This is a genomic window from Nostoc sp. (assembly GCF_036917555.1).
Lineage (GTDB): Bacteria > Cyanobacteriota > Cyanobacteriia > Cyanobacteriales > Nostocaceae > Nostoc.
Genome location: NZ_JBALDD010000073.1, coordinates 1 through 57,671, shown reverse-complemented (window position 1 = coordinate 57,671; position 57,671 = coordinate 1). Strand labels below are relative to the sequence as shown.

At 41.3% G+C, this 57,671-nt stretch carries 43 protein-coding genes and 3 tRNA genes (1 of these 46 running past the window's edge); 18 read left to right on the top strand and 28 right to left on the bottom strand.

Annotated features, from left to right (window positions below; genetic code table 11):
• The 6 genes from V7K60_RS28360 to V7K60_RS28335 form a co-directional block, all read right to left on the bottom strand.
• Positions 1–182, bottom strand: partial view of a helix-turn-helix domain-containing protein gene (locus tag V7K60_RS28360; RefSeq protein WP_334930554.1) — the beginning only. It extends 319 nt beyond the left edge of the window; the window shows 182 of its 501 coding nt (coding positions 1–182); the start codon lies at positions 180–182; the stop codon falls past the left edge of the window.
• A gap of 130 nt (positions 183–312) precedes the next feature.
• A complete protein-coding gene (locus tag V7K60_RS28355; protein ID WP_334930552.1) occupies positions 313–771 on the bottom strand; it encodes an aspartyl protease family protein in 459 nt (152 codons plus the stop codon).
• A gap of 91 nt (positions 772–862) precedes the next feature.
• A complete protein-coding gene (locus tag V7K60_RS28350) occupies positions 863–1,282 on the bottom strand; it encodes a DUF3368 domain-containing protein (protein ID WP_334930550.1) in 420 nt (139 codons plus the stop codon).
• A 75-nt stretch (positions 1,283–1,357) separates the two neighbouring features.
• Positions 1,358–1,612, bottom strand: a complete 255-nt coding sequence (locus V7K60_RS28345) for a UPF0175 family protein (protein ID WP_334930548.1) — start codon at positions 1,610–1,612, stop codon at positions 1,358–1,360.
• An 87-nt stretch (positions 1,613–1,699) separates the two neighbouring features.
• A complete protein-coding gene (gene secA, locus V7K60_RS28340; protein ID WP_334930546.1) occupies positions 1,700–4,492 on the bottom strand; it encodes a preprotein translocase subunit SecA in 2,793 nt (930 codons plus the stop codon).
• A gap of 292 nt (positions 4,493–4,784) precedes the next feature.
• Positions 4,785–5,372: a cytochrome C gene (locus V7K60_RS28335; protein WP_334930544.1), complete on the bottom strand. Its 588-nt coding sequence runs from the start codon at positions 5,370–5,372 to the stop codon at positions 4,785–4,787.
• A 311-nt stretch (positions 5,373–5,683) separates the two neighbouring features.
• Here V7K60_RS28335 and V7K60_RS28330 point away from each other — a divergent pair, with 311 nt between their 5' ends.
• Complete coding sequence (locus V7K60_RS28330) at positions 5,684–5,998, top strand: hypothetical protein (RefSeq protein WP_334930542.1); 315 nt, start codon at positions 5,684–5,686, stop codon at positions 5,996–5,998.
• Positions 5,999–6,170: 172 nt separating this feature from the next.
• Here the strand turns inward: V7K60_RS28330 and V7K60_RS28325 are convergent, their stop codons facing one another.
• The 4 genes from V7K60_RS28325 to surE form a co-directional block, all read right to left on the bottom strand.
• Positions 6,171–7,079: an AAA family ATPase gene (locus V7K60_RS28325; protein WP_334930560.1), complete on the bottom strand. Its 909-nt coding sequence runs from the start codon at positions 7,077–7,079 to the stop codon at positions 6,171–6,173.
• Positions 7,080–7,213: 134 nt separating this feature from the next.
• Entirely contained in the window at positions 7,214–8,278 is a 1,065-nt protein-coding gene (locus V7K60_RS28320) for a bifunctional riboflavin kinase/FAD synthetase (protein WP_334930540.1), read from the bottom strand.
• Between the two features lie 504 nt (positions 8,279–8,782).
• Positions 8,783–9,679: an MBL fold metallo-hydrolase gene (locus V7K60_RS28315; RefSeq protein WP_334930538.1), complete on the bottom strand. Its 897-nt coding sequence runs from the start codon at positions 9,677–9,679 to the stop codon at positions 8,783–8,785.
• Between the two features lie 277 nt (positions 9,680–9,956).
• Positions 9,957–10,763, bottom strand: a complete 807-nt coding sequence (gene surE / locus V7K60_RS28310; protein ID WP_334930558.1) for a 5'/3'-nucleotidase SurE — start codon at positions 10,761–10,763, stop codon at positions 9,957–9,959.
• Positions 10,764–11,106: 343 nt separating this feature from the next.
• Here surE and pheS point away from each other — a divergent pair, with 343 nt between their 5' ends.
• From pheS to yidD, 5 genes are all read left to right on the top strand, one after another.
• Positions 11,107–12,099, top strand: coding sequence for a phenylalanine--tRNA ligase subunit alpha (gene pheS / locus V7K60_RS28305; RefSeq protein WP_334930536.1), 993 nt, complete (start codon positions 11,107–11,109; stop codon positions 12,097–12,099).
• A 168-nt stretch (positions 12,100–12,267) separates the two neighbouring features.
• Entirely contained in the window at positions 12,268–12,612 is a 345-nt protein-coding gene (locus V7K60_RS28300; RefSeq protein WP_334930534.1) for a hypothetical protein, read from the top strand.
• Between the two features lie 122 nt (positions 12,613–12,734).
• Positions 12,735–13,067 (top strand): DUF6883 domain-containing protein, encoded by a 333-nt coding sequence (locus tag V7K60_RS28295; protein ID WP_334930532.1) that lies wholly within the window; start codon positions 12,735–12,737, stop codon positions 13,065–13,067.
• Positions 13,064–13,405 (top strand): DUF4926 domain-containing protein, encoded by a 342-nt coding sequence (locus V7K60_RS28290; RefSeq protein WP_334930530.1) that lies wholly within the window; start codon positions 13,064–13,066, stop codon positions 13,403–13,405. Before V7K60_RS28295 ends, V7K60_RS28290 begins: the two co-directional genes overlap by 4 nt.
• Positions 13,406–13,571: 166 nt before the next feature.
• Positions 13,572–13,751: a membrane protein insertion efficiency factor YidD gene (gene yidD, locus V7K60_RS28285; protein WP_334930528.1), complete on the top strand. Its 180-nt coding sequence runs from the start codon at positions 13,572–13,574 to the stop codon at positions 13,749–13,751.
• A 740-nt stretch (positions 13,752–14,491) separates the two neighbouring features.
• Here yidD and V7K60_RS28280 read toward each other — a convergent pair.
• Complete coding sequence (locus V7K60_RS28280; protein ID WP_334930526.1) at positions 14,492–16,378, bottom strand: S9 family peptidase; 1,887 nt, start codon at positions 16,376–16,378, stop codon at positions 14,492–14,494.
• Positions 16,379–16,737: 359 nt separating this feature from the next.
• Here V7K60_RS28280 and V7K60_RS28275 point away from each other — a divergent pair, with 359 nt between their 5' ends.
• Complete coding sequence (locus tag V7K60_RS28275; RefSeq protein ID WP_334930524.1) at positions 16,738–17,037, top strand: hypothetical protein; 300 nt, start codon at positions 16,738–16,740, stop codon at positions 17,035–17,037.
• Here the strand turns inward: V7K60_RS28275 and V7K60_RS28270 are convergent.
• Positions 16,997–18,442 (bottom strand): RecQ family ATP-dependent DNA helicase, encoded by a 1,446-nt coding sequence (locus tag V7K60_RS28270; RefSeq protein ID WP_334930522.1) that lies wholly within the window; start codon positions 18,440–18,442, stop codon positions 16,997–16,999. The two genes, V7K60_RS28275 and V7K60_RS28270, sit on opposite strands and share 41 nt — an antisense overlap.
• 154 nt (positions 18,443–18,596) lie before the next feature.
• Between V7K60_RS28270 and V7K60_RS28265 the strand changes: the two genes are divergently transcribed.
• Together V7K60_RS28265 and V7K60_RS28260 are read left to right on the top strand one after the other, a co-directional pair.
• Positions 18,597–19,034, top strand: a complete 438-nt coding sequence (locus V7K60_RS28265; protein ID WP_334930520.1) for a GNAT family N-acetyltransferase — start codon at positions 18,597–18,599, stop codon at positions 19,032–19,034.
• A 132-nt stretch (positions 19,035–19,166) separates the two neighbouring features.
• Positions 19,167–21,623, top strand: a complete 2,457-nt coding sequence (locus V7K60_RS28260; RefSeq protein WP_334930518.1) for a HEAT repeat domain-containing protein — start codon at positions 19,167–19,169, stop codon at positions 21,621–21,623.
• 168 nt (positions 21,624–21,791) lie between these two features.
• Here the strand turns inward: V7K60_RS28260 and V7K60_RS28255 are convergent, their stop codons facing one another.
• The 4 genes from V7K60_RS28255 to V7K60_RS28240 form a co-directional block, all read right to left on the bottom strand.
• Entirely contained in the window at positions 21,792–22,472 is a 681-nt protein-coding gene (locus V7K60_RS28255) for a SnoaL-like polyketide cyclase (RefSeq protein ID WP_334930516.1), read from the bottom strand.
• A gap of 154 nt (positions 22,473–22,626) precedes the next feature.
• Positions 22,627–22,869, bottom strand: a complete 243-nt coding sequence (locus V7K60_RS28250) for a hypothetical protein (protein ID WP_334930514.1) — start codon at positions 22,867–22,869, stop codon at positions 22,627–22,629.
• Between the two features lie 74 nt (positions 22,870–22,943).
• Complete coding sequence (locus V7K60_RS28245; RefSeq protein WP_334930512.1) at positions 22,944–24,548, bottom strand: 2-isopropylmalate synthase; 1,605 nt, start codon at positions 24,546–24,548, stop codon at positions 22,944–22,946.
• 102 nt (positions 24,549–24,650) lie between these two features.
• Entirely contained in the window at positions 24,651–25,172 is a 522-nt protein-coding gene (locus V7K60_RS28240) for a LabA-like NYN domain-containing protein (protein ID WP_196517317.1), read from the bottom strand.
• Positions 25,173–25,910: 738 nt separating this feature from the next.
• On the opposite strand from V7K60_RS28240, the gene V7K60_RS28235 reads away from it, so the two are divergent.
• Positions 25,911–28,283 (top strand): CHASE2 domain-containing serine/threonine-protein kinase, encoded by a 2,373-nt coding sequence (locus tag V7K60_RS28235; RefSeq protein ID WP_334930510.1) that lies wholly within the window; start codon positions 25,911–25,913, stop codon positions 28,281–28,283.
• A 316-nt stretch (positions 28,284–28,599) separates the two neighbouring features.
• Here the strand turns inward: V7K60_RS28235 and gorA are convergent, their stop codons facing one another.
• Together gorA and V7K60_RS28225 are read right to left on the bottom strand one after the other, a co-directional pair.
• Positions 28,600–29,943, bottom strand: a complete 1,344-nt coding sequence (gorA, locus tag V7K60_RS28230; protein ID WP_334930508.1) for a glutathione-disulfide reductase — start codon at positions 29,941–29,943, stop codon at positions 28,600–28,602.
• Between the two features lie 330 nt (positions 29,944–30,273).
• Complete coding sequence (locus V7K60_RS28225) at positions 30,274–32,595, bottom strand: NB-ARC domain-containing protein (protein ID WP_334930506.1); 2,322 nt, start codon at positions 32,593–32,595, stop codon at positions 30,274–30,276.
• 265 nt (positions 32,596–32,860) lie between these two features.
• Here V7K60_RS28225 and V7K60_RS28220 point away from each other — a divergent pair, with 265 nt between their 5' ends.
• Entirely contained in the window at positions 32,861–33,706 is an 846-nt protein-coding gene (locus tag V7K60_RS28220; RefSeq protein ID WP_334930504.1) for a peptidoglycan-binding domain-containing protein, read from the top strand.
• 97 nt (positions 33,707–33,803) lie between these two features.
• Here the strand turns inward: V7K60_RS28220 and V7K60_RS28215 are convergent, their stop codons facing one another.
• Entirely contained in the window at positions 33,804–34,463 is a 660-nt protein-coding gene (locus V7K60_RS28215; RefSeq protein WP_334930501.1) for an exonuclease, read from the bottom strand.
• A 130-nt stretch (positions 34,464–34,593) separates the two neighbouring features.
• Between V7K60_RS28215 and V7K60_RS28210 the strand changes: the two genes are divergently transcribed.
• The gene (locus tag V7K60_RS28210) at positions 34,594–37,338 is read left to right on the top strand and encodes a tetratricopeptide repeat protein (RefSeq protein ID WP_334930499.1); all 2,745 of its coding nucleotides are present in this window, start codon (positions 34,594–34,596) and stop codon (positions 37,336–37,338) included.
• Between the two features lie 240 nt (positions 37,339–37,578).
• On the opposite strand, the gene V7K60_RS28205 is transcribed toward V7K60_RS28210, so the two are convergent.
• From V7K60_RS28205 to V7K60_RS28190, 4 genes are all read right to left on the bottom strand, one after another.
• Complete coding sequence (locus V7K60_RS28205; protein WP_334930497.1) at positions 37,579–39,180, bottom strand: TROVE domain-containing protein; 1,602 nt, start codon at positions 39,178–39,180, stop codon at positions 37,579–37,581.
• Positions 39,181–39,217: 37 nt separating this feature from the next.
• Positions 39,218–39,343, bottom strand: a tRNA-OTHER gene (locus tag V7K60_RS28200).
• Positions 39,344–39,389: 46 nt separating this feature from the next.
• A tRNA-OTHER gene (locus V7K60_RS28195) sits at positions 39,390–39,516 on the bottom strand.
• A 64-nt stretch (positions 39,517–39,580) separates the two neighbouring features.
• Positions 39,581–39,710 (bottom strand) — tRNA-OTHER (locus V7K60_RS28190).
• Positions 39,711–40,271: 561 nt separating this feature from the next.
• Here V7K60_RS28190 and V7K60_RS28185 point away from each other — a divergent pair.
• Positions 40,272–40,994, top strand: coding sequence for a hypothetical protein (locus V7K60_RS28185; protein WP_334930495.1), 723 nt, complete (start codon positions 40,272–40,274; stop codon positions 40,992–40,994).
• A gap of 17 nt (positions 40,995–41,011) precedes the next feature.
• Here V7K60_RS28185 and V7K60_RS28180 read toward each other — a convergent pair whose 3' ends face one another.
• Genes V7K60_RS28180 through V7K60_RS35435 form a run of 3 tightly spaced genes read right to left on the bottom strand, consistent with a single transcriptional unit; the run spans position 41,012 to position 42,553 of the window.
• Positions 41,012–42,151 carry a quinone-dependent dihydroorotate dehydrogenase gene (locus V7K60_RS28180; RefSeq protein WP_334930493.1) on the bottom strand — a complete coding sequence of 380 codons (1,140 nt, stop codon included), beginning with the start codon at positions 42,149–42,151 and terminating at the stop codon, positions 41,012–41,014.
• Positions 42,152–42,179: 28 nt separating this feature from the next.
• Positions 42,180–42,371, bottom strand: coding sequence for a DUF6887 family protein (locus V7K60_RS28175; RefSeq protein ID WP_334930491.1), 192 nt, complete (start codon positions 42,369–42,371; stop codon positions 42,180–42,182).
• On the bottom strand, positions 42,368–42,553 hold the full coding sequence (locus tag V7K60_RS35435; protein ID WP_442944479.1) for a DUF6888 family protein: 186 nt from the start codon (positions 42,551–42,553) through the stop codon (positions 42,368–42,370). The genes V7K60_RS28175 and V7K60_RS35435 overlap by 4 nt, the downstream gene beginning before the upstream one ends.
• Before the next feature lie 110 nt (positions 42,554–42,663).
• On the opposite strand from V7K60_RS35435, the gene V7K60_RS28170 reads away from it, so the two are divergent.
• The 5 genes from V7K60_RS28170 (at position 42,664) to V7K60_RS28150 (ending at position 55,914) form a co-directional block, all read left to right on the top strand.
• Positions 42,664–45,585, top strand: coding sequence for a GAF domain-containing protein (locus V7K60_RS28170; protein ID WP_334930489.1), 2,922 nt, complete (start codon positions 42,664–42,666; stop codon positions 45,583–45,585).
• Positions 45,586–46,508: 923 nt separating this feature from the next.
• The gene (locus tag V7K60_RS28165; protein WP_334930487.1) at positions 46,509–48,251 is read left to right on the top strand and encodes a vWA domain-containing protein; all 1,743 of its coding nucleotides are present in this window, start codon (positions 46,509–46,511) and stop codon (positions 48,249–48,251) included.
• A gap of 20 nt (positions 48,252–48,271) precedes the next feature.
• Complete coding sequence (locus tag V7K60_RS28160) at positions 48,272–51,019, top strand: tubulin-like doman-containing protein (RefSeq protein WP_334930485.1); 2,748 nt, start codon at positions 48,272–48,274, stop codon at positions 51,017–51,019.
• 30 nt (positions 51,020–51,049) lie between these two features.
• On the top strand, positions 51,050–54,106 hold the full coding sequence (locus tag V7K60_RS28155; protein ID WP_334930484.1) for a hypothetical protein: 3,057 nt from the start codon (positions 51,050–51,052) through the stop codon (positions 54,104–54,106).
• A 947-nt stretch (positions 54,107–55,053) separates the two neighbouring features.
• Complete coding sequence (locus V7K60_RS28150) at positions 55,054–55,914, top strand: PEP-CTERM sorting domain-containing protein (protein ID WP_334930482.1); 861 nt, start codon at positions 55,054–55,056, stop codon at positions 55,912–55,914.
• A 984-nt stretch (positions 55,915–56,898) separates the two neighbouring features.
• Here the strand turns inward: V7K60_RS28150 and V7K60_RS28145 are convergent.
• Positions 56,899–57,147: a hypothetical protein gene (locus V7K60_RS28145; protein WP_334930480.1), complete on the bottom strand. Its 249-nt coding sequence runs from the start codon at positions 57,145–57,147 to the stop codon at positions 56,899–56,901.
• Positions 57,148–57,254: 107 nt separating this feature from the next.
• Positions 57,255–57,461 (bottom strand): hypothetical protein, encoded by a 207-nt coding sequence (locus V7K60_RS28140; protein WP_334930479.1) that lies wholly within the window; start codon positions 57,459–57,461, stop codon positions 57,255–57,257.
• Positions 57,462–57,671 lie beyond the last annotated feature (210 nt).

The following is a 57,671-nucleotide window of genomic DNA, read 5'->3' as shown; positions in this document are numbered from 1 at the left end:
TGTAGGGTGACTCGATTTCGACCGATTATTTCTGCGGTTTGAGAAATTGTTTGACCATGCCCTGTTTTGAGTAAATACAGTAGCTGCACTCTTTCTTTAGCCGCCGCAGTTTTTTGTCTTGCCAGTAAATCTTTGAGTTCTGCGACAGTCTCTTTAATTTCTAGCTGATATACCCCTGACATTGTTCATCTTTCATCTGGTTTAATCTTATTATCTCATCTGTAGCCTGATTTTAGAGAATTGGTATAACTACTAATCAGATGCAAAATCCCTAATATTCTCTGCAATTAATATTGAATGTAGAGCGATCGCTTACAATACACTCAGATAAGTTTGCTCAGAATTCATCGGCAAAACCCGCAACTTCCGATTTTTAAGGTCTGGTTCTAACCCTAAAACTTCCATTGGTGTTACACCCAAAAGGGCATAAAATACTTCTGTGAGTTCCAGACAATCAAAGGTTCCTTGACGCTCTGCAATACTAAGTTCAACATCTCGGAAAATTCGCCCCTGCTTAACTCCAGCAGCAGTTTCTACCTGGGCTTCTCCACCTTGGACTAAACCTAATTGACTAATAATGCTATTAGGTAAACACAGCAAAGTTGCGCCCGTATCAACTAAAACATCATCCAGAGTATAAGAGCGAACTTCCCCCGAAGAAATGAAGCCTCGCTGTGTCAAAACTCGATCAATTCGATTCGTGACAGTGAGGGTAACTATTACTTGCCCCATTTGCTTACCCTGAAGACTTGGTAGTATCAGCTTACCCATTTCAGCAAAATCCTGAAAACAAAATATTTTTGAGCAATGCATAAATATGCAAAAACGCTAAGAAAATTTTCGCCCCGCTCTCTCAAATAAACTACTCAACTAATTCTCTTGTCTGCTGTAAGACTTGTTTATAGAGTGTGGCATTGACCCAATATTGGGCAATATCAATCATGGCATCAAGTAATGGTTGTACTTGAGAAATAATTTTTCTATTTTTTGCTAACAAGAGAATGCCGAGAGTACCAATTACCTGTAATCCCAAATTTTTAGCTACTTGGCGAGCCTCCCGTTCATCTAACAAAATGTTTAGCTCACCAGTTTCGAGAGCTAAGGCAATGGCTTCTCGCTCCCCATGATCTAGCTCTGGGGGGATGCTGAGTGCTATGTTTGAGACAGGATGGACTTGTAGCCATCCAGAAGCAATTGCTTGCAATATAAATTGTGAACTTAGGAAGTTTGAACCTGTAGTTTCATTATAGACAGCTTGGGGTATAACAATTGTGCCAAACACTGCCTGTAAGATATCAAGACGATTGATAGCAGCAAAGTTAATTCAAAGGCATAGCGTTGCAAATAACTGTCACAACTACCAAAAACCTGTTTTAATTGACTCAATATCATCTGCTAAATCTATTTCAGTATAATGACGTGGAATTTTTTGTTGCGCTAAAAGTTGCTGAAATTCCCATACAGATAGATTAGCCAAGCGGCGTGCTTGACCAAAAGTAAAAATATTTTGGTCGTATAACTGCAAGGCAATTTCCTGACGAATAGCCTGCTCACCTTGATTTATGGAATCTGGAGATAATTGCAGGTTAATTGAACTCACAAATTGACTCATACCAAAAACAACGTTTTACTTTCAGCATAAAACAAAGACGCTAAGATTTCTTAGCGTCTTTGTGTCTCTGCGTGAAATATTCTCTACTTACACCATCTCCGACGAAGCCTGCATCATCTGCTGCGGCTGCGGCTGGAACATAAACAACGAATACACCACATCTCGGCGGATGTTAACCATCATATCCAAGAACAATTCATACCCCTCGCTCTTATACTCAATTAGCGGGTCTTTTTGCCCATAACCGCGTAATCCCACCGATTCGCGCAAGGCATCCATTTGTTGCAGGTGTTCCCGCCACAGGGTATCAATGCGTTGCAAAATGAAGAAACGTTCGGCTTGGCGCATCAGTCCGGGTTGAACTTGGTCAATCTGCGCTTCTTTGAGGTCGTAAGCAATTCGTACCTGTTCGTGGAGAAAGGCTTTAATCTCAGTAACAGAGATATCCTCTAATTGACTAGCTTGCAAATCTGCCAGCAGATAGACGAATTCTTTGACTTTCTCAACCAACTTTTCTAACTCCCACTCTTCTGAGGGCAAGTCTATGTTGATGTAGAAGTCAACGATGTCATCCATCGTTTTTTCAGCATATTTAATCACCTGTTCTTTCAAATCTTGACCTTCTAGGACTCGGCGGCGTTCAGCATAAATAGCACGACGTTGATTATTCATCACCTCGTCATACTCAAACACCTGCTTCCGAATGTCGTAGTAGTAAGTTTCAACTTTTTTCTGTGCGCCTTCTAAACTGCGGGTAAGCATCCCAGATTCGATAGGCATATCTTCTTCCACTTGGAAGGCATTCATTAACCCAGCAACGCGATCGCCACCAAAAATCCGCAGTAGGTTATCCTCTAAACTAAGGAAGAATCTCGTGGTTCCGGGGTCGCCTTGTCTTCCTGCACGTCCGCGCAACTGGTTGTCAATCCGCCGTGATTCGTGGCGTTCTGTACCAATTACGTGCAAACCACCAATTCCCACTACCTCATCATGTTCGCGGGTAGTAAATTGTTCATATTCCTGCTTAACACGGTTGTAAGCTGACCGTAATTTCTGAATCACAGGGTCATCGATCGGAGCTTTTTCTGCAGCTATAGCTACCTTGTCTTCAGCTTCCAATTCCGATAAACTGCGATCACCATACTCACGCACTGCAATTTCTACTGCATCTTTGAGTAGTTTCTCTGTTTCTTTCGTCAACTGAGTCGGGAAAATTTCTGGCGAAGCCCGCCAAGTTTTGACTTTTTTACCAGGGACAAAGCCTTGACCACCACCGTGTCCTGTAGGTAATCCGGCTGGTCTTTGCACGCCAAATGCATCTTCATCTTCTGGCATGACAATCCGGGGCATAAAGTATTCCCGCAGCTTTAGACGTGCCATGTATTCAGAGTTACCACCCAGGATGATGTCTGTACCTCTACCAGCCATGTTAGTAGCAATAGTAACAGCACCTTTGCGTCCGGCTTGGGCGACAATTTCCGCCTCACGCTCGACGTTTTCCGGTCGGGCGTTGAGTAATTCGTGGGGAATTTCCAGTTGCTTCAGCAGCCGACTGAGAAGTTCGGATTTTTCTACACTAGTGGTTCCCACTAATACAGGTCTGCCGAGTTCGTGCATTTCGGCACATTCTCTAGCGATCGCCCCCCATTTACCTGATTCTGTCTTAAAGACCATATCAGACAAATCTTCGCGTCTGCGATCGCGGTTGGTGGGAATTACCGCAACTTCCAATTTGTAAATTTTTTCAAATTCTGGTTCTTCTGTTTTTGCTGTTCCTGTCATTCCGCCCAGTTTGGGATACAGCAAAAACAGATTTTGATAAGTAATTGTCGCTAGAGTTTGAGTTTCTGGCTGAATTTCTACGTGTTCTTTGGCTTCAATTGCCTGGTGAAGTCCATCGCTCCAACGCCGTCCAGGTAGTACTCGACCGGTAAATTCATCTACAATTACCACTTCCCCATTGCGGACGATGTAATTTACATCCTTGAGGAAAAGTTCTTTGGCTTTAATTGCATTGAAAATGAAGTGGGCCCAAGGATCTTCTGGGTCAAATAAATCTGTGACTCCCAAAAGATTTTCTGATTCCGCAAACCCTTCATCTGTCAATAGCACGTTACGAGCTTTTTCATCCACATCATAATGCTCGTCTTTTTTGAGTGTGAATGCTATTTCAGCGGCTTGCAGATATTTTTCTGTCGGTCTTTCCACCTGCCCGGAAATAATTAGCGGTGTCCGTGCCTCATCAATTAAAATCGAGTCTACTTCGTCAATCACGCAATAATTGAACGGGCGTTGCACCACATCTACCATTGATGTCGCCATGTTATCCCGCAGGTAGTCAAATCCTACTTCGCTGTTAGTGACATAAGTAATATCGCACTCGTAATTTTTCTGACGTTCGCTAGGAGTCATGCTTGACTGAATTAGCCCCACACTCAACCCTAAGAACCGATGCACCTGTCCCATCCATTCTGCGTCCCGACGAGCCAGGTAATCGTTGACGGTAACGACGTGTACACCTTTACCAGTAAGGGCATTTAAGTAACTCGGCAAGGTAGCGACTAGTGTTTTACCCTCGCCGGTTTTCATTTCAGCAATTTGCCCCACGTGCAAAATGATACCGCCAAGGAGTTGGACATCAAAGTGCCGTAAGCCTAAGACTCGCCGTCCTGCTTCCCGAACAACGGCGTAAGCTTCTGGCAATATGTCATTTAGGGTTTCGCCTTTAGCGAGCCGTTGTTTAAATTCGACGGTTTTACCTTTTAACTGATCATCGGAAAGAACCTTAATTTCTTCTTCTAAAAGGTTAATTTCAGTAACAGAAGGTTGGTATTTTTTAAGCTTACGAGCGTTGGGGTCGCCCAACAAAAGTTTTAGCATGGCAGGTTATAGAACTGAATCAAGGGGAATGGGAATTAAAGGGTCGGCATTGATTATAAACATTTAACCCAGCCCAAACGTCTTGGTTGTGGATGGGTGTGAAATGAGAATTTACCTCAAAAGCAGGATAAAAACTAGCCAATCATTTAATAAACTAATTGGTTTTAACCTTATCTTATATTTATTCTTTCTTCATAGTATCATTTTGCCCCCAGATGAGAGAGCAGGGGGGCAGAGGAGCAGAGTTAGGAGTTATCAGTTATGAATTTTTCAACTCCTCACTCCTTACTCCTCACTTCCACTCTGCTGTCAGGCGGCGGAAATTGTAATCATTAGCACTGGGATGACAGCTGACACAACTGCCAACCTGGACGGGACGTGGTAACTCAACTCCTGGATGCAAAGCTTTGAAATAACGCGAGTTGTTGACGCGATATGGTGTTTCTTCGTCATCTAGTTGCACACGGGAGAAAGTCGAAAGATATTTCCATACCAAGATGCGTGGCGGATCGACTAAAGTCCGGAGTTGTGCGCCGTAGTGCTGCGAGTCTTGCAGGATATTTTTCCAAGTTTGGGTAGGTAAAACGGCTGGTGGTATGGCAATGTGACATCTGGAGCAGTTTTCTAAATACAGTTCTTGCCCCAGTTGGTATTGTGCAGGTACTACGTCAACAGTGCCAATTTCAGCGGGAGGAGTCGCACTTTGGGCGTTAGTTGCCAAGGCTAGAAACCAGCCCATAGCTAAACTCCACGTTACAATTACCAAAAGTAAACCGAAAAATTGGCGTTTGAATTCACGTTCGGCGCTTGGCTGTAGTGCTTGGCGTTGGCGTAGCCCGCCGTAGGCATCGCGGATTTTGCGCTTAACAAAAATTGACATTCCTCACATTCCCAAATATTTAAAAGTGGCGCTTGTGCTAATCATAAGATTTACGCAGGATTGGCAGTGTTTCAAATTGTGCGTAAGTAGTTTTGGCAAGCAACCTATGTTTTATATCCACAACAGTAATATAAATGTCTATTCAGCGCACTACTGACTATCCAAGGAAAAATGTCCTAGCAATTTTCACCTGACTCAATAGAAAAATCAGCCATAATATCTCGGATTTCATTTGCACCAATATATTCTTATTTAGAAACTTTGAATAAATCGTTAGTAGCAATCCTTTTAAAAATACAAATGGAGAATCTATGGAAAAGGATTATGCTCTCATTCTTGAACTTCTTGATCTCAAAGGTGATGAAGGAGCTCACTGGTATAAGCTCGACCGCTTAATGATGTTAACAGGTGAACCTTTAGCTGGCCATGAATATGTTTTGAAAGTAGTGAGAGAATTATCAGATTTGGGATTACTGAAAGTTATCAATTACAAGAGTCCATTAAGTGGCAACTGCGTAATTTCAGATCAAGGTAAAAAATGGTTGGCTGATAGGAACTATAGTGGCTCACTAGCCCATGAGCTATTATCTACACTGGTAGATAAATATCAAATCAACCTGTATTAACTCAATGTTAACACGGATGTTGTTGGTCATTTATGACATTTCCAAATAATGTACTTAATAAAGTAGAACAGAACTAAGAGAACAATTACAAAATTGGAAAGACATCGAACTCACATTAACATACACAAATTTAAGCAAGATAAGGAATCTAAAGTTTAAATTCACTCTTGCATTAAGGAATAGAAACCGATCGCAATAATCGTTCAACAACAGTCCTTGAATTGCGTCCTCCTCTAGGAATAAGGCGATGGCAAAGAACGTGAGGGACGAGAAATTTCACATCATCGGGAATAGCATAATCACGCCCTAATAGAAAAGCTAGCGCTTGAGCAGCCCGTTGTAATGCTAATGTGCCGCGCGGACTGACACCAAGAGCGATTTCCTCATCTTGACGTGTTGCCCGCACCAATTCGAGGATGTACTGTTGCAAGGAAGTTGCCACTTTTACTTGAGAGCAGAGGTAACGCAATTCCTGTACTTCTGCCAAGGTAATACAAGGCTGCAAATTAGCAACTTTTACACCATTTTGGAGATTTTGCAGCATTAGGAGTTCTTCTGTCTCAGAAGGATAGCCCAAACTCAGCGACAACATAAACCGATCCATTTGCGCTTCCGGCAGGGGAAAAGTACCTTGATACTCGATAGGGTTTTGAGTGGCAATGACAAAGAAAGGCTGGGGAACTGCACGAGAGACACCATCGACTGTTACCTGATGTTCTTCCATAACCTCTAGTAAAGCTGACTGAGTGCGGGGTGTGGCGCGGTTAATTTCGTCAGCTAATAGCACATTGGTAAAGACTGGTCCAGAAAGAAATGTAAATTCGCCGCTTTTTGGGTTCCAGATGTTGGTGCCAGTAATATCAGTTGGCAGTAAATCGGGAGTGCATTGTAGCCGTTGAAACTTGCCATCCAGTGAACGAGCTAAAGATTTAGCAAGCAGGGTTTTACCAACACCAGGGACATCTTCTAGGAGAGCATGACCACCACCTAACAAGGCAACTAGCACTAAGCGTATTGCCTCAGCTTTGCCAACGATGGTAAGAGCCAGATTTTGTGTTAATGTGTCGATTTTTTCTCTCATGCGTTGTAGGGAGTGGGGACTGGGGAGTGGGGAATGGGGAATGAGGAATAGGGAGATGAGGGGACAAGGAGAATAACCATGCCCAATGCCCAATGCCCCATGCCCAATGCCCAATGCCCTATCTATTGTTCCCACTAAATACTCAAAACTTCTCTAGCAACAACGCAGTCAAGTTGAATTTGTGTTTTCAGGGCTTCGAGAGAAGGAAATTTTTGTTCAGGGCGCAAAAATTTAACTAGCTGCACAAACAGTTTTTTGCCATACAAATCACCTGACCAATCGAATAAATGTACTTCCGCAGATGAATAAGTACCGTTTACAGTTGGACGATTACCGATATTCATAACGCCCAAGTTCTCACTAGGAGCGGTATCTGATGTTTCATCGAGAGTGAAAACGCGGACAGCGTAGACTCCTTGGCGGGGCAAAAACTTTTCTTTTGGTAGTTGGAGGTTAGCGGTGGGAAAGCCAATTGTTCTGCCTAATTGTTGACCTTGAACGACATCACCAAGGAGGGTGTAGGGGCGTCCTAGTAATAGATTTGCGTTTTCAATGTCTCCCTGCTCAAGGGTTTGGCGGATCAATGAAGTGCTAATGCGGGCATCTTGAGTCGGAGTATTACTGACGCAATTGGTTTGGGTGGACGAATCACCTGTATAAGTTTGTAAGGGAACGATGGTAACGGGAATATTGTGCTTGGCGGCGAGTAATTGCAAATCTTGAGCAGTACCACTGCGCTTTTCGCCAAAACAAAAATCCTGCCCGATGCTAATTCGCTGGCATCGCAGTTGTTGCACGAGAATTTTTTCGACAAATTCTTCAGGGGTTAACGCAGATAATTCTTTGTCAAAGGGTAGTAGTACCAGTTGTTCTACCCCAAGCGATCGCAATTGTTGGACTTTTTCATCCAGTGGCGTTAACAAAGTCCGGGGTTGCCCTGTAAAAAACTCCTGTGGATGGGGGTCAAAGGTGACAACTGTTGAATAGGTATATTCTTGATTTGTCAGTTGATTTTCCTTTGAGTGCAGACTACTAGCTACTGACAAGTGACCACCAGCGTGCAAGACTGGTTGAATTACCCTTTGATGACCAAGATGAACACCATCAAACTTGCCAAGGGCAACAGCAGTCGGCGTTAGTAGCCCTTCGCTCGAAAAAGCAACCCGCACAGAACACCCATTTTTAGACAAATTTAGCACGTAGATTCTGAGATTTTAGGTTTATTTTAGCTCTCAGCAGGAAGCTACCCTATGGTAAACCGCCTTAAGGAGGACATTCACCAACTGCCCATGAGGTCTTGTGCTATCAGCCAGGGTGTTGATGCCACCCCTTTTAGCTATCAGCCAAAAGCCTAACCCAAGGGAAGTCGCCCAAGATGGTTTCTTGTGCTATCAGCTTGACTGCTAATTGCTAAGTCCAGATAACCCCAAATACCAGAGCTAAAAAAGCTTTAGTTCCGTGTTGAGACTTCAACGAGGTTTTACCGTGACCATCAGCCGCAATCTTAGGGCGTCTGTAGATGTCTGGGCTGTGTTGGTGAATCTATAAAGTTTGTCCTCCTGTTGTCACCCCAATCCTGTGGTCGGCGCTCTGACAACTCTGGGCAGCGCTGTCTCACCGTACAGCCAACAGGTATGCTCTCGCGCTGAAAGCCTCTGATCACCAATCTAATCTAAAATCTCCAATTCCTCCGATCGCAATCTTTAGGTAGAAAACTTGCTAACAGGAAAAGATTCTGATAAGACAACTGAGGTCGGAACCTGAAGTACCAATCCTTCCCGTGCCATAATAGCACCAGGAAATTTTTCAGCGGCTTCTTTGCTTACACGATCCAAAAAGTCGTCATCGTGCGCCGGGTCGTGGTGGTAAATCACCAGAGTTTTGACGTTAGCAGCTTGTGCCACTTTTACCGCTTCTTGCCAGGTAGAATGTCCCCAGCCAATTTTCGGGGATTTTGGCGAGTGGTATTCCTCATCTGTGTAGGTAGAATCGTAAACCAGAATGTCAGCATTACGAGCTAGCCACAACACATTGTCATCGAGTCGATCGGGAAAATGTTCCGTATCAGTGATGTAAGTAGCAGCACCACCACGCCAGTTGACGCGGTATCCTACAGCTTCACCTGGATGGTTTAAAGGTGCTGTTTCTACGGTAAGGTCATCGATGTGGATTGGTTGCCCTGGTCGAATGTCGTAGAAATTTAAATTGGCTTGCATAATTTGCAAGGGTACGGGAAAGTTCGGGTGCAACATTTGATCGTTGAGGCGCTGTTCTATGGTAGAACCATCAGGTGCGATCGCGCCGTAAATATGAAAGTCATTCCCCTTTACAAACCCTGGAGTAAAAAAGGGAAAACCTTGCATGTGATCCCAGTGAGAGTGGGTAAAAAATATATGAGCTTCTAACGGCATTTGGCGCAACAAAGATTGCCCCAAAACATGTAGTCCCGTGCCAGCATCGAAAACTAAGCGTTTATCGCCCGCTTGCATTGATATGCAAGGGGTATTACCGCCGTAACGAACAGTCTGTGGCCCTGGGCTGGGGATGCTGCCGCGAACGCCCCAAAATTGTACGGTAAATTGATTCTCTATCCTAGACATGGGTGTTGCTTGCTGGACTGAGCGGGCGATAAATGAAAGAATTGTTACTTCTTTTGTCTAAGTTTATGCTGTCTCACTGATTTTGCTAGAGGAAGGAATTCTTGGTAAAACAGCATATCCTGTTTCTGGCTGATTGTGTAAATGCGAATGAGATACGTCAGTTAGAATTTCCCAGGTGTTGGGGTGGATGTGTATCGGTTATTTCAAGAGTGCCCCTACGTTATAGCCTACATTTTTTCGTGATGCATTTGAATAACTACATTTTTACCCTGATAAATCAAATGATTCCAGGAAAATTGAATTCCCACTCCGATAATTTCTCTAATCCAGTTGCGTAAGTAAGATTGTATTGTAACGGAGTAATACTGATGTAGTTCTTACGTACAACTTCCACATCTGTAGGTACATTTTGAGGCAGATTTAATCCGCTTGGGGGTTCCACATCCTCAATTACCTCTCCGGTTAACCAGTAGTACGTTTTTCCACGAGGGTCGACTCGTTTATTAAACACATCAATGTAATGCCGTAGGCCTTGACGGGTGAGAGTAACTCCGGCAATTTCTTCCCATTTGACCGCAGGAATATTGACGTTGAGCAACATTAAATCTGGCAGCGGTTTTTGGGCTAACTGGTCTACGAGAACTGTGGCAAACTTAGCAGCAGCTTGAAAGTCTTTAGATGTGTGACTCATAAGACTCAACGCTACACTGGGAATGCCTTCAATTAAACCTTCCATTGCCGCAGAAACAGTGCCAGAATACAGAATTTCAGTTCCCAAATTCGCACCTTGATTAATACCAGAGAGAACCAAATCTGGGGGAGTTTCCAGCAAAGCCCACAGCGCCAATTTGACACAATCTGAAGGCGTACCATCACAAGCCCAAGCTTTGACAGCAGGATGAAAAATCTCTTCGACAATTTCGGCGCGAATTGGTTGGTGTAAAGTTAACCCGTGTCCAGTTGCTGATCGCTCTCGATCTGGACAAACTACACTCACATCATGACCAGCCTCTGCCAAATAGTTGGCTAGGGTACGAATCCCCAAAGCAGAAATGCCATCATCGTTGCTAATTAGTAATTTCATAGTCATTAGTCATTGGTCATTAGTTATTAGTTATTTGTTATTAACCATTTGTCAATGTCTGAGGTCACAAGCAGCAAAAAAACATTTATACTCACTAGACAGTGTGGCGGAATTTTGCTTACCTTTAAGACAAGTTGCTCAATCCCCAAGTCTGGTGAAGTGAGATGTTAGCTGGATTTACACGCCCGCTGTACTAGCCCAATCATTTCTAACTGATAAACAGAGGTTTGGTTTCAACCCTCACCTTTAGCTGATGTTAATGGTATGACTGTAAGTTTATTTATCGACCAGTTCACAGCTTTTGACTATAGACTAATGACTAATGACCAATGACTAATAACTAATGACTAGCAATTTAGAAGCTCAACTTTTAGCACTGCGGCAAGAAGGAGAAAAAGCGATCGCAGCCGCCGACACCTTAGAACGTCTGGAGGAACTCAGAGTTAACTATCTGGGTAAGAAAGGGGAACTGGGGGCACTGTTGCGAAGTATGGGGCAGATGAGCGCAGAGGAACGTCCAAAAATTGGAGCGATCGCCAATACAGTCAAAGAATCCCTGCAAACTAGTCTAGACCAGCAACGTGCTGCCTTAGAATCCGCGCAAATTCAAGCTTTGCTAGAGGCTGAAACTCTGGATGTAACTATGCCGGGAATTTACAGCCCTCAAGGTCGCATTCATCCCCTCAATGGTATTATCGATCGGGCGTTGGATATCTTTGTCGGTATGGGCTATACCGTGGCTGAAGGGCCAGAGATGGAAACAGATTATTATAATTTTGAGGCTCTCAATACCCCGCCTGACCACCCCGCCCGTGATATGCAGGATACCTTCTATCTGCCAGATGGGAATCTTTTACGGACTCATACCTCATCGGTTCAAATTCGTTACATGGAAAGAGAAGAACCACCGATTCGGGTCGTGGCTCCAGGGCGAGTTTATCGGCGAGATAATGTAGACGCAACTCACTCAGCAGTTTTCCATCAAATAGAACTTTTAGCTATTGATGAGGGACTAACTTTTACAGACCTCAAAGGCACAATTAAGGTATTTTTACAAGCAATATTTGGCGAGTTACCAATTCGCTTCCGCGCCAGTTATTTTCCGTTTACTGAACCTTCAGCAGAAGTAGATTTGCAGTGGAATGGGCGCTGGTTAGAGGTGATGGGCTGCGGTATGGTCGATCCAAATGTACTTAAGTCTGTGGGTTATGACCCAGAAGTTTATACAGGGTTTGCTGCCGGTTTTGGTGTAGAACGCTTTGCAATGGTGTTACATCAAATCGATGATATTCGTCGCTTGTATGCTAGCGATTTGCGGTTTTTGCAGCAATTTTAGGGAAGCGATCGCTTTAAATAATCAGGCGTTTCCTAAATCTCTTGCAAACGTCAATTGGATGAAAATATAACCACAGATAAATACTCATGAATTATCTGTGGTTTTAAATAATAAATCAGGATTGATGAATTTGGTAAACTATCAATACGTAACTTTTATTGACGTGATATGACTGCAATCACTAGCAAACGTCTAACCCTTGAAGAATATTTAAAGTATGACGATCGCACGGATAGCCAGTATGAACTGGTAGCAGGTGAGTTAGTTTCCATACCACCTGAAAGCCCAAAAAATGTCCAGATATCTCTATTTTTGCTAGTAAATTTCCTCAAGTTTGTTCCAGTTAATCGGTTGAGTGCAGTTACCGTACTGATATTAGTTGACGGGTTTTATAAAGAAACCAGATTTACAGGAAATACTGCGATCGCATCTACTATTTTCCCAGAGTTACAGGTAACAGCAGAGCAAGTGCTAAATGCTGGAGAAAGCAATGTAGGTGATGCAATTTCTTAGTTTAAATTTAAAAGGCAGACAGACGAAGGGATTTGAGAAGTACGATCGCTATCAAAACTTTCATCATCTCAAACAGTAAAATATAGTCAATAATTCCTACTCAAAATTCATGCCATGAGTCAATGGCCTTTTTACCGCAAGATACAATAATCGCAGAAGAAAAGCTAACTAAGTATCTGCTTGTGCCGTTGCCCAAAGACGATAAATCTAAATTTCTAGCTATGGCTGGGTACACACTAGACAATTGGCAGCAACTAGAACGGGATCTACGCGCTCAAGTTTTAACGCAACCTGCCGAGGCGATCGAAACAACTCGCTATGGTCAGAAGTATATCATTCGTGCGTGTCTGCGAGGGATTAATGGCGTTGAACTCAATATCTTAACTATTTGGATGGTTGCAAACGATACAACCAAATTTGTTACCTTAGTGCCAGATCAAGGAGCCAACTCATGAAGGTACAGCACCCCCTATTCTCCCAAGTTGCCTTAGCGCAGGACTTACCAGAATACAACCTGAAGCGAGGGAATGTTGCAACAATTGTGGAACATTATCCCATGCCTGAAGGGGAAGAGGACGGGTATAGTCTAGAAGGATTTGATCTGCCCAATGTAACGATCGAAGTACCAGCATCTCAAATTATCCCCATTGCCCAGTGGCAGCAAGAAGAAATGATTTTAGCCAAGTTACGCCAGCTATCTGGAGCGAGGCTATTGCAATTACAAGACTATCTCGATTTTCTCTTGCAAAAAGAAGAGTCTGAGCATCAGAGTGGGTTCAAATCTATCATCTAAGTATTTGGCAAGAAAATAATTAGCGATCGCATCCACAATTTTCTGGCAATTACAGCTGAAGCAGAGCAAATCGTCACAGCAGGAACTTAAAGAAATAACTAATTTTGAGTTGGTTTTGAGAATCATATTCTTAGAGCATTGACTGCGGAAGAATAAAAGTAATTTTATGTTAAATTTTATAACAATTAATTTAGAGTCTACGATTAGCCATATAATTGCTATCCTAATTTCTCAATATCAAAAATATCTTTCACCCTTGAAGGGGTATTCTTGTCCGCATCGTCTATTATATGGAAATGAATCTTGCTCTCAATATGTAAAACGGACAATTTTAGAACAAGATTGACGAACTGCTTTGTCTATGTCAATAGAAAGATTTAGCCAATGTTCTTTAGCTGGTCAAGAACTTATGAGATTGGCTTCTGAAAGCAATGAATGTTCATGCAATGATTGTTGTTCTAATCCTGAAACTAATGAATGTCTATGCTTGCAATGTTGTTGCATAGATAGTCAGAGCAGAAATTACTGTAAAAACTGCGGGGAAGCTTTAAATAATCCTGAAATTATTGAAGAATGTGCAAAAGACTGTGAGATTTGTTCTTCTCCTAAAAAACTACTTACAAACTGCTGTACGTGTGGTCTGTGTGGAGATGTAGAAAGTATGGTAAGAATTATTAATCTATATAAATTCAAAATTTTTATCTATACAATACTTATGTATTTACCAATGTAATATAAAAGTTAAGGATAGAATCTATATAATTTAAAAGCGATAAAGCTTTAATTTAATCTTCAAATAAAACTTTATTTGAAAAGATGCTCACTAACTCTGATTTTAAATCAAAAGTAGACCAATTTTGCGATAAACTCGGGACTGGTAGCTTATCTATCCCAATGGATGCCATCGAATAATTTTCCTTGTTGCTATTCCTTAAATGGTTAGGCAGCATTGGTTTAATCTCACCCAATTGTGATCGCAGCGTTAACTACACAACAATGGTGAGCGATCGCATCTCTAAAATTGCTTTATTAGTAAGCCTTTCAAAAAGGTGGTTGATGAATGACACTAACCACCTTTTGGAAACATTATTTAACTATTCCTGAATGACCGGGGATATCTGCCAAAGGTTCAAATCTACCGCTTAAGTATTTGGCGAGAAACTCTTCTGCGATCGCAAAAAAGTGCAAGCGATTTTCTGGTCTGGCAAAACCATGTCCTTCATCACTGTAAAGTACATATTGCACTGGTAAACCAGCTTGTTGCATTGCGTTGACAATTTGATCGCTTTCTGATTGTTTCACCCGTGGATCGTTTGCACCTTGACCGATGAGTAAAGGTTTTTGAATTCGATCAGCGAAAAATAAAGGCGATCGCGATTTGAGAAACTCCTCTTCTGTCTCCAAGTTGCCAATGCGATGATAAATCATTGCTTTGATCGGTTCCCAATAGGGCGGTATAGTTTCTATCAGGGTAATCAGGTTACTCGGCCCGACAATATCCACGCCAGCAGCAAAGATTTCGGGTGTAAAAGTCAACCCCGCTAGGGTGGCGTAACCTCCATAAGAACCACCCATAATCGCAATCTTTTGCGGATCAGAAATGCCTTTTTCTACCAGCCAGTTCACGCTGTCAATCAAGTCATCGTGCATTGTGCCACCCCATTCCCGATTTCCAGCATTCAAAAATGCTTTACCATAGCCAGTGGAACCGCGAAAGTTGACTTGCAACACGGCATAACCTCGGTTAGCTAGCCATTGCGTTGTGGGAGAGAAACCCCAAGTATCCCGCGCCCAAGGGCCGCCATGAACCAGCAGTACTGTTGGGAGATTCTGCGTAGGTATTCCTACAGGCGTTGTCAGGTAACTATGGATAGTTAAGCCATCCCGCGCTTCGTAGGAAATCGGTTGCATTGAAGCTAACTGCAACGTTTCGAGTTTGGATTGGTTGCTAAAAAGGAAAGTGCTAGTTTTGGACTCTCGGTTGTAGGCATAGTAATAAACTGGCCCATTGTCAGTTCTATAAGCTACCAACCAGGTTTTATCTTCCAAGTCGCGGCTAATTATAGAGAATTCTCCAGGACGCACCTTGGCGATTTCCTCAAAATCTGCGGCGATACTGCGATCGATTACCTGCCATTCTTGTTTATCTTTGTAGAAAGAAACTGCTTGAATAACTCGCGTCAGTGGATGAATAATGATCCCTACGACATCATACTGCTCATCTTCAGCAATCACAGTTTCTTTACGGGTTTCTAGGTCAACAGCTAAGAGACGTTTGGCGTTAGCATCATGATTCCCTTGAATATAAAGGGTTTTGGCATCATCTGAGAAACTTACAGAATTTCCTTCCTCTTCTGGCCCCCAGTGGCGGAGAATTTCCCACTGTTTATCTGGTTTCTGCAATAACAAATCGTACCCACCATCGGGTGTACTAGCTGTCGCTGCACGTACTTGGAATTCAGCGTCAGATGTCCAACTGATAATGTTACCGGGGTTATCAGTGTCGAACTCAACCGCACCATTTTTTAGGTTAATGCGGTAAACGTCAAACTTTTGAGGATTGTTCAAGTTCAACGCTACCAGCACTTCATCTGGAAATTTAGGTTCTAGTTCCACAAGTTCGGCCTTCACACCCTGGAATGGCGTTAAGTCACGCACGATCTTGGAGTGAATATTAACTAAGTGCAGGTGAAAGTTCTCGTCGCCATCCGAATCTTGCATATAAATCAACTGGTCTGCGTTATAAGTCCAGAAGAAAATGCGGATACCACGCTTTTTGTCAGCAGTTAGTATCTTCTCGTCTTCTTGTCCTATAGTTCGCAACCATACCTGCAAGACATTTTTCTCATCAGGGGCGATATATGCTAAGTACTTGCCATCAGGGGAGAGTTGTGGGCTAGTTTTTTCGGGATTCCCAAACAGGATTTCGCGCGGAATCAACGGTGGTAGGGAGGGCGCTTGAGCAGATGACATATTTTTATCCTCTACTTGACCTTTTTATTGTTACTTAGTGGTGAAAATGACAATTCATCCTATTGGATGAACCTAGCTGGAGAATATTCAGCACAGCAGGGGAAAGAAAAAAGTTTTAACTTACTTTCTGTCGGTTATAAGATTATTTATCTTTTCTTTTGCGTCTTTCTCTAAGGAGACACTGCGCGATCGCAGTTATTAAAAGAATTTAGGTATTGTAGCAAGAACATCTAACGGCGAACAAGCAGCAAAAGAGTAATCTTCATAAATGAGTCTTTTATACTCGGCGACGAGTCTTTGATAGCGGTTCCCATTCAGACGTGGTACAACATTATATCGCGGGGTGTAGGGGCACGGCAGTGCCGTGCCCTACGGCTGTACCTAAGACAAACGAGAAGCGCTATATACTCGTGAATGAGTCTTTTATACTCGACGACGAGTCTTTGATACTCGACGACGAGTCTTTGATACTCGCTGATGAGTCTTTGATACTCGCTGACGAGTCTTTGATACTCGTGAATGAGTCTTTGATACTCGTGAATGAGTCTTTGATACTCGTGAATGAGTCTTTTATACTCGGCGACGAGTCTTTGATACTCGTGAATGAGTCTTTTATACTCATTTACGGCAATTGTCACAATGTCCGCAACGCAAGTTAGCTGCTTCTTTGTCAAAACCAAAGGCATTTAACAAAAACTGCCAACGACACTGCTTAGTTGTTAGGTATTGCTGCATCTGTTTAGCGGCGTGTAATTGCGTCGCTGGCTGATTTACCGCTTTTTGCCCAATGGTGTAATGAAAAGGGTCAAGCCAGTTTAGCTGACCGTTGCTATGGAGTAAAGCTAGCGCCGTTGCACCTTCAGGAAATTGTCGCGTCACTACATTCACTTCTCCCTGTTTTGGTAATTTTTTCACAAGTTGCTGCGCTATTTGTTGTTGCGATCGCATTTGCTCTTGAAAAAATTCCTGTCTTTGCTTATCCCCTGAATCTAACCACCCCGTAGGTTCACTCACCAATGTTAACGCCTCTGCCGGTTTCCCATCCCTTCCAGCCCGGCCAATTTCTTGCACATATTCAGATAACAAATGTGGCGCGTGAAAGTGGGCAACCCAGCGAACATCTGATTTATTTATCCCCATGCCAAACGCACAGGTACAAACCACAAATGGTATTTTACCACTTAACCAGCTTGCTTCTACTTCACGGCGTTCGGTTGCACCCAATCCTGCGTGATAACTAGCTGTGGCATAACCCATGTCTGCTAACCATTCAGCTAAATCTTCGCTATCTCTCCGAGTGCGAACATAAACCAATCCCGATTGTTGCGGTCTATTTTGAATAAACTTTAATAATTGTTGTTTCCTACCTCGTGGTGTCCAAGCGATGCGGACGCTGGGATGCAAATTCGGACGGTAGGGATTCAAGCGAAAAATCTCTGGTTGCTGTAATTGTAAAACTGTTTGAATAATTTTTTGGGCTGAGGGGTCAGCAGTAGCGGTAAAAGCGGCGATACTGATTTTTGTTCCTGGTGGTTTTGATTTGAGCAATGCCGGACGCACCGCCCCTAATCTGCGATAAGCTGGGCGAAAAGTATCACCCCACTGCACTAAACAATGAGCTTCATCTAAAATCAAACCATTAATTTGCAATTGCGGGTGAGATAATCTTTCCCACACTGGTACACTTAACAAAGTTTCTGGTGACAAATACAGTAATCTTAGCTGTTGACGTTCTAAAGCTTGCAGAGTTGCACGGCGTTGAGATGAAGATAATTCACTATGTAAAAGTGCTGCTTTTTGGTGGCTTTCTCGTAGTTCCTGTACTTGATTTTCCATCAACGCCACTAAGGGCGAAACTACCAAAGTTAATCCTGTTTGTAGCAGTGCAGGAAGTTGAAAACAAATCGACTTCCCGCCACCTGTGGGCATAATAATCAGCGCATCTTTTTGTGATAGTAAACTGCTGACAATTTCTCCCTGTGGTGGACGAAAATCTTCATAACCCCAGATTTGTTGAAAAGCAGTGCGGACTTCTTGCCAAGATTTTGTTGTAGGCTGATTCATAATCAATAACTAGATGCACCCATATCCTTGAATGCTGAATATAGCCTCTGTTATCCAGCTAATGGTTCAGTAATTTCATCATCTGACACTATAAACCACTGACCCCAAGAATGAATTATAAGTTTTCAACCTCTTAAATAAAAAATGTAGCAAGATGAATGAAGAATTAAAACATCGATTTTTCATCAACACTGATAAATCTAAGTTAGATATTCAAATGATTCATGATTTTTTACAAACTTCCTATTGGGCTGAAAACATCCCATTAGCCACTGTAGAAAAGTCAATAAATAATTCTTTATGTTTTGGACTTTATGAAGATAATCAACAAGTTGGCTTTGCGAGAGTCATCACTGATTATGCAACTTCTGCGTTGTTAAAAGATGTTTTTATTTTGGAACCTTATCGAGGACAGGGTTTAGGAAAATGGTTTGTAGAATATATTTTGGAATATCCAGAATTACAAGATATTCAAAGGTGGTTGTTAGGCACAAAAGATGCTCATGAACTGTATCGCCGTTATGGGTTTAAAAATTTGACAGAACCAGAGAAAATCATGATGCGTTTAAATCCCAATGCTAATCAAGCTTGAGCAAAGCTGGGGTAAACCAGTGCGTAGGCGTAGCCTGTCGTAGACATCGCTAACCCACATTGACGGTTAGATTACAATCTAGGTATAGTTTCTCTGACTGGAGTTGTTCATCGGGTGATTCAATCCGATTCAATGACAAAGCATACCAGACAAGTATTACTTAGTGCGCTCAAGGTGGTTGTCTTATGCCTGACACTGTTCCTACTATGCACAAGCAATAGTTGGGCGCAAATCACTACTGACAGCAAAATTGCTCCCCTGATTCAGAAGCTAATAGATAACGATGCCCACATCAGTAGCATTGCGGCAGATGCATTAGTTAATATCGGTTCGCCAGCAGTGCCGTCTCTGATTGAAGCTTTGAAAAATCAGGATATTAATCTTCGCTGGCACGCAGCTTCGGTTTTAGGAGATTTGGGTGCAGAAGCAGCATCAGCAGTTCCAGCTTTAAGTACGGCATTGCAAGATGAGGATGGACAAGTCCGCCTGTACGCCACCTTAGCTTTAGGAAATATTGGTACAGCAGCCAAAGCAGCAGTTCCATCGTTAATGGCGGCATTACAAGACAAGGAGCAATTCGTTCGCATTTATGTTCCTTCTGCACTCAGAAAAATTGGTGTAGAAGCGAAAGTAGCTGTCCCAGTATTAACTGCTGCCTTAAAAGATCATAACCCCACTGTACGTTACAATTCAGCCTACGCTCTGGGTGCAATGGGTACAGAAGCAGTATCGGCTATCCCTAATTTAATTGCCCTGTTGAATGATAACCAGTTTTACGTGCGTTTAGGTGCTATCAAAGGTTTAGGAGGAATAGCGGCAGGTTTTGAGGACAAAGCAAATGCTTTACCTACCTCCAAGTTGCAGAAAGTCATCTCAGACTTTGAGCAGGTGTTGACAACTATACAAAAATACAAAGACAAATTCACAGAGACGGACATTAAGCTGATACGTCGCCCTCTCAATGCCCTGAAAGCAGAAAAAGAAACTCGCCTTTTTGATAGAGTTCTGGAATCGCTATTTAAGCATAAATTACTTTTGGGAATTGCCGCCTACGTTATCTTATTGCCTTCTATTTGGTTAATTCTCTTGCAGGTAGCCCCTTTATGGTTGTTGAAAATTAACAACGCCCTCAAACCCTACACAGATTTTTCTCTCCCATTTATCAGCGTTAATGTACCTCTGCGATATGTGCTATTTGTTGGCTGGTTTCATTACCATCCCAGAGTATTAGATGCGTGGGTAGCTAAATATATCAAAGCAGCCCGCGAACAATTTCCCAGAAAGGATACAGTTAACAGTCGCGCCTGTTACATTCCCATTCCCGTTGTTCTGGATGGTACAACAGTTCCCCAACTGATGAATGAGAATTTGCGCTCAACTTTCGAGAAACAACGTAGCTGTCTAGTAATTGGTGGGGAAGGGGGTGTAGGTAAAACCAGTTTAGCGTGTCGAATAGCTGGGTGGGCAATGGCTGAGGATGAAGACCAACAACTCTGCAAACATTTGATGTTACCAGTGCTTTTAGAAGAAGAATTTCGGGTAACGGAAGGTAAGTCGCCGCTTTTAGAAGCCATCAGAGGACAGTTGCAAGCTTTAATTGATGAGCCAGAGTCGATTTGTCAAGAATTACTGTTACGTTTGTTAAGAAAGAAACGCATTCTAGTAATTGTAGATCGGTTCTCAGAAATGAATGCCACTACACGAGAAGCAATTGAGCCGGAGTCGCCAGAGTTTCCGGTGAATGCATTGGTAATTACTTCCCGAATTGAGGAAAAGCTGGGGCGGGTTAATAAGACGATAATTAAACCCTTGCGGATTGAAGCTAATAAACTATCGTCCTTTATGGAAGCTTATCTCATGCAGCAAGGTAAACGCGATCGCTTTACTGACCAGGAATTTTTTAACGCTTGTAACCGTCTTTCTCTGATGGTCGGTCAAAATAATATCACTGTCTTGCTGGTTAAACTCTATGCTGAACAGTTAATCGCCAGTAAAGACGTTACATCTAATATTTCTGTGCTACCAGAGAATATTCCTACTTTGATGCTGGGTTATATCAATGAACTCAATCGTGATGTTACAGACGATCAATTTGATGACCGCACTGTTCATCAAATTGCCAAAACCATCGCCTGGGAATGCTTGCAGCAAAGTTATCAACCAGGAACCGCCAAGCGTGTAGATGCAGTTGCGGCATTAGCAAATTTGGGTATTGATGACCCCGAAGCACACCTCAATTATTTGGAAAAGCGCTTACACCTGATTCAAACTATCGGTTCTGCCAAAGATAGAATCCGTTTCTGTCTTGACCCTTTGGCTGAGTATCTTGCAGGTTGGTATTTAATAGAATTGTATGGCAATAACGATGGTAAATGGCGATCGGCTTTTTTCAAAAAGGCAGACGATTTAGTTAAAACAGGCGCACCAGATGCCATCAAAGGCTTGTTGTTGGCAGTGCGAGATTGCTACTTATCTGAGGTTCAAGGTAGCAAAGAAAGGGACTTTGTACCCCAAAAGTCGGGTAAACTGGCTGGGTTTACACCTTCAGTCAATACACCAGCTACTACTGTGCAAACACGAATACCATAAACGGCATTTTTCAATTTATTAAAATTTATTTGCATCCCCTTATCAGCCCTAATAATAAGTCTTCAATTACAGATTTTCGATGATTATAATTACTTAATCGGCGCTCACTGCTGTTTACTAAGAGCGCCGATTGAGTGTGCTATTCGATAGACTATAACTAAATCAACATTAGTGATTGTTCTGATTTTGGGAATGGAAAGGACAACCACCTGCCGTTAATTTCTCAAGAAAGACATTATTATCAAAATAATGCTCTAAAGACTCAATCTTCAAATCATCAGTGACGCGAGCAATACTAACTCCGACGATTTCTATTGTTTCACCTGTGGGTGTATAGTCCTTATAGGAACCATTAAATGTTCCCCAATGTCGCCATTTAAAGGTAACATTAGGTGGCCCCGAAAGGACTTCTGTTAATTCCCAAAGGAAACCATTGGGGAAGGCTGTATGAAAAACTTGAAATGAAGATTCAAAGGTTTCTGTTTCAGAGTTATATTGCTCAGTTTTACCCAAAAACAGGTTATAAGTACCTTCGGTTGCAACATCCTGAGCAGTGAATTGTTGTCCGCCATTGGTACTCATCTTAAACTTATCAGTAACAATCGAAAGCCACTGTTGAGGATTAGATTTATTAGAAGCTTCCATCTCAAAAGTGCGGACTAAGTTTTGAGCGATCGCTTCTAAAGAACCTTCTGGATGCTGAAATTTACTCTCTTGATGAAGAAATTCATTGGTGTATGAATAATCCGGGCGTTTTCCTTCTCGCCACTGTACTTCTTCATCATGAGTAATGACTATATCTCTATCTTGTACCCAGAGTGGCAATTCTGTAGTTTTTTCGCTACTCATACAAGCTGACTGATTATAAACATCGTTCTTCAGAATAAAGTTTTATGCATACAAGTAAATAGAAAAATCTAAAAAAGTAAAAAATATTCATAATCAAATCAATATTGCACAAATGCGAACACAAGCAACTACAGATGCTTCTTGAGCTAGAAACTTATCCTACTGTGTTATCAACCTCTGCAATAAAAGCCTTATAAAACAAATCTCGACGCGCCTCTTCTATAAATTGGAGGGTAATATTCTGCCACTCAAGGTGGATATTACTCTTATCAACACCAATATCTAGCCACATTTGGTAAGAGTATTTTGCAATCAGTGAATCTTCTTTGCTGGAGGCTTCTCTGATAGTGATATGTTTTTCTGTCAGCATAATTTCCAATGATTTTTTGGAACTCACAAATAACTCCTCCCCAAAGTTGGAGAGGAGTTTGTTAGCATCAGCTAAAAACTGGCAGTTTAACAGATCCGATTTCAGACTTTCTGTGCAGTTACTTCCTCTGGCTTTTCTTGAGTTTGCAAAGATGCATACAACCTATTCAACGCATTTACATAAGCTTGCGCAGATGCCACGATGATATCTGTGTTCGCTGCATGACCAGAAAACACTTTAGATTCATAACGTAAACGAATCGTCACTTCGCCAATGGCATCAATACCGGCTGTTACTGACTGCACAGAAAACTCAATCAACTGGTTGGGCACATTCACCACACGGTTGATGGCTTTGTAAACTGCATCCACTGGGCCAGTACCGATTGCAGCATCGGTTAATTCTTCACCTTCTGGGGTACGCAGGGTAACTGTAGCGGTGGGACGGGCGTTGCTACCACAGGAAACTTGTACCAACTCTACCCGGAACAAATCGGGTGCTTGTTGGATTTCATCGTTAACGATCGCTTCCAAATCCCAATCGGAAATTTCTTTCTTTTTATCTGCTACTTCTTTGAATCTGACGAAGGCTTTATTTAATTCAGTGTCTGACAGTTCAAAGCCCAATTCTTTCAACCGAGTACGGAAAGCATTTCTACCTGAATGTTTGCCCAGAACGATTTGATTGTCTGTTAAGCCAATCAATTGGGCATCCATAATTTCATAAGTGAGTTTGTTTTTTAACACACCATCTTGGTGAATTCCAGACTCATGGGCAAAGGCATTCGCCCCAACGATCGCTTTATTTGGTTGTACCAACATTCCCGTCAAATTAGAAACTAAGCGTGAGGTTTTATAAATTTGTCGGGTATCGATATTTGTCAGGGATTCTTGAGAATTTTCTGGTCTGCCGAGATAAGGGTTAAAATATTGCCGCCGCACGTGCAACGCCATTACCAATTCTTCTAGTGATGCATTTCCGGCGCGTTCGCCAATACCATTGATGGTACATTCTAGTTGCCTGGCGCCATTTTTCACGGCTTCTAAGAAGTTAGCAACTGCCAAGCCTAAATCATTATGACCGTGAACGGAAATAATCGCTTGGTCGATGTTGGGGACATTTTCGATAATGCCCTTAATCATTGCTCCAAATTCGCTAGGAGTTGTGTAACCTACAGTATCGGGAATATTAACTGTTGTTGCACCAGCTGCGATCGCACCTTCTAATACTTGGTATAGAAATTCTGGATCGGTACGAGCCGCATCCATCGGTGAGAATTCGATATCTGTCATGAAGGACTTGGCATAAGCTACCATTTCTTCGGCGATCGCTAGTACTTCTGCCCGTGACTTTCGCAATTGATACTCTAAATGTATATCAGAAGTCGAAATGAATGTGTGAATTCTGGCATTAACTGCTGGTTTTAATGCTTCAGCAGCCGCTTCAATATCTGCTTTAATCGCTCTTGCCAAACTACAAACTACCGGGCCATTTTCTGTCCCGACAATTTGAGCAATCTTCTTGACTGCTTCAAAATCTCCAGGACTGGCAAAGGCAAAGCCTGCTTCAATTACATCTACACCTAGACGCGCTAATTGCTTGGCAATAACTAGCTTTTCGTCTATATTCAAAGTCGCTCCCGGACACTGCTCTCCATCTCGCAATGTTGTATCAAAAATGATTATTCGATCTGTTTTGTTTGTCATTTGCCGTTTGGTGTTTAGTATTTAGTGTTTACTTGTGGCTTAATATATCTTCAACCTTAGTTTTTCTTTTACTCTTACTTTTGTAAATAATTGTTAAAGCTACTAACCTTCAGTTTTTTCTATTTGTTCTCTGATATCATTTAAATCTATATATCTATCAGTAGCATTGCGTAGCTCTCTCGCAATCATTCCTTCAGTTGATACTACCGTAATATGTGTATTTTTTGAGCGTAATAGTTCGATTGCTCTTTCAAAATCTCCATCACCACTGAATAATACTACTCGGTCATACTGGTCTACTGTATTAAACATATCTACAACAATTTCAATATCTAAATTCGCTTTTTGCGAGTAACGACCTGACGTATCATCATAATATTCTTTGAGAATTTTAGTTCGTACTGTATATCCTAGACTAATGAGAGCGTCTCTGAAACCTCGCTGATCTTGTGGATCTTTTAAGCCAGTGTACCAGAAGGCATTAATTAATGTTGTTTCTGATTGCTCATGTTTGAAGTATTCTAAGACTCGCCGCGGGTCAAAAAACCAGCCATTTTTTTGTTGAGCATAGAACATATTGTTTCCATCTACAAAAATAGACAGACGATTCATTGGAGAACCCATACAAATTTACACCTAATAATATATATGAATTTAGATGGAACAATAGATTATAGCAATTTTCAAATGCCTTGTTTGCTAATATCTATAACGTAGTTCTTTATCTATAGCTTTTATCCTACCTCTTTCAAGACATAAAAACGCCTGCAATATTGAAGTTGAGATCCTGGGTGTTAACCTGATTCACCTCCAGCACTGCAAGAGCCACCCGGCAATCAAAATCTATTCATAAAATTGACCCAGTAACAGCATTCATCGCTGCATAACACTAAAGTTTACTCCTAAAGAGGTATAACATAGGCTTAAGGTAAGATATAAATTAATGCCCATCTTTCAGTAAAGCTGTCAGTATCAGGACACCGTTTGTGGAGATTACCAACATTGCACCAAAAACAGAAGACAGCCTTGGGAGTGCTTCTGGTATAGCACCCAGTTAGTAACGTACTTGTTGGTTAGGTGAGGTAAAATCTTGCCACAACCAAATGCGCAGGTAGAGTATATCCGGCTCCGATCTATGAGACAATCACTACTTGTAACTCATTCAACAGAAAAAGAATAAATTAAGTAGTGCTTGAGTAAGAATTTCTTGGGGGCTGGCTCTGCCAATAAAAGTTTGTCGATAAATAAAAGATACTTTACAAATGTATAAGATTATCATTTAAGTCTTATTTCAATGTGCTTACACTAAAACGTGGTCTGAATAAATAAAAGTATTGGACTTAAATCAATCAGTAACACGATATGGCAGAAGAACCTACATCTACCTTAACTAAAAACTATGTCTCTACTGCCAAAGGACTATCAAGTAAACCAACAAAAGTGACTTCGACAGCATCTGCTCGCCACTCGCGGTGGATGGTTCGCTTAGGTCATCTACTGGCAGGCACTTGGGCAATTGGAGGCGCACTATTGAGCGCTTCTGGTGGGGAATGGGTTCAATTGATGGAAAATCAGGTGCTTTCTGGCTTTTTTCAACTGCGGGGGCCGATTGTGCCTCCAGAAGACATTGTAATTTTAGCAATAGACGATCAGTCAATATCGGTTCCCGAACAGTACTATAAAACAGATCCGAAACAGTATGCCTACTTAGAAACACTAAAATCTTATCCTTATAAACGGGCTGCATACTCCCAGGTAATCACAAAATTAATCGAAGCAGGTGCCCGCTCTGTAGCATTAGATGTAGTTTTTGACACAGCAAGCAGTTATGGAGTTACAGACGATCACCAATTCCAGGCAGTATTGCAAAAATATGGTAATAAAGTTGCCTTAGCAGCCGTCTATGAAAATTCCCAAACGCACCAAGGGTCTTTTACACAACTGACAGACCCACAACAAATGTTTCGTACAGGGTCAGTATCCATTGGCTCAGTTAATTTTCCTTTAGAAGTAGATGGAAAAGTTCATCGATTAGCGAGTGAGTTTCCCAAGTTCTTAGGTGAAGATAATTTATTTACCAAAAAGCAACTTTCTTTTGATGAAGCAGCGCTGAGGGCAGCACAAGTAAATTATCCTCGACCAAAAGGCGATCGCATTTATTTTTGGGGGTCTGCGGGTACATTTGAGCAAAAACCTTTTTGGCACGTACTCGACCCGGAAAACTGGAACAGCTATTTGCAGCAAGGAAAGGTGTTCAAAGACAAGATCGTGCTGATTGGTGCAACAGATCAGTTACATAATGATTATTATCCAGTCGCTGGTAGTAATAGCACTGAACCGATGTCGGGCGTGGAAATTCACGCCAATGCGATTGCAACTTTGATGTCAGGGAAAGCGATCGCCCCAGGAATTAATAGTCTACCATTGCAGGGTTTGTTTGTGCTAATGCTAGTGAGCAGTTCAGCCTTGATGATTAGCAGACGCAAGCGTAGTATCCATAGATTTTTCTATAGCCTCGCCCTGTCTGGCGCTTGGGGAGGAATTAGTTATGGGTTATTTGTCTATGGTCAGTTAATTCTTCCCACTAGTGTACCAATGATCGCGATCGCAATGACCGGAGTTTGCTATTTGGCAACCTCAGTCATCAGGGAAAGCATCAGAAAACGCCAATTAGTAGACATTTTTCAGAAGTATAAAACTTCACCCGTTGTCCAAGAGATTATCAGCCAACAAGATGACTTCCAACACCTAATCCAGCAACGAGATTTAGCCTTATCAGGGAAAATTTTGGCTAGACGATACAAAATTGTCAAAGTTCTCGGTTGCGGTGGATTTAGTGAAACTTACATTGCCGAAGATACCCAACGTCCTGGAAATCCGCGATGTGTTGTCAAACAACTAAAACCAGCCAACACCAAACCAGAAGGATTGCAACTTGCCAGACGTTTATTTAACTCAGAGGCACAAACACTAGAAAAATTGGGAATGCACGCTCAAATTCCTCAACTTTTGGCCTATTTTGAAGAAGATGAAGAATTTTATTTAGTACAAGAACAGATAATTGGTCATCCTTTAAATCAGGAACTTTTAGCAGGTAGAGCAATTGAAGAAATTGCAGCGATCAAAATTATCAGGGACTTATTGCAAACATTAACATTTGTCCATGAAAACCACGTGATTCATCGGGATATTAAACCCAGTAATATCATCCGGCGACACTCAGACGGAAAACTAGTTTTGATTGACTTTGGAGCTGTCAAGGAAGTCGGCATCAAACAGCTTGATCGTCAAGAGTCAACCCCTTTCACCATTGGTATTGGTACTCAGGGTTACGCACCAAGCGAACAATGTTTTGGTCGTCCACACTACAGTAGTGATATCTATGCAGTTGGCATGGTTGGGATTAGAGCCTTGACTGGTGTAGCACCCCGTGAGCTAAATAGAGATGGTGATGGGGAAATCAAATGGAGCGATGCCTACGGCGGTAAACTACGCACTCAGGTGAGTCACTCCCTAGCTAAGATTCTCAGTAAAATGGTGCTGGATGACTTCAAACAACGATATCAGTCTGCATCAGAGGCTCTTAAGGATCTTGAAGCTCTCGAAGCTCTTGACGATTTGGTAAATTTCCCACACAGGCACCATCTTCCACAAGATGACTTCTTAATGAATACTTTAGACGATTTAGGCATTCCCACAAAATCTTGCTCAGAAGGACAAGAGACTTCCAAATAAAAAATATCCAATCGCTGTGGAAGCTGTTGTTGAGTAGGGGAAGCAAAATCTGATAGTTGTATTGGATACAATAATTTGGATAATTTAATTTTTAGAGTTGCCAAAGTATAATTGGGCACGAAAATAGGGAGATGAGAAGAAGGATTTCCCCCTTCTCTGTTTGTGGCTTTTTCACTCAGCCCTGCACATGATTTTAATTTATAGCCGTAGTCACACAGATTAGGACAGTATTGATTGCTCAAAGTTTTGAAACAACTGGGTTTTGACTCAGCACTCAGCACGGGCTAAACTTTAGCTATCCGTTAACAGCACTCAGCTATAACGACAGAAATTCTTCTCCTGTCGTGGGATGAATGCCTATTGTTTCATCCAAATCTTCCTTGGTAATGCCCTTGCGAATTGCCACACCTAGACTTTGAATGATATCTGCTGCATGTTCACCCACCATGTGAGCGCCCAAAACTTGCCCAGAATCACTATTTAGCACTAACTTTATAGTGGTTGGCTCATCCTGTTTGATTAGCTGATACAACAGTGGTTGGAACTCGGTGCAGTAGGATTGTACAGATTCACCAAATTTTTCCCGTGCTTTCGCCTCCGTCATCCCCACACTAGCCGCTTCTGGACGGCAAAAAACAGCAGTGGGCACATAATCATAATTTAGTTTTTGCACCTTGTTGCCAAAAACTGTATCGGCAAAGGCAATACCTTCTGCCTTAGCCACTGGAGTCAATTGCACGCGGCTGGTGCAGTCACCCACAGCAAAAATATTGTTTTGGCTGGTGCGGCTGTATTCATCTACTTTGATTGCACCATCTTCGCCTAGTTCAACATGGGCATTTTCCAAACCAATATTCTTGGTATTTGGAGCATAACCTGTAGCAACTAAGATAGTATCTGCTGTAATTATTTCTTGGCTCTCACCAGTAATAGTCAACAAGAAACCTTCTTCTGAGAATTTAATTTCAGCAACGGTGCTGTTGGTGAATAACTTAATTCCGCGTTTAATCAAACCCTGTTGTACAGCAGAGCGAATGTCATCATCAAACCCCGATAAAATCATCTCGTCTTTTTCAATCACCGTCACCTCACAACCGAAAGCGTGCATCATGCTAGAAAATTCTACGCCAATGTAGCCGCCGCCAATAATTGCTAAACGTTTCGGCAGATAGGGTAGCTGAAACATCTCGCGGGATGTGATGGCATATTCTATACCTGGGATATTGGGCTTAAGGGGTTGCCCTCCCACAGCAATTAAAATTTTGTCTGCTGTAACTTTGCGTCCATCAATATTGATAGTATGGGCATCAATGAAAGTGACATGTTGAGAAATTAATTCAATTCCAGCTTTTTGCAATTGCTGAAAATAGGATTGGTTAACCCTGTCAATATGCTGATGTACTGACTTAATAAATAATGTCCAGTCAAAGTATGTTTGACAGTCACTCCACCCGTAACTGTGTGCGATTTGATTTTGCAGGGCGAAGTCAGCAGCGTAGACAATCAGCTTTTTTGGAACGCAGCCACGATTTACACAGGTTCCACCAATGGCTTCTTGTTCGGCAACAGCGACACGTACACCATAACTAGCTGCTTTTTTAGCTGCTGCCAATCCCCCAGGCCCAGCACCAATGACAAACAAATCATAATCAAATGTCATAAAAATCTGTTCCTTTTTCACTTTTTGGAAAGCAGAGCTATTTCATCCCTTATAGTTAGTCAGACAAAACTTCATCTACTGTCTTTGGGTGGACAATTTGGGATGAAACCAGGCTGATATGTAGCAGATTGCCGCATTAATAGTATTAGATCGAAAAGGAACAGCGATCGCCCAATCATTACTAAGTTATATTACATTTTTTTGACAAACAACGCATCTTATTTTTGGAATACTTAGAAGTGCGATCGCTGACCGTGAGGTGTAACCCATTGCCTAATTTGGGCAGCAGCCATACCAGAAAACAACTGGAAATCCGTTGTTTGCAGATAATTATGGGCAATCAAGTAAAGTTTGCATCTCCTGTGCATCCCTTGTCATTCCCAATTGCTCAAAACCATTAATAGCCTGAGTTGATAATTGGCAGGCTTTCTGGACACTTCCCCACTTTTTCTCCCAACGGGCTAGAGAACGTTGATAACGAGCTAGACGCCGTTTATTATTGCTGCTTTCGGCAACAGTTAAGCCTTTAATTAATAATTTTTGAGCTTCATCGCGATCGCCTTGTTCGATGGCAATATCAGCAAGCCAATTTTGAGCAGAATTAATCACGCGATGCCAATTAATTTTTTCTGCACTTTTCATCACATCTTGAAATAGCTTCTTTGTTAAAAAATATTCACCTTCTGAATAAAAGATTTCAGCCCGATGATAAAGCACGGGAATAAAATAGCGGATGTGCTGTCGCTCGTCTAGATTCGCCTCAATCACCAATTTTTCTTCTACCATTAGCCAGTGGCGTGCATCTGTATAATTATTCTGTCTGATTCGCAGTCTAGCCATATTTTCGGCTAAGTCAGCTTGAACGTATGAATCTGCATGGTCACGTAAAACCCAAGCCCGCTGCAATATTTCGTCTGCTTGTGTGAGACTTTGGGGTGAACACTCCCGAATTAGCAGCCAGGTTTTGCGGATCATGAATTTCACCAAAGATGACCATTCACCACGTCGTTCTGATTGTTCTATCAGCCATTGCAACCAATCGAGGCGATCGTCCCAATAAGCATAGAGATTGGCGTAGTGGTTCAAGAGCAACCACAAACCCCTAACTTCTGCATAATGGTCTTGGTTTTTACACCAATAAAGTACTGCCCGTAGATTTCCTTCCTCTTCCTTTAACCTGTTGTAATGTATCCATTTTTCCCAATCTTCTCCGCCGTAACTGTAAGCAAAATCTAGATACCATATCACCCAACGCCTCCGTGCTTCCCTCTCAAAATCTGGGTAAGCAGCTAATTGTGCTAAGGCATATTCACGAGTCAGAGAGAGCATCTCGTATCGCTTAGTCTCTGGGTTCAGATTCACTAACGAGAGTTGCTGCAAACGTACCAAGCCATTACTGACAGAATCAGGATCGGATGTCAGTCCAGCAACTTCAGCCACAGCAGCTTGGATAGGAGCGTCAGGAAAAATCGCCAATGACATGAGTAACTTGTGTGGTGGCTGTCCCTTCGTACCTTGCACTGATTGCTCAAAGCAAAAACGAGCCACATCGCCTGTAGCGGAGGCTAACTGCTCCAATACGAAGTTCAAAGAGTAGCCACTAGAAACTTGACCGAGTGCGTAGACAATAGCCAGAGGGATTCCCCCAGTGCGATCGTAGAGCAAGCTAGAGTCTTCATCTTTGATAGTTAGACCTTTCTCTTCAGCTTGTTGTTGAATCAACTGCAAACCATCATTCAGGGGCAAGTTTCGCAAACTGATTGGCAGCAGGGCAATTCGTTCGCGGGTAGTAATTACTACTTTGACGCAAATGGGTAAATTGTATAGGAATTCTATAACCTCATCCCTATCCTCTATAGTCTCCATATTGTCCACAATCAGAAGCGTTCGCTGTTTAGAAAGACATTGGCGTACACGCTCAAATTGGTCATTGGGAGGAGATTGAATAATTGTAGAGTCGTTTAAGGCATTGGCAATCACCCGAAAAATTTCGCGCAGGTTACGCTGTCCTTGCTGCCGTTGCAAAATCATATCGGGAATTAGTTCCTGTTGTTTGGCTGAAGTGAAAATAATCGCATCAAATTTAGGTGCATCAGAACTGTTTTTGTTACTAGCTTCTAAGCACACGTAAGCAGCTGCTAACACCAGCGCCGTTTTCCCTACGCCACCAATGCCATGCACTGTAATCATGTGAGCGCCATGCATCGGCAAAAGTCTTTCCAGTAGCTTTTTCATATCTGCCTCGCGCCCAATAAATTCTGTGTAGGTTGGTGATGGCAGATTGTGGGGAATAGAGGTGCTTTCGGTACTAGATGCAGCAACACCTCTGCGATATCCATGTCTCTCTAGAATGTAAATAAGGTTGCTTGACCTAACGCTGTTATCGGGTTCTCCTGTCAAAGTTTCAATGTCTCGATAGATATTGCTCAATCCCACTCTCACACCAGCGTTATCTCTGTACAAGTCCTGACTTATCTTTGTCAAGCTATACCCACATAGCAACCCAAGTAACAGGTCTTTCTTAGAATTTTGCCTGTATCGCTGTTGAATTTTAGACTCCAAATCAGTCAGTAAACGATCTATATCCCAATCCTGTAAAACCTTTTGATACCAAGCTTTAGACAGATTCCCACGCTCTGACTGATCTGACATAAATATCACCCTATTAGTTTTGTTGTTGAATGTTGTGTTAGCAACATTTTAACTAACAAAGCTTTGAGTATGTTGTATTAGTAATTTTTAAATAACAAATTTTTAACATTGTTAATTACGCTATTTAGGGTCAATTTAGTAGGCTAATTACTAAGTTCATAATTGTTGGTAACAGGCTGCGTGCAAATGCAACATCTATCCTGAAAACCAACCAAAAACTATGGCTGAATTATCGTTTTCACTTCTGACAACAAAGGAGTACTGAATGAATAAACTAATTCAAACTGTAAGTATCTTGGTTGGTTTAAAACAAGCTCGACTTTATTTTCCTGAAGAAAAACAAGTCTGTGTCTTTAATAAACTTCCGACACTTTACCGTGAGTTTACACCAAAGTCTGTACAAGAATCAATCAACGAATTGCAAGAGCGATTAAAAACTCAAGGTTTACTTGCAGAGATTACTGGTAAATTTGACTTAGAGACAGATGAGGCAGTAAAAGAATTTCAAAAAAGAAATAATCTTTTAGCAGATGGAGTGGTTGGCCCGTTGACATGGGCTTGCCTTTTGTACCCAAAACTTTCTCGGAGTCAAAAAATTAAGTCTCCAGAATTAAGGAATGCAGTTAAGGAACTGCAAATTATCCTTTATGATGAAGGCTTTTTGAAAAAAGAACCTACTAGCTATTTTGACAGTGCCACAGAAAGAGCGGTGAAACACTTCCAAAGAATTTATGGATTGAAGAATGATGGCATTGTTGGGGCAGCAACTTGGGCAGTACTACTGGGAATGCGACAAAAAATTGATAAAAGCTTTCCGAGGTTAATTTATTTTCTGTCGCCACAATCATGGTTTTTATGGGAGCAATTTTTGATGATTTGTTGCATCATATTGGGTATTTATTATAGTCCTATACCAGGTCAGACTCCTAAATTCACTACTGCTTTAGCAACTGCGTATGGACTAACCTGTGTAGTGCCTTTTTTGTTAGAAAATTTACCAATGAAGCCTTCACTTAAGCCTAGCTTATCTATCTTGCAATATGCTCCTTATGTATTAACTGGTATCTTTTGGAAACCAATTATCAATTTCTTGGGGCAATTGTTTAATTAATCATTTGGTAGTTGAATAATTGATAAGCGATCAAATTTTTGCGTTGTGCTTGTAAAAAATTGCGATCGCTTCTGTCCGAGCGTAGGCGATCGCACTTTTATGCAGCAACTGCACTGAAGAAAAATTTCAGCCGATTAAGCCATCGATGCCAGACATGAATTAGCCTTGCACGATCAAATTCAAAAATTTCTGCTTCTTCACCTGGCAAGGCTACAACGATAAGAGCATGGTTAATTTTGCTATTAAAAAGGCGATCGCTATAATACCGATTTATCGCACCACCATAAGCAGCTAGTTGTAAAGCCTTGTCATAAAGCTTATCAATTCTCAGTTTTGGTTCCTCGGCTGTAGTCCATTCAATTAAATGGGGAACACCTTGATAACGAGCAACTAAATCAACTTTCCCGGCGTAAAGTTCCTGATAGTTAGGCACAACTTGCTCAACCAGTTGAACATCGCTAAGTTTGTTTAACACAGATTGAACGCTATCCCAATAAGGCTGAATCAGGCTGCTGTCAGGTTTGGGCGAGTAACCTTGCAGGTGTTCTTTAATCAATTGATGTAAGGCATTTCCTCTGTGACGGCTGTTAGCAGCGATTCGATTTGCTTCTGCATCGCCAACTTTATTACGCCAATAGGAAAGGGCGGCTAGAGACTTTGGTGGCTGTGTCGCTTTTAAAACTGTGGTGACAGCAGGAAGAAGAACGCCACCATTGCCTTGATAGTAGCATCGTCCGTTGATGTAGGTAAATTTCATAAACTGTTCATGATTAATTACTACATCAACTTTTGCGTTAGCCTAGTACACAAGTAATACACATGCTGTGAGTCTTTGTGACTATATCGAGTACACAGATGTGTACTGTGATTGTGATGCGTTAATAGTTATGAATCAACAACATTTCAATGCAGTATTTAATCGCTTAACTGAAAGGCGGCGAGAGGTGCTGCTGAAACTACTGGCTAACGAAAAAGATGAAGCGATCGGCAAATTCTTGCACATTCAGAAATCAACTGTCAGAAAACATCGTGAGGAAATTTGTAAGTTATTTGGCTTAAATAATGAATTTTCAGACGAACGCCGTTCAAAGCTTCCAGAATTAATCGCTCTATTTGCTAAGTACAAGCCTGAGTTATTAAATCAAAATACTTCAGAATTTCCACAAACGGAAAATTTAATTGAAGATAAAACGATATCTGAAGATCATAATTTTGTGGGGCGTGAAGATGCGATCGCAAATTCTATTCCAGAAAATCATCTTGCTGAACTTCTAAAAATTCTCCAGGGAATGCAACAGCAGGAGCAGAAGCTGATTTCTTCGGCTAACCTAATTTCAATACCACCAATACTAGATAATTGGCAAGGACGCAACGCAGAAATTAAAGAACTGCAAACATGCTTAGTAGATACCAAAATTAAAACTCTTGGAATTCAGGGACTCAGTGGAGTTGGCAAATCTTGGCTGGCTTCATATATATTTGAATCTACTGATTTCGAGGCAAAGTTTTGGGCTGATGTCAGACAAGGTACTGATTTCACAGTATTTGCCCAAAATGCTCTGATGAAACTGGCTGGGACATCTCCAGAACAGTTAGCAGCATTGCGGGAACCAGAACAACTAATTTTTGCTTTGCTAGACACTTTAAAAAAGCGCCCATGTTTGCTAGTAATCGATAACTTAGAAACCCTACTAGATCAAGATCGGCATTTTATAGGAATTTATAAAGACTTTTTTATTCGCTGGATTGAAAATGGAGTAGGTAGTAAACTGCTACTGACAACCCAAACTCAACCTGAAGTCATGGAAGGGCATGGCTATTGGCTACCGTTGCAAGGATTAGAAGCAATTAATGGAGCACGGCTACTTCAAGGATTTGGAATTGTTGGATCTGATGAGGAACTTCAAGATTTCTCCAAATATCTCAACGGACACCCCAAGATGTTGCGGCTAGTGGCATCAAAGTTAAAATCAGGTAATCACATTAAAGAAGCAGAAAAAATAGGATTTAGACAACTTGATTTACTTTTAAATAAAGTACCTATGCCTTATCGGGATAGAGAACGGATATTTTTTGTTTGGATTTTAGAGCAACATTTTGAGAATTTAGCTTCTGATTTAAAACTTTTTTTTCTCAGTCTTAGTCTCTACCGTAGTTCATTTAATCAAGATGCTGCAACAGTAGTTTTGAATAATAATCAACTAACTTCAAAGTTAATCTTGAACGATAGGCTTAGTCAAGGTTCCCTAAGTGATGATGAAATAAGCTCACTAAAAGACTTTGATGTAGTTAAAATTAGCACTTGGGGCATGGTATTGACAAATTTAAATTCCCAAGATTTAGAAGACCCGAATAACTATTGGCAAACACAACAAGCAATAAATGAATTAACTAGCCGTTCTCTACTGGATGTAATCAATGAAGAACAACAGTTTCAGTTTCATCCTTTTGTTTTACATTATGCTAGACAAAAAATAGGCAATCAGCGAGATTCACTGAGAGATAGAATCATTACTTATTATGCTTCAATAGCAAAAATTGGAGAGGAATGGCAAAAACTTGAAGATGTAATGCCTCACTTAGAAGTTATATATCATCTATGCCAACAGAAAAAGTATGTAATAGCCTTTGATACACTCTGTCTATGCAAAGGTTTTTTAGATTCACAAGGTTATTATTCTATTCAAATGGAACTTTATGAAAATTTAGTATTTGCTTGGGAATCTAATGAAGAAAATCAATTAAGTTTGGCTGCAATAATGATTGATTTAGGCAGTATATATACACGGATGGGGCAGTACCAAAAAGCAATTAATATTCTTAAAAAAGCTTTACTGATACAAAGGGAAATCAGCAATAAACAAGGTGAAGCTGCTGCATTGAATAACTTAGGTCTTGTTTACCAGGATATAGGGAATTATCAACAATCTATATATTGTCATCAGCAGCAACTAGAAATTGCAAATATAATAGGGGATTCTGAAGAACAAGCTAATGCATTAAATAATCTAGGTATTGTATGTTATGCATTAGGAAAATACTCTGAAGCAATTGATTACCAAGAACAAAAAGTAAAAATATTACAAAACAATGGTGATCTTGAAAGAGAGGCTAGTACACTTGGTAATTTAGGTGGTGCATACTGTGCATTAGGAGAATATCAAAAAGCTCTTGATTGCCATAGTCGCCAATTAGAAATTGCTCAATCTATGAGAGATAAGCCTATGGAGGCTAGAGCTTTAGGAAGTCTAGGTGTTGTTTACAATCAACTAAATCAGCCTGAAAAAGCTATTGAGTTGATTCAGCAATCTTTGGATATAGCAAAGGAAATTGGTGAACCAGAACTACAAGCAGATTGTTTATTAAACTTGAGTAATTCTTATTTGTTTTTAGGAAAACTCTTGCATATGCAGGCATTGAAATACTGTAAAGAATCTTTGAAAGTGTCAGAGCAAACAGGTCGTGATATTGGTGCTGCCCGAGCTTTATATAACTTAGGAAATTTATTTGTTGAACTCGGTGACAAATCAGAAGCAGTCAATGCTTACCAAAAAGCAAGTACTTTGTTTAAATCAATGGGTATAGATGAGTATGTCAATCAAGCTAATGATGCCATTCAGCGTCTCTCTTGAATGTCTAGCTAGTTATAAAAAATATGCGTTCACCTTTTAACCTGCGAATTCCATTCCCTTGGGCTGTATTTGAATCAAAAACAAAGGCGGGTGCGGGGATTGAACCCGCTAATCCCCACATGGTGGAGACGTAACCGATAACCCTAAATTCTTCGGCCCCGAAAGGCAAGTTGCGAACAGGGATAACCCGCCATGAAGTCTGAAAGATAAAGTGTTTCATCCTTTACCCTTCAGCAATATCTACAACTCATCTGTAGCCAGCATCTGGATGATCCGAGGCGTACCCGGATCGAATCCTGCCAAATCCCAAGACAGCGAATCTTCAGGATCTACCAAGGTAATTTGGTAAGGTGTCAAGGTGACATACACCGCCTTGACGTTTGGATTCACCTTTTTCCGGTACTGCTTCAACGCTTGACTTGGATGCTTATTTCCAGCCCAGCTTTCCGAGTCAGTCCAAAAGCAGACTACATCAGCTTTGAACTTATTCTTAATCATCCAGTCATAAGCTACAGACGCATCCGTTCCACCGAAGTTTTGATTGCTAGCTTTGCGAACCGCAGAACTAAAACTATCTTTGGCAGTGATACCTAATTCACGGAATTCGGTAGCAAAACCACGAATCATATAGTTTTTCTCTGCTTTTGCTGTCACCAGTGCCATTGTCGTGGCAATTTCACAGCAATTCAATCCCATATCTGCAACCATACTACCCATAGAACCAGAAACGTCTACGGCGTGCATGAACACTTTACCTGTGGGTTGCACAACATCAAAAGACAGTTCAACCGCCTTTTCTAAAATGTCCACAATCCGAGGAACTGGGTTCCAAGTCTTTTTACTGCGTCCTAATGTTCCACCAGATTGATAAGTTTTGAGTGCTTTCAAAACATCAATCGGATGGATGCGACCTTTACGCAGATGTTCTCTGCGATTAAGAACTGCTTCCACTTGTAGCAAGTTGGCGTTTTCATCGGCTCGCAATACGCCCAATTCAGTTAAAGAACCCAAGTTACGCAACATTGCACCTATTGGCATTTCCTGAAATAGCAGCTGCCAAGCAAGCTTATCCATTTTGCCCACAGGTGCAGCCATTTCGTGAGTTAAACGTCCTTGAGAAATAGCTTCATGGGTTTGAGTTGGATTCCGCTTGAGCCACTCATACCACCAAATCTGCGCCAATGCCTCTGAGGGGATATCTGCTGGCAATTCTTCCCAGCCTCTAACTACCCACTCAAATAGTTGACGGTGATTTTCTGTAGGCGGTTTGACATGGAACAACCGCAACGCATCTCGGTGGGAGAAGCCTTGACGCTGTTGATATTTCAACAGTTGATAAGCTAAACCCTTGACATCTTCCCTTGAGAGCCAAGTTTTACCAGCTTCCCGCACTACTTTGCCAAATCCCCGTAGAGATTTGGTGTAGTTCAGCCATTCGTAGAAGTGGCTACCAGTGCGGACAACTTGCGGGAAAATTTCACCAAACGCCTGTTTTGCTTCTGGTGCTTCACCCATTGATAGCAACACTAAAGCCAAGATAGGCGCACTATTATTGATGGCGCGTCCATCGCTCGCATACAAAATTTCTTCTGCTACACGGCCAGGATTTTCGGCAACAGCTTGTCTGACAACTGTCACAAAATCTTCAGTTAATTCCTGTTTACCAGCGTAGTAAGTGCTTTTTGCTGTGCCAACCAACAAACAACGGCGCAGCATCTTCCAAATACCAGCATCAAACATCCAACCGCCGGAACGCCCCTGAACCATTTCTGCTTCTCGTCCGGGGATAGGTTGATTTTGGGGTGTAGTTGTCTTCTTTTTAGTGAAAAAATTGTAATTCATCGCTTCATCTCCCGGCCCTTGCGGGCAAAAATGAAAGGTGGCAGAGCAGGATTTGAACCTACGACATCCGGCTTAACAGGCGATAACCCTAATTCTTCGGCCTTTTCAGGCAAGGTGTGAACAAGGATGTTTTTCGGCGCTCTACCAACTGAGCTATCTGCCACATGAAAATTTTGGATTTTGGATTTTAAATTTAATTCAAAATTATTTGGTGTAGCGGAGCAGGACTTGAACCTGCGACCTCTCGAACCCTAATCGATAACCCTAATTCGTCGGCCTTTGCAGGCAAGGGGTGAACAAGGATGTTTAGCGCTCTACCTCTGAGCTACCCGCCACATATAGAGTTAGGAGTTAAATATTTCAAACTCCTCACTCTTGAGTTTCTACTCAGCACTCAATTTGGTGTAGTGGAGCGGGAATTGAACCCGCGACCTCCCGCTTGGCAGGCGATAACCCTCAATTCGTCGGCCTTTTCAGGCAAGGTGTGAATAAGGATATTTAGGCGCTCTATCCACTGAGCTACCCACCACATATAAATTCAAAACTCAGCATTAAATTTGCTGTAACGAAGTAGGATTTTTACCTACACCTCCAGAAGTTTGATCAAGGGTGTTTTAGTTATATGCGATAACCCTCGATACGTCGGCCCTTCCGGGCAAAGTGGGCGCTCTGCCATTTGAGCTATTCGCTACTGGTGAAAGCTAACTTTCTAGTGAAAGTTGACTTGTATTATTAATGTAGTATATGTATTATCTTTTGTCAAGGCTCTGGCAAGCTAATTTAGAATTATTGCTTTGGAAAGAAAAGTCTGAGCGGTATAAGCAAGCCGCCGCTTAGAATTTCGAGGGATATTATCTGAGATGTATTCCGATCGCTCTCATCACAACCCCCTTATTTTCTCTAGCAAAAAACTTTTGTGCGATCGCAGACCAATGTTAGATAAGTAGAAAGGTAATAAGCCTATAACACCTACTGCATAAAGATTTTGCCGACAAATTTGCTGTAAATTTGCCAAAAGATACAAAAAAGTGTCCCAATTTTTGCCAAGATAGATAATATTATTTATTAAAATTCACTTGGCAACAATCGGCATGAGTGAGAAATCCATAGAAGGTAACGGTAAGGCTTTTCTCGTTCTACTTTTGCCCATCTCGTTTTTGATTATTTTCCTAATTGCCACTTGGAGAATTTTACTGGCAGTAATTGTGCTGGTAATTGGCTTCAAGCTTTGGCAGGAATATCAATGGCAACAGTGGACTGTACGAGTTAACCCAATTTTTCATCAGTTGGTTCGTGAAAATCAGGGCAGACTGACACCAATGGACTTGGCAATCAGGGGCAATTTTCCTGGAACAACGGCAAAACGCTACTTGGATGGTAAAGCCTCAGAATTTGGTGCCAGTATAGTCAACTCTGAAGAGGCAGGGCAGTCTTATTACTTTATAACTGCCAGCATTCTCGGCAATATTCTTGACAGTAGTGAGCCTGTTAAAGAACTTCCGGCTCAACCAGTTACAAAAACTGCGCGATCGCTATTAGCACCACCAACCCCACAGGAGGAAGAACCAGAAACCGAATCACTCCCACAAGAAACACATGAGGAAGTTAAACGAGCGCTGGAAAAACAGTTAGTTTTTGGCTCTCTGATTCAATCTGAACTGGCGAAACGGCTCAATGTCTATTCCAGCACAGTTTATAAACGGCGAAATGACCCAGAGTTTCCTGAGTGGAGTCGCAGCAAAGACCCTGATGGTATTCCCTGGTCATACTCAGAAAAAACTAAAGAGTTTTTCCCAGTGGAAGAAGAAGGATAACAATTCAAAAATATTAATTAGTTTTGATTTTTGAATTCTAAACCCACAGCATCATTGATGGAATTTAATCCGCTTTGTTCTAGCTTGGAAAGTAAACCAGCTAGAATTCGGCGTACCATCATTGGCCCTTCGTAAATCCAGCCTGTATAAACCTGAATCAAGCTAGCACCAGCAGTAATTTTTTCCCAAGCATCTTCAGCAGAAAAGATGCCACCAACGCCAATAATCGGGATTTGTCCTTGAGTTTGCTGCCAAATAAACCGAATTACCTCAATGGAGCGATCGCGTAATGGTTCACCACTAATTCCGCCAGCTTCATCTTGGGGTGATTTGCCCGTTTGCTCAATCACCTGGGTTTTTAGTCCATCACGGCGGATGGTGGTGTTAGTGGCGATAATGCCTGTCAGGTGGTAGGTTTTGGCAAGAGTTATAATGTCAGCAATCGCTTCCCATGATAAATCTGGCGCAATCTTGACAAAAATAGGTTTTTGTGTATTATTTTCTTGCTGTAATAAATCTAAGATGGCACTGAGCATAGAAGCATCTTGGAGCGATCGCAACCCTGGTGTATTAGGAGAAGATACATTAACAACAAAATAGTCTCCCAAATTCTTAAGTAAACGAAAACTATCGAGATAATCCTTTGCAGCTGCTTCTAGGGGAGTTACCTTAGATTTTCCCAAATTTATCCCTATGGGTATTGATGTTAACTTATGCTTTTCTTGTTCCAAACGTACCGCCATTACTGCTGCACCGCTGTTATTAAAGCCCATCCGATTGAGAGCAGCTTTATCCAACGGTAGGCGAAATAAACGAGGAAGCGGATTTCCAGGCTGTGCGTGAAAAGTTACAGTTCCTAGTTCTGCAAAGCCAAAACCTAGGTTAGACCAAATGCCTGCAGCTACTCCATCCTTGTCGAAGCCAGCCGCTAACCCTACGGGATTTGGGAAGTTTAGCCCAAACAAATTTTGTTCTAGGCGGGAATCATACAGACACAGGGATTTTTGTAGGCGATGATTTACCCAACTAGCAGGAGGGCTTATATTTCTTTGCGATAGCCAACTAAAACTACGAATCGTCTGTTGGTGTAACCACTCCGGGTCTGTTTTTACCACATTGAACAAAAGCGGACTAATTGCAAATTTATAAATATCCATTAACTTTTATTTTCGGGGCTATTGCAGATCATTCCGCTTGGGATTGTCTAATTTTCTCGCGGACTAGCTGCTCAAATTGATCCATTGAAGCGATCTCAATTCCAGGTTTATCTTGTAGTCTGTCCATGTATGCTTGGAATGCAATCTGGTCTTGTGGATGTTTTTTCACGTAGTCTCTCAATTGCTCTCTGCTCATTGCGGCAAGATTTATATCGGTCATAAAAACCTCACTTTTGCGTTTGGGTAAATCAGCACTTCTATGTCATCGCCAGCCAAGATATAAATTTGGTTGGTTCTCTCATATAGTCTGACTATATTAATTGGCTGAAGTACATTACTTAATCTGACGCAAACTAATAAAAATTCAACGGTTTGTTTTGCTGTAGGTACTTGTGGGTACATAACCGCTTATTAAGCTGTTTAGATTCAACATTAAACACTTGTGGCAATATTACTCAGGGTGCTTTTCTGGGCATCTTATATATTACAAGTTATGTTAACCAATAAATCAGATGGGGCAGCCACAAAAACCTATAGCCGCCGAACAGCAGATCCTCTCTTTGGGGCGCCTCCTCCAGAGCCTCAGAGAAGAAGATGATGTTGACGTTCTGATTGAAACTACTATTTCTTATCTCAAAGAAGAGTTTGACTACAAACTGATTTGGATTGCTCTTTACGATCGCCTGAATCACATATTATTCGGCAAAGGGGGCATCACATCCGATCGTGACACGAGCTTTTTACGCCAAAGGGTTGTTCTAAGTCCTGGGGATTTATTAGAGCAAGTAGTTATTGAACAGCATCCTTTAGGCATTGCTGATTTGCAAACTGAAATCCGTGCCGCCGAATGGCGAAAAATTGCCGAAAAATCCCACATCCAAGGAACGATTATTTTACCAATTCGCTCCAAAGACCGTTGCTTGGGCTTGCTGTTATTGGGTTCAGAACGCTGGGGCTACCTACTGACAGGAGAAACAAAAGCGCGTTTGATGATGGTTTTAGGTGAACTAGGAGCAGTGCTTTATCAAAATGAGATGCATGAGCAGCAAAAGCAAACCAGGCGAACCGACGAGCCATTATTAGAATTGCTAGAAAATTTACGCACCCTCAGTAATCTGAATCAAAGGCTTGAAGTAGCGGTGCAAGCAACTCATAAATTTGTCTCCCCCAACCGGACAAATGTTTACTGGTTTGAGCGGGAAGGGCGCTACTTTTGGTGTCGAATGAGCAATCAGCTGGTGAAAATGGATCGCAATTCTAGCAGTCAGCAAGCAGCAGGAATGACTGTACAAGAGTTGAGCGATTTTTATTATGCTTTGGCAGTTAACCAAATAGTCTCGATTGGTGATGCTCGCAGTTCTTTAAATAGTCATTTTACAGCAAAATTGCTGCAACGGTTGAAGGTGCGATCGCTCCTAGCAGCTCCGATTATCTGGCAAAAGAACTTAGTCGGTTTTCTGGCAGTGGAAAGCAATGAACCTCGCATCTGGACGGACACAGACAAAAATTTCGTCCAAGGTGTTGCTGGTTTAATCTCTCTAGTTACACCTACCGAAAGCATGGAAAGCACTATTAAACAGATTCAAGAGGATGCCCAACTGACTAGCCAAGTTGCCCAAGGTATCTATAGCGAACATGACCTTCAGACAACTTTACATAGTTGTGCTAAAAGAGTTTTAGCTCGATTAGGTGCTACCCGCTTTTTACTGTTGCAGTATGACCCTGAGCAGAAGAATTATCAATTTACTTACCAAAGTCAGCCCCATAATCGCCGACCGTTGACATTTACCCTTCATAGTCTCAAAGAATTAGATGGGCAGCTTTTGGAAAGTTCAACTCAAGCGGTAGAAATTGAGAACTTAGATGAAGATTTACGCTTTTTTAACTGGCGACCCTCGTTGTTAGAGAATAATGTGCGATCGCTACTTGTTTGTAAATGCACTCACGAACATATACCAGCAGCACTTTTGGTCATCACTCACGAAACCCATCGTTCTTGGACAACCCTAGAAAAAGAATTGCTGTGGGCTGTCAGTCAACAGATTGGTGTAATTGTTCGTCAGTGGCAATTACATAATCGCACCACCCAGCAGCAAAAAACTTCCCAGGCATTTGAGCAATGCTTACGCATCCTGACACAATCCCAGAACAGGATTCAGGTCGAAAAAAAGCATTTAGAAGGTGCATCTCTCGAACAAATAGCATCAATTTTGGGTTGTCCCTTAGCGCTAATGCTATCCTGGGCACCTGGCGAAAATTGGGCAGAAATTATTCCTGGAGTGATTGACAATAGCCAATTTGGGATTTTTTCTGATGTATCTATTTCTATCCAGGCTGAAGCCTTAATTCAGTGGGCACTTGCTACAGAGAGTTACCTGACTTTGAAGGTGGATAATTTACCTCCAGAAACCCGGAAATGGTTGAATGTTCCAGAAAAAAGTCAAATTTTGGTAATGGCATTACGTACAACTGCTGATTATGAAACTACAGGTGTCGTATTGCTTGTAGACTATCAAGAGCGTCGCTGGTCAGAACAAAACCTCAGTGCAACAACAACTCTGATTTCTCAATTAGCCTGGTGGCGTCGTGAAAAGCAAATTACCCGACTTTTAGAATCCACAACAGAAGAATTACGACAACTCAATTGGTACAAACATCGTCGTCTAGAGGAAATTCAAAGAATAACGGCCCATTCCCTTAAACAAATACATGATTTAGGCATTCCTGCTAACGAACTGACTCAGATGCGCTACCAGCTATTGTTACGGCAGTTAGACCATACAGCCACCTCCATGAGTGGAATGCTAAAACTTGAGAACTGGCAGCTACATATCAGTTGGGAAACGATGCCCATAGCCAGTTTACTGAAGCGATCGCTCGAACGGATCGAAAATTTACTTAAACAACAAAAGCTGTGGATTGGGGTGCATGGTTTGGGACAACCGATTGACGAGCAAGAATCGCCCAAAAATTCTTCATTAGTTAGAGGCGTTCCTACCTCCAGCACTCAATCCGCAATGGTGATCGTTGGTGATATTGTCAAAATTGAATTAGTTATCCATGAATTATTGGTTACTGCCTGTAACCGTTCTCAAACCGGTAGCAGAATTGATATTTGGTGTCGTCGCTTAGATGCGTCAAAACCCTCAGATACAAAATATTCTTCTACAAGTGGCGGGGCTGAACATCAGACATCACTAGAATTATCGATCACATATAACGGTGCGATCGAACCACAGCTACTCACAGAACTATATCAAAATATATCTAAAGATGTGCTTACTCCTTCCAACCTCGACCAACCACCAGCTTTACATCTGGTGATCTGCCAAAACCTCATGCAAGAACTAGGAGGAGAGTTGAATTTCTATCAGTTACCAGATAATCGGGTAGTCAGTCGCTTGTTGTTGCCGTTAGCTGCTCATGATTCTTAGTGCTGCTTTGCGTAAAATCGTGGCGAATTAAGGGTTGAAATTTAAACGTAGATGCGCTTCCCATTCCCACAGAGAAGATTAGTACAGATGTGCTGTGGTTAATTACCTTACTTGTACGAGAACAGCTATAACTATAAGCTTTAACAATTTATCTTTGTTACTGTCAAGGCTAATTAAACGTAAATATAAAATTATATTGGCAAATATCTCAACTATTTTGTATATATTTACTGAGTTTATAAATAGTTAAACAGGTAACTTTTGGTAACTTAAATATCTACGAAAAAACGTGACATTTTTTAAAATAGTGGTTAACATATAACTTGATAAAGTGCTGATTAACACTATTATTAATTTTAACTCAGAGAAAAAACAATTAGCTGGATAACTTTTGCCAAACAAAGTTTTCTATTAATTTTCTCTGTAAATCTTATTAAATCGGAAATCTATAGCAACAATTAATTGTTCAGTATTTAATTATTGTCTAAACTTCAGAATAATCTTTAGTACTTTGCATAAATAATTAAATCAAAATCAATTTTTGAAATTACATATCGCATTTACATATTTAATCTAATTTTATATTTATATTGTAATAACAATAGCAAATTGAGTCTACATTTTTTAGGTAATAATATGGAATCAGTGCATCAAATTCTAACTGTCAGTTTATGGATTCTCAATTTACAGCAAAGAGAAGTCTATAGATGCTATAAAATATTTATAAGCATCAATAGGATTAAATCTAAACTCTTAAGCTACTGCTTTGAGGAAGAAAAATATAAAATTTATATGCCTGGAGGAATCTATCAATGAGCTTTAGATACTTCAAGCATTGGTTGAAATTTTGTTCAGTCCGAAGCATTATTTTTTTGGCTATAATATCAATTTCTAACCTGTGTAGTGCATCGTATCCGATAACTATGAAAGGGGAAATTGACTGGATTTTAGTAGTAGATACTTCTGCTTCTATGCGTGGTGTGGGTGGAACAAAAAATATTTTTGAGCTAGTAAAAAATTCTATTACCGAATTTGTTAACACGGCTAGATTAGGCGACACAGTTACTATTTATAGCTTCGATAAAGATGTCACACTAAACGCAAATGATATCACTATTAACAGTAATCCAGATAGAGGTAAACTCAAGCAAATAATTAGCTCACTTCAAGCTGAGGGTTTGCGTACTCATACAGGTAAGGCTGTACAAAAGGCTTTGCAACATTCTGCCCTGTTAAATAAACGTGCTGACGCTCTTGGTCGTACTGTCAGTATCGTATTTCTGACGGACGGATTAGAAGATGTGCGTGGTATTCCTAATCCCGTTTCTATTCCTGGGAATACCCAGTTTCTACGTGAGCAACAATGCAAGCCCTACATATTTTTTGTGTCTTTAGGATTAAAAGAACACGAAAAGCAACTGAATGACTTTGCTAGCAATCCAGCACTTTGTGGTAAGGGGCAAGTATTGCGAGATCCTGGAGGAGTTCAGCTCAACCAACTGGCTCAAAATATCCGACCAGCGCTAATTAAGCCCAAGCTTGATGTTAATCTACCCACTGCCAATTTACCGCCAGTATTGCCAGGAGCAACTACTGAACCGCTCAAAATTAATAGCATCAGTAATGTCAATACTAAGGTAAATTTGCAACTGGAAGACCCAAACCAAAGCGGTATTCGCTTAATTTCACCCGATCGCACCATCGATTTAGTTGCTAATCAAGCAACAGCCATTCCCGTGCGTTTACAGATACCAGCAGACGCAAAGGGGGGCGCTAATAACTTGCGCTTGGTGTTAACGAGTACAGACCAAGCGGTCGCACCAATTAAAATTGACCTACCCGTAACCATTCAGTCACAACTGCAAATAGAACCTAAAAAGATAGATTTTGGCTCAATAGAAGCAGGCAAAACCACTGAAACCCAAATTTTTACAGTTCCCACCAATATATCTGGAACAGCTAGCTTACAACTGCAAGGCAATTCCAAAGACGTTTCCATAGTAGAACCTTCAGCAGCCATATTATTACAACCAGGAGAAACAAAAATTCCTGTGCAGTTGCAGATTACTGATAGCAGTTTTGCAGGCGATGTCTACGACGGGCTACACCAACGCACTTTCACCTTAGTCCTGACTCCAGACAACTCAATTGCTAGTCCTGTAAGTGCGGAAGCTCATCTGTATATTTTAATGCCTTTATGGCGGAAAATAGTTATTTGGTTGCTCTTAGTGCTGTTAGTGTTGTTAATTTCACTGATAGTAGTTTGTTTAATTCAACGCAAAACCCCCTTAGAATTAGCCGAAGATTTCCGCAACCGCGATCGCTTAGAAGGAGCGTTGGTAGTACTAGAACCATTGCCACAATCATCCCAAGACGAAGAGATTAGTCTCACTCACCTACAGAAGGGTAGAGTATGCCTGAGTGATTTGATACCAGCTATTGCCACGACCAATTCTGATGCTGAGTTAGTCACAGTTTGGCGGTTAGGGAAAAAAAATATAGATATACGCTGTTTGAAAGGTGTAATTTTTGTCAATACTAAAAAAATAAATACAGATGAACTCTACGACGAGGACATCATCGAGATTGGCAACGTTAAATTGCTATTTAACTGGATTGAACACCAAAGACCCTCTGAGCCAAGCAGTGGGCAGACAAATTTTTGAATAATATCACAGGAAAGTGAATGTTAAGTCCCACGGTTGTGCGTCCCACGGTTGTTTTTCGTCCTACTGTTGTTATCGGGCTAGGAGGAACGGGTTATGAAGTCATACTCAAACTTAAAAAGCGATTCATAGATGTTTACGGCTCAGTACCAGAAGTTATTCGTTTTATTTCCATTGATACTACTGAAAATATCCAAGAACGAGAAAAATCACCTGATGGTACTAAAGTTTTCTTAGAACCAAATGAACTCTATGCAATTTCTGTCGCCAATCCCCTACCCCTAACACGTAACGACCACATCGCTGAATGGTGGCCTAGAGACATTTCCGCAGCCAGCCTGATCAGTGGCGCTGGACAGATTCGGGCCCGGGGACGGCTCGCTTTGTTTGCAAAAGTAGGCGATATTGACGCTTTAATTGCTCAAGCAATCAATACTGTTCGTGAAATTCGCACCAGTAAACAAGCATTTTCAGATAACTTTCAAGTTTCCAATCGGGATGGTGTCGAAGTTTTTATTGTTGGTAGTTTGGCGGGTGGGACGGGCAGTGGCACATTCTTAGATACGGCTTTTTTAACACGAGGACATCTGAATAATTTTTCTAATATTACGGGAGTATTTGTTTTACCAAGAGTGTTTGCCAATATTCCCCAAACTCACTTGGTAAAGTCTAATGCCTATGGCGCTCTCAAAGAAATCGAACACTTTTGGGGATTGTCACCATCTAATAGCATTGAGATTGATTATGGAATCACAAAAGTTAAAGCCGATCGCCCTCCCTTTGATGCTGTATTTTTAATTGATGGGGTTAACAAAAATGGAACTGTAGTCGGTCGTCCAGACGATTTACAAAATTTAGTTGCAGATGGCTTGTACATCCAAATTGGTTCTCAAATTGGTTTAGACGCTGCTAACGTTGCTGATAACATTCGCGCTTATCTGGCAACTGGTGAAAAAGTTCGAGGGCGCAATATAAATTATTGTAGTTTTGGCTTTGCTACCCTGACTCTGCCAGTACAGGAATATGAGCGGATGAAATTAGAAGATGCTCAAAGCTTGCTGAAGAATGAGTTGATGGCATCTACCCCAGCAATCGATTTAGAAAGCGACATCACCCGGTTTTTAGAAGATTGCAAGTTAGCAGAAGCGACTACTGTCCTGAATGCGTTGACTGAAAGCGATCGCGGCGGACAGATGAAACCTGAATTCCGAATAGGCGAAATCCGTCACGATCGCACAGCTTTGGCGACAATCAAAGAACTTTACAAACGGCAGTTAGATCAATTTGAACAACGGACGGCTCAAGAATTGGGATTGAATTTTCATCGCTTAGAGCAGACTGCAACTGCTGCGATCGCAACTTTCTGGGAACGCGGTCTTAACCGTCCCAATGGATTAGCTTATGTTTTGGACTTCTTGAGCAAACTTTCTCAACAATTAGACGAATTACAGCAAAACGTGCAGCGCAAGTCACAAGAGGCGCAATCCAGTTTCAATGCTTTGAAATTAGAACCACAAGAAGAAAAAATTAAAGAAGCCGCAGAAACTTGGTTCCCAAATAAAAATACTATTCAAGCTGCTTGCCAGAGATACAAAGAACGGGCTGACCAAAAGTGGAAGACTTATTTACATTGGAAACGGTGTGATAAAGCGGCTGAACTCTATGGTGTATTGCGGACTAAGGTAGAAGAAATCCAGGAAAAATGCCAACGTTTACATAGCAATTTAGATAAAGTTTATCGAGATTTAGAACAGAGTTATCACGAGGTCAACCGTCAAGGAAGTAACGATAATCCTTTTATTCACACCATTCAGCGCATCAATCTGCAATCAAAACGCCCCAAAGTTACTGGCGAAGATTTTATCCGTTGGCATCGAGAACAGTCTCAAACTTTAACAAATTGGTCTGATAAAAAAGCTGAAGATGTCGAGATCGAAATTCTGAGATTTGTCGATGAAGCTTACTATCCTCTCACCAGTATGACTGTTGAGGAGGTTTTAACAGATAGCAATCCCGAAGATGCAGGGCAAGATTTGCAACAACTTGGCAAACTTGCAGTTCCTCTCTGGCAGTATGAAGTATCGGAAATTCCCATTCAACAGCAGCACCTAATCACAGAATTTTATTACTACGGAGTAGAGAGTAACAACACAGTTTTTAGCAATCCGCCTCTTTCTAGTCGCTTGCCTAGAGGAAATAATAATCCTTCTTTCGTACCGACAGGCGAACCACATAAGGTGATGCTGTTTCGAGTAGAAGTCGGCGTCCCCTTATTTGCCTTCAGCGGAATGAGGGATATGGAGTTAGCTTACCTAGATCCGAATAAAGTTTTCAAGCACTTACATCGCAATTGGACAAACTTAGCCAATTTAATTCCTCCAGAAGACGACGGTGGGGCGTTGCGTTGGTTTGCTTTAGCCCTGGCACCCGATCCATATAAATTGATTGTCAATCAGAGTAAGAAATATTTTGTTTCTACAGAACAAGCGAAAAGATTAGAGGGCGGAGTTTTGCCTTTGGGAGGCGATCGCAAGTCAGCATTTAAAGCTTTCAAAAGTAATTTACCTTTAGTCAAGGAAATTGCTGACAAAGTTGAGCGTATTACCCACGAAGACCAAGAAAAAGCCAAATTTACTTTGCAAAACTACATCAATCACCTCAATCAAGTTTTAAAAGGAGGCAGGGTTGATTCCCAGATTAAAGAACAGGTAGAAATGGAAATCCAGGAAATTGAAGCTTACCTGGAAGATTTAGATGTGATTATTTAGCCCCATAGTTTGCACTCTGAGAGTGTCCCCATGCCAAAACCAACTATTTTACTTGCACTCGATCCTCACAGTGCCGCTTTTTGTGCAGCCATTAAACGGCAACTGCAAGAATTACCAGCCGATCAAACCTGTTTAATTCAAACTTATACCTTAACTTGGGATGGTCAAACTTTTGGCTTTAGTGGCGAGTTAGATCGGTTTGCTGACACGAGTTTTGATCTGGCTCAAACTCATAGTAAACAAGCTTATGTCTCCAAAATTCGTACCCAGTTCAGCGAAGGAACTGGCGAACTGCAAACTGCACTGATCGAATTGTTGAAAACGGCTAGTCAATCGAAGGAAGCGATCGCAGCGAAACGCCAAGGAGTAGAAATCAGCAGCAGCCATCGAGTATATCTCATGCTATCAGCTAGCAATCAATTTGCTAGGGGAGTAGTTTTTGACATAGTACGCTTGATTCGTTGGCTATTTTCTAAGTACTTTACAGATATTCCTTACAGCTTAGAAGCTTTATTGCTACTGCCAGGGTTATTTACCCAAGCCACAACTGCTGATTACGGTGCTGCTTACGCCTTCCTGAAAGAGTTAGATTACAAAATGATCAGTGGGGTTGTGATTACAGGTACTCAAAAAGTACCACCTTTTGATAATTGCTGGTTAATGGACGAGCGAATTGGCGGACTGAGGGATAATTTACCTAGCTATGCTGATGCTTTGGCAGGTTTTCTGACTGTGGAACCGGAAACCAGTGGCTTATTGATTGGCGCACAAAAAGTACGGGGAAAAATACCCGCTTATAGTTCATTTGGTTATGGAGAATTGTTTTTTGCAGGAGAAACAACTATTAATCGTTTGAGTGCTGCCTTAGCTGCCGATATTATTATGGAGCAGTTTTTACCGAAGGCAGAATTTACTTCAGAGGCAATTCGCAAATGCCTGTTAGATGCCAAAGGATTTATACTCAGCGAAGATTTCAGTAATGCTTTTCTCGGATTAGAACGAGACAACGGCAAACCAGTTTGGCAAGATTTTAATCCGCGCCTTGAGATGCGTGCTGGCCAGGCTCAGGAATATGGGATGGAATTGCAGCGTGCTTATCGGCAATTTGAAAATAAAGAGCTACTTTCCTATAAGCGGACGCTGGAAAATTGTTGCAAACAATTACAGGCAACACTAACCGCCTTCTTAGACCGCACCATTAATCGCTATGCTGATGCTACACCTAGAGGCTTGCATGAAGCAGCTAGGCTATTAAATATATTGACCTTTTCGTATTTAGAACTGCAAACGGATGCCATTGGTGATCAATCCCAGAATCTTGTTACAGAACTACGTGCGGCTGAAGCATTTCTCGACTCAAGATTGCAGATAACAATTGATAAAGAAGCCACTCAAAAGCTACTCAACCAAGTTGTGTCCTTAAAATTGCGGCAGCAACAATTAGAAGATATTTTAGCTGAAAGGAAGTCTGAAGAACAACTGCAAGAGCTACAAACAACTCAGAAACAGTTAGAAACGGCAATTGCTGAGTATCGCCAAGCGTTAAATGCAGAAATCGAACAAGCTCGAAAAATTCGTTTTATGGCGATCGCTGGCGCTCGTGAACAAGCCGCAGCTGCGATCGTTTCATCTCAAAATCACCTAACTCTCACTGAAAATCAACTTGAAACAGCCACAGATCAACTAAGTGAACTGCTAGCAGAAGAAAACAAATTTCGCTCTCAGTATCTAGTCATTTATCCTATTTTTCTTGCTACTGCTTTATTAGGCTTGCTGATTCTGACGGGAATTTTCAGTCAATCAGCACTATGGCTGTTATTGCAAAATTTTTGGGCTAACTTAGTTAGTTATCTGCTTTGGACTGCGGTAACAATTCTGACTTACTTAGGGATAGTTTGGCTCAAGTACAGCACTAATATTCGCGATCGCATTCAGAAAGTTCAGAAACAAATTAAACGCCTAGAAAGCACTGTTAAAGCAACCGCCGTAGAATTACGCCGCAATTACAATGAACAATTAAAGTTAGAGTACGATTTATACGCCCAAAATCTCCGTGTCGAGGCGTTAAATTATTTGATTAAAACAGCTAAACAAAGAACTGAAACCTTACGTCAAACTTTGGTTGATTTCTCTGAGATATACAATAATTTGGTTGCTCAACGCGATCGAGCTACCACGAAGTTCTCCGAAATTCGGCTTACAGTTCTGACTGATGCAGATATTGATGCTTATTACCAAAGTTTTCTTTCCACATTACCAACAGAGAAGTTTACTCAGGAACAGGTTAGCCGTTCTCAGTCGTGGAAAATTTCTGCTGAAGAATTTCAGAATCAACTTATGCCCTTTGCTCGCCAGCAGTTCGAGCAATTGAGTAATTTGTCTATTGGTGAAGTTTTAAAGCAATCAGATTTAATTGCCACCAATACAGCTAGTCTGCGTTTGAATCAGCTTTATGATAGCGCTAATTTGTTGCTGCGAATTCAAGATATCGACACTAACTTAAACCCAACTTCTCAACGGGAGATTACCCTCTGGGTGGGAGCAAAAGATAAAGAACAAGTTTTTGGATTTTACAGTCGCTTTAGTCGTAGTTTAACCGCCTTAGTAGCTGAAGATGAGCAGAGGTTGTGTATTTTGACTCGTTCGTTGGGCTTTCCGGCTTATTTTCTCAGTCAAATTGAGTATTATCGAGACTGCTATGAACGGACTCAGAGCGAACAAATCGATGAAGACGAAAACATTCCCGATTTAATCCCAGAGGAAATTGGTTCTGGTAGGGAATTAAAACTAGCTTATCAAACCCTGCTGTTAGCGATCGCTCTTGGGCTACTATCCCAGCATTCTCAAGGCGATTATCAATTCAAAGGTCGGTCACTTGGTAAAGACCGAGAACAAATTGCCTTAGCTTTAGCAACTGAGTTTACCCTTCAGGAACTCTATGGAGACTTAGAAGAACGTATCGAAACATTTGAACGTGATTTTATCTACCATAAATTACAGGAATTCGGAACATCTGCCTCAGATTTAAATCCTTACGAACGTAAGCTTTTGGATCATCTACTCTCAGACTATAACCCTCTGAATTAGGCATTCAATCACCTTTTTTACTTCTCTAGAAATTTAATATAGACCTAACCCAACCCCTAAAGGGCTTCCAGTAAAAAAATATCCCATCTCTGCGGGACGCTCCGCGAACGTAGGGGCACAAAACCTTGCATTGGTGTCAACTTAAGCTGAAAGCTATATTGGGTAGGTGTTTTACACATCACCTTACGCCCTCATCCCCTAACCCCTTCTCCCTTGGGAAAAAGGGAATTGAATCTCTTGCTCCCCTCTCACGGATGGCAGAGGGGCTGAGGGTGAGGGCAAAACGTTTTTTAAGTTGACACCAATGAATACCTTGTGCCTTCAGTCAGATATAGAGTCGTAGACTCAATGAATGCATTCCCAGTTTCAGACTGGGAACGAGAAAAGTCTTATCAAGCTAAGTTTTTAGGACTTGTGTGTACACCGTAGCTTTTTAAGAGGCACTAAGGGTGATCTTTAGACTATGCACCTTAACCGAACCGTATTGCTACCAATTCTGACTTCGACAATTGGTACAGGCGATCGTTGCTTGATTTTACAGTGATTTCCTTGCTTATCAAAGGATGCTCTGGTAACAACATCACTTATGTCAACTCCTCCCTACCTGAATCCTTACGTAAATACCAAGAAAAAAACTCTCTGTTTCACTCAAACTTTACAAGAAACAAATCGATCACGGCTAGTATAAGTATGTAACTAATTATCGACTGTTCCGGATTCATAACTAAATCACTGATGCGGTTATTACTGAATAAATGGTGCAAAATCGGTAATAAAAATTTGTTCTTAAAAGAGAAGATTTCTTCTGCATAAGATAAAAACGGCTTGAGAATTTCCCAAGTTGTCCATCATGCTTGCCTATATTTTACTCCTGTTCATTAGCAAGGAGTCAGTAAGCATGACAAATTTACAATCCTAGCATTATAAAAGTAAAAATGAGTAATTGTATGAAACAATACATCAAAGTTGTAAAGCGTTTTTTGACATTAGCTACTCCAGCGATCGCTACTTCGATATTGGCAACCTTACCGAGCCAAGCTGCTACCCTTGCATATTCTGAGTCAAAATTCAACATCAACAACTTTAGTAGCAACCCTTCAGATGTTGGGACTTTGATTGATACTGTGACTAAAGCAATTAGCACACGTGGACGTGGTCAAGTAACTGCTGATGCTAAAGCTGAGGCTAAGTTTAATATCGATGCAAACAACCCTGCCTCCAATTCGTCCTTCAGCCAAGCTGAAGGTCATGGTGATGTCTATACAGGGTCGGCGGAAAGCTTGGCTGCGATTATTGGTTATAATTTTATAGTAGACAAAGAGTTTTCTTTTGATTTCAGTGGCTTATTTAACCTTGAAACATCTATTGATGATGCATTGACTGAACGTGCAAATGCTAGTGGAGAGTTCTTATATGAGTTATACGACAGCGATAGTGGTAGTCTTTTAGACTCTTTCAAGATTTCTGGAAATTTATCAACTATAGGTAATAATGATGCTTTTGTATTTGAACCGAGTAGTAACATAACTCTTGATTCATCTTCATCTATTAATAAATCTTTTGGCGGAACACAGGAATATGCTTTGACTAGCTTTAAAGGTAAATATTCCCGTACTTTCGATAAGTCAACTCGTTTATTATTAATAGAATCTAAAAGTAATCAGGTGAGCGTATATACAGTCCCAGAACCCTCAACAATTCTAGGTTCGCTGTTTAGTTGCACTATGTTTGGTGCTGTCTCGATACGCAAGCGTAAAAGAGCTTCTTCGGCTGCGTTGTTGGTTAATAAGGATTTAAGGTCTGTTTAGTATGTTTGCACTAAGAGAAGTTCAGGTCATGGATAGCAAAAGCAAAGTCACATTAATCCATCGTAAAAGCGAACTGGCTAAAAGAGACTGATAAGCCAGACCAAAACGGTAATAGTTATTCGGGGTTGCTATTATGCCCTGCTCTATACCAAAAGGTAGCAAACTTCTGTAAGGTCAGCAAAACCGTTAGGAAACTGAGACAGAGGATATATCGAACTGCGCTCCGTCCCTACTCTATTCTTTTTACTTTTGGCTAATGTCGCTCTGCATGGTTTATAAACCATAATATAGCGGTTCCCATTCAAATGCGGTACACAACTCTATATCACAAAGTGTAGGGGCATGGCAAGCCATGCCTACTACGGGTGTAACTCACATAAACGAGAACCGCTATAAAAAGCGTCTTCCCTGAAAAAATAAAAAATTAAGGGGAAATGGCATTTATGGTAACTTTAAGTCATTAGGTATGCAAATGATTTTGTGATTTTGCACCATGACATACAAGCATAAAAGAAATGCAGATAAATAGCTATAAAAATGAATAGTTTTAAACCCGGAGTACCCCTTTTACAGTTGTCATAAAACCAAGAGATAAAAGACCATGCTTGTTCTCCACTGGTAAGTCTTGCCATTGAGTTAAGTTCATTAGCAAAAGGAAAGTTAGCCGCAAATACAGCATAATCAATTCAATATTCATGCAAATTGTTTGTAGCTGTATTTTTAACATCCATCCCTAGTTAAATACAGCTATTCCAAATCAATTTTGCAGTCAGAATTGCATTATTTACTGCTGTTATCTGGGCTAACTTTTCATAAGCTTTGAACTCAAAAACAAGCATAGTCATTGAGCAACGCCGAAGTGTCGCTTTTACCTACTATCTTATACTGCTATATGTGGTATGAGTATAGAGGTATAGAAATATTCCTAACAAGCTTTTATGGGCGATGTCCATAAAAGCTTCCTACAATCTGGTTATGCCGACTTTAGGAAACTGTTGCTGATGTATTGGCAGATACAATAGCCTTATCACCATCAGTAATAGCGCCAGCAAGAGCGCCAGCAAGAGCGCCTTCAAGAGTAGCTTCAATAGTGTATTTGCCTACTTTATAACTGCTCTTGTTAGCAGTAGAATAACTACGTGCGTAAGCAGATGCAACTCCCCCTTGTACCTGACTAAGATCGGAAACTTCATCTTCACAAAAACTGAGATCGGAAATTCTTAATCGTTCCATAAAAAAGCTCTCTTTGAAAAACGAATGTATTGCTGAAAGTTTTTGAGAACTTTCAGCAATTTTTCTATTTAAAATGCACTGTATTACACTGTAGGACTAAGGCATATTTAGCCGGCAGCAGAACTAGATGCACCGTAACTAGCAGATAGGCTGTATTTCTTGGAGACAGCAACGGTGCTAGTGGAAATGCTGGTGATAGCGATGTTTTTACCCTTAGCGAATGCTGTTGAAACAGCATCTGCAAAAGCTATTCCACCTTGAACATTCTCATTTTCAAGAACGGTTTCTACATGAGAAAGATCGTTGATAATCATGATTTTACTTTCCTAAGAATTAGTAAGGTCAACTTGCAATTTTTCTATCTAAAATGCACAGTAGTACACTGTAGTACTAAGGCATATTTAGCCAGCAGCAGAACTAGATGCACCATAACTAGCAGATAGGCTGTATTTCTTGGAGACAGCAACGGTGCTAGTGGAAATGCTGGTGATAGCGATGTTTTTACCCTTAGCGAATGCTGTTGA

Coding starts and splice junctions, on each gene's coding strand:
- yidD (WP_334930528.1), top strand. CDS start 13,572: ATGTTAAATTTTATAACAATTAATTTAGAGTCTACGATTAGCCATATA.
- V7K60_RS28280 (WP_334930526.1), bottom strand. CDS start 16,378: ATGTCATCTGCTCAAGCGCCCTCCCTACCACCGTTGATTCCGCGCGAA.
- V7K60_RS28180 (WP_334930493.1), bottom strand. CDS start 42,151: ATGGATATTTATAAATTTGCAATTAGTCCGCTTTTGTTCAATGTGGTA.
- V7K60_RS28325 (WP_334930560.1), bottom strand. CDS start 7,079: ATGAGAGAAAAAATCGACACATTAACACAAAATCTGGCTCTTACCATC.
- V7K60_RS28355 (WP_334930552.1), bottom strand. CDS start 771: ATGGGTAAGCTGATACTACCAAGTCTTCAGGGTAAGCAAATGGGGCAA.
- V7K60_RS28295 (WP_334930532.1), top strand. CDS start 12,735: ATGGCCTTTTTACCGCAAGATACAATAATCGCAGAAGAAAAGCTAACT.
- V7K60_RS28205 (WP_334930497.1), bottom strand. CDS start 39,180: ATGAATTACAATTTTTTCACTAAAAAGAAGACAACTACACCCCAAAAT.
- V7K60_RS28345 (WP_334930548.1), bottom strand. CDS start 1,612: ATGAGTCAATTTGTGAGTTCAATTAACCTGCAATTATCTCCAGATTCC.
- V7K60_RS28165 (WP_334930487.1), top strand. CDS start 46,509: ATGAAAGGGGAAATTGACTGGATTTTAGTAGTAGATACTTCTGCTTCT.
- secA (WP_334930546.1), bottom strand. CDS start 4,492: ATGCTAAAACTTTTGTTGGGCGACCCCAACGCTCGTAAGCTTAAAAAA.
- V7K60_RS28210 (WP_334930499.1), top strand. CDS start 34,594: ATGAATCAACAACATTTCAATGCAGTATTTAATCGCTTAACTGAAAGG.
- V7K60_RS28255 (WP_334930516.1), bottom strand. CDS start 22,472: ATGAGTAGCGAAAAAACTACAGAATTGCCACTCTGGGTACAAGATAGA.
- V7K60_RS28220 (WP_334930504.1), top strand. CDS start 32,861: ATGAATAAACTAATTCAAACTGTAAGTATCTTGGTTGGTTTAAAACAA.
- V7K60_RS28300 (WP_334930534.1), top strand. CDS start 12,268: ATGACTGCAATCACTAGCAAACGTCTAACCCTTGAAGAATATTTAAAG.
- V7K60_RS28140 (WP_334930479.1), bottom strand. CDS start 57,461: ATGATTATCAACGATCTTTCTCATGTAGAAACCGTTCTTGAAAATGAG.
- V7K60_RS28225 (WP_334930506.1), bottom strand. CDS start 32,595: ATGTCAGATCAGTCAGAGCGTGGGAATCTGTCTAAAGCTTGGTATCAA.
- V7K60_RS28170 (WP_334930489.1), top strand. CDS start 42,664: ATGGGGCAGCCACAAAAACCTATAGCCGCCGAACAGCAGATCCTCTCT.
- V7K60_RS28235 (WP_334930510.1), top strand. CDS start 25,911: ATGGCAGAAGAACCTACATCTACCTTAACTAAAAACTATGTCTCTACT.
- V7K60_RS28265 (WP_334930520.1), top strand. CDS start 18,597: ATGAATGAAGAATTAAAACATCGATTTTTCATCAACACTGATAAATCT.
- gorA (WP_334930508.1), bottom strand. CDS start 29,943: ATGACATTTGATTATGATTTGTTTGTCATTGGTGCTGGGCCTGGGGGA.
- V7K60_RS28240 (WP_196517317.1), bottom strand. CDS start 25,172: ATGGGTTCTCCAATGAATCGTCTGTCTATTTTTGTAGATGGAAACAAT.
- V7K60_RS28245 (WP_334930512.1), bottom strand. CDS start 24,548: ATGACAAACAAAACAGATCGAATAATCATTTTTGATACAACATTGCGA.
- pheS (WP_334930536.1), top strand. CDS start 11,107: ATGACTAGCAATTTAGAAGCTCAACTTTTAGCACTGCGGCAAGAAGGA.
- V7K60_RS28145 (WP_334930480.1), bottom strand. CDS start 57,147: ATGGAACGATTAAGAATTTCCGATCTCAGTTTTTGTGAAGATGAAGTT.
- surE (WP_334930558.1), bottom strand. CDS start 10,763: ATGAAATTACTAATTAGCAACGATGATGGCATTTCTGCTTTGGGGATT.
- V7K60_RS28215 (WP_334930501.1), bottom strand. CDS start 34,463: ATGAAATTTACCTACATCAACGGACGATGCTACTATCAAGGCAATGGT.
- V7K60_RS28185 (WP_334930495.1), top strand. CDS start 40,272: ATGAGTGAGAAATCCATAGAAGGTAACGGTAAGGCTTTTCTCGTTCTA.
- V7K60_RS28150 (WP_334930482.1), top strand. CDS start 55,054: ATGAAACAATACATCAAAGTTGTAAAGCGTTTTTTGACATTAGCTACT.
- V7K60_RS28315 (WP_334930538.1), bottom strand. CDS start 9,679: ATGTCTAGGATAGAGAATCAATTTACCGTACAATTTTGGGGCGTTCGC.
- V7K60_RS28290 (WP_334930530.1), top strand. CDS start 13,064: ATGAAGGTACAGCACCCCCTATTCTCCCAAGTTGCCTTAGCGCAGGAC.
- V7K60_RS28330 (WP_334930542.1), top strand. CDS start 5,684: ATGGAAAAGGATTATGCTCTCATTCTTGAACTTCTTGATCTCAAAGGT.
- V7K60_RS28175 (WP_334930491.1), bottom strand. CDS start 42,371: ATGACCGATATAAATCTTGCCGCAATGAGCAGAGAGCAATTGAGAGAC.
- V7K60_RS28270 (WP_334930522.1), bottom strand. CDS start 18,442: ATGAATCAGCCTACAACAAAATCTTGGCAAGAAGTCCGCACTGCTTTT.
- V7K60_RS28160 (WP_334930485.1), top strand. CDS start 48,272: ATGTTAAGTCCCACGGTTGTGCGTCCCACGGTTGTTTTTCGTCCTACT.
- V7K60_RS28155 (WP_334930484.1), top strand. CDS start 51,050: ATGCCAAAACCAACTATTTTACTTGCACTCGATCCTCACAGTGCCGCT.
- V7K60_RS28335 (WP_334930544.1), bottom strand. CDS start 5,372: ATGTCAATTTTTGTTAAGCGCAAAATCCGCGATGCCTACGGCGGGCTA.
- V7K60_RS35435 (WP_442944479.1), bottom strand. CDS start 42,553: ATGTACCCACAAGTACCTACAGCAAAACAAACCGTTGAATTTTTATTA.
- V7K60_RS28260 (WP_334930518.1), top strand. CDS start 19,167: ATGACAAAGCATACCAGACAAGTATTACTTAGTGCGCTCAAGGTGGTT.